At 72.4% G+C, this 57,234-nt stretch carries 52 protein-coding genes (2 of these 52 running past the window's edge); 33 read left to right on the forward strand and 19 right to left on the reverse strand.

Features of this window, described 5'->3' with window-relative positions; all coding sequences use genetic code 11:
• From MILUP08_RS17215 to prcA, 6 genes are all read left to right on the forward strand, one after another.
• Window positions 1-1,043, forward strand: partial view of a hypothetical protein gene (locus MILUP08_RS17215; protein ID WP_007459904.1) — the 3' portion only. It extends 922 nt beyond the left edge of the window; the window shows 1,043 of its 1,965 coding nt (coding positions 923-1,965); the start codon falls outside the window, past its left edge; its stop codon occupies window positions 1,041-1,043.
• A gap of 122 nt (window positions 1,044-1,165) precedes the next feature.
• Window positions 1,166-2,683, forward strand: coding sequence for a depupylase/deamidase Dop (gene dop / locus MILUP08_RS17220; RefSeq protein WP_039906169.1), 1,518 nt, complete (start codon window positions 1,166-1,168; stop codon window positions 2,681-2,683).
• A 104-nt stretch (window positions 2,684-2,787) separates the two neighbouring features.
• Window positions 2,788-3,003 (forward strand): ubiquitin-like protein Pup, encoded by a 216-nt coding sequence (locus tag MILUP08_RS17225; RefSeq protein WP_007459907.1) that lies wholly within the window; start codon window positions 2,788-2,790, stop codon window positions 3,001-3,003.
• Between the two features lie 6 nt (window positions 3,004-3,009).
• Window positions 3,010-3,681, forward strand: coding sequence for an endonuclease VII domain-containing protein (locus tag MILUP08_RS34670; protein WP_007459909.1), 672 nt, complete (start codon window positions 3,010-3,012; stop codon window positions 3,679-3,681).
• Window positions 3,600-4,439, forward strand: coding sequence for a proteasome subunit beta (gene prcB, locus MILUP08_RS17235; protein WP_039906173.1), 840 nt, complete (start codon window positions 3,600-3,602; stop codon window positions 4,437-4,439). Before MILUP08_RS34670 ends, prcB begins: the two co-directional genes overlap by 82 nt.
• 61 nt (window positions 4,440-4,500) lie before the next feature.
• A complete protein-coding gene (prcA, locus tag MILUP08_RS17240; protein ID WP_007459912.1) occupies window positions 4,501-5,331 on the forward strand; it encodes a proteasome subunit alpha in 831 nt (276 codons plus the stop codon).
• 97 nt (window positions 5,332-5,428) lie between these two features.
• Here the strand turns inward: prcA and MILUP08_RS17245 are convergent, their stop codons facing one another.
• The 4 genes from MILUP08_RS17245 to rfbB all read right to left on the reverse strand — a co-directional run bounded on the left by MILUP08_RS17245 (window position 5,429) and on the right by rfbB (window position 8,957).
• On the reverse strand, window positions 5,429-6,724 hold the full coding sequence (locus tag MILUP08_RS17245; RefSeq protein WP_007459914.1) for a polysaccharide biosynthesis protein: 1,296 nt from the start codon (window positions 6,722-6,724) through the stop codon (window positions 5,429-5,431).
• The gene (locus tag MILUP08_RS17250; protein WP_007459917.1) at window positions 6,721-7,422 is read right to left on the reverse strand and encodes a glycosyltransferase family 2 protein; all 702 of its coding nucleotides are present in this window, start codon (window positions 7,420-7,422) and stop codon (window positions 6,721-6,723) included. Before MILUP08_RS17250 ends, MILUP08_RS17245 begins: the two co-directional genes overlap by 4 nt.
• Complete coding sequence (locus tag MILUP08_RS17255) at window positions 7,415-7,786, reverse strand: DUF2304 domain-containing protein (protein ID WP_007459918.1); 372 nt, start codon at window positions 7,784-7,786, stop codon at window positions 7,415-7,417. Before MILUP08_RS17255 ends, MILUP08_RS17250 begins: the two co-directional genes overlap by 8 nt.
• A 169-nt stretch (window positions 7,787-7,955) precedes the next feature.
• On the reverse strand, window positions 7,956-8,957 hold the full coding sequence (gene rfbB, locus MILUP08_RS17260) for a dTDP-glucose 4,6-dehydratase (protein ID WP_007459923.1): 1,002 nt from the start codon (window positions 8,955-8,957) through the stop codon (window positions 7,956-7,958).
• Window positions 8,958-9,045: 88 nt separating this feature from the next.
• On the opposite strand from rfbB, the gene rfbA reads away from it, so the two are divergent.
• The 5 genes from rfbA to MILUP08_RS17285 all read left to right on the forward strand — a co-directional run bounded on the left by rfbA (window position 9,046) and on the right by MILUP08_RS17285 (window position 13,611).
• Entirely contained in the window at window positions 9,046-9,933 is an 888-nt protein-coding gene (gene rfbA, locus MILUP08_RS17265) for a glucose-1-phosphate thymidylyltransferase RfbA (RefSeq protein WP_007459926.1), read from the forward strand.
• Complete coding sequence (gene rfbC / locus MILUP08_RS17270; protein ID WP_007459928.1) at window positions 9,930-10,553, forward strand: dTDP-4-dehydrorhamnose 3,5-epimerase; 624 nt, start codon at window positions 9,930-9,932, stop codon at window positions 10,551-10,553. Before rfbA ends, rfbC begins: the two co-directional genes overlap by 4 nt.
• Window positions 10,554-10,621: 68 nt before the next feature.
• Window positions 10,622-11,980 (forward strand): Pup--protein ligase, encoded by a 1,359-nt coding sequence (gene pafA / locus MILUP08_RS17275; RefSeq protein ID WP_007459930.1) that lies wholly within the window; start codon window positions 10,622-10,624, stop codon window positions 11,978-11,980.
• A 67-nt stretch (window positions 11,981-12,047) separates the two neighbouring features.
• Window positions 12,048-12,251 carry a hypothetical protein gene (locus MILUP08_RS17280; protein ID WP_007459932.1) on the forward strand — a complete coding sequence of 68 codons (204 nt, stop codon included), beginning with the start codon at window positions 12,048-12,050 and terminating at the stop codon, window positions 12,249-12,251.
• A gap of 217 nt (window positions 12,252-12,468) precedes the next feature.
• Window positions 12,469-13,611, forward strand: a complete 1,143-nt coding sequence (locus MILUP08_RS17285; RefSeq protein WP_007459934.1) for an oxalate decarboxylase family bicupin — start codon at window positions 12,469-12,471, stop codon at window positions 13,609-13,611.
• A gap of 22 nt (window positions 13,612-13,633) precedes the next feature.
• Here MILUP08_RS17285 and MILUP08_RS17290 read toward each other — a convergent pair whose 3' ends face one another.
• Together MILUP08_RS17290 and MILUP08_RS17295 are read right to left on the reverse strand one after the other, a co-directional pair.
• Window positions 13,634-14,719: a DUF3866 family protein gene (locus MILUP08_RS17290; RefSeq protein ID WP_007459935.1), complete on the reverse strand. Its 1,086-nt coding sequence runs from the start codon at window positions 14,717-14,719 to the stop codon at window positions 13,634-13,636.
• Window positions 14,720-14,774: 55 nt separating this feature from the next.
• Window positions 14,775-15,872 carry a cation diffusion facilitator family transporter gene (locus MILUP08_RS17295; protein ID WP_007459937.1) on the reverse strand — a complete coding sequence of 366 codons (1,098 nt, stop codon included), beginning with the start codon at window positions 15,870-15,872 and terminating at the stop codon, window positions 14,775-14,777.
• Window positions 15,873-15,999: 127 nt separating this feature from the next.
• Between MILUP08_RS17295 and MILUP08_RS17300 the strand changes: the two genes are divergently transcribed.
• From MILUP08_RS17300 to MILUP08_RS17325, 6 genes are all read left to right on the forward strand, one after another.
• Window positions 16,000-16,998 carry a helix-turn-helix transcriptional regulator gene (locus tag MILUP08_RS17300; RefSeq protein WP_007459939.1) on the forward strand — a complete coding sequence of 333 codons (999 nt, stop codon included), beginning with the start codon at window positions 16,000-16,002 and terminating at the stop codon, window positions 16,996-16,998.
• Window positions 16,995-18,041: a helix-turn-helix transcriptional regulator gene (locus MILUP08_RS17305; RefSeq protein ID WP_007459942.1), complete on the forward strand. Its 1,047-nt coding sequence runs from the start codon at window positions 16,995-16,997 to the stop codon at window positions 18,039-18,041. Before MILUP08_RS17300 ends, MILUP08_RS17305 begins: the two co-directional genes overlap by 4 nt.
• A 10-nt stretch (window positions 18,042-18,051) precedes the next feature.
• Window positions 18,052-18,297, forward strand: a complete 246-nt coding sequence (locus MILUP08_RS17310; protein ID WP_007459944.1) for a hypothetical protein — start codon at window positions 18,052-18,054, stop codon at window positions 18,295-18,297.
• Between the two features lie 179 nt (window positions 18,298-18,476).
• The gene (tatA, locus tag MILUP08_RS17315; protein ID WP_007459946.1) at window positions 18,477-18,791 is read left to right on the forward strand and encodes a Sec-independent protein translocase subunit TatA; all 315 of its coding nucleotides are present in this window, start codon (window positions 18,477-18,479) and stop codon (window positions 18,789-18,791) included.
• Window positions 18,792-18,809: 18 nt separating this feature from the next.
• Window positions 18,810-19,760, forward strand: a complete 951-nt coding sequence (gene tatC, locus MILUP08_RS17320; RefSeq protein WP_007459948.1) for a twin-arginine translocase subunit TatC — start codon at window positions 18,810-18,812, stop codon at window positions 19,758-19,760.
• A gap of 274 nt (window positions 19,761-20,034) precedes the next feature.
• Entirely contained in the window at window positions 20,035-20,919 is an 885-nt protein-coding gene (locus MILUP08_RS17325) for a diacylglycerol kinase family protein (protein ID WP_051065973.1), read from the forward strand.
• On the opposite strand, the gene MILUP08_RS17330 is transcribed toward MILUP08_RS17325, so the two are convergent.
• Window positions 20,882-21,799, reverse strand: a complete 918-nt coding sequence (locus tag MILUP08_RS17330) for an EamA family transporter (RefSeq protein WP_007459952.1) — start codon at window positions 21,797-21,799, stop codon at window positions 20,882-20,884. The two genes, MILUP08_RS17325 and MILUP08_RS17330, sit on opposite strands and share 38 nt — an antisense overlap.
• A gap of 170 nt (window positions 21,800-21,969) precedes the next feature.
• On the opposite strand from MILUP08_RS17330, the gene MILUP08_RS17335 reads away from it, so the two are divergent.
• Entirely contained in the window at window positions 21,970-22,266 is a 297-nt protein-coding gene (locus MILUP08_RS17335) for a hypothetical protein (protein ID WP_237747107.1), read from the forward strand.
• 28 nt (window positions 22,267-22,294) lie between these two features.
• Window positions 22,295-22,660, forward strand: a complete 366-nt coding sequence (locus tag MILUP08_RS17340) for a hypothetical protein (protein WP_007459955.1) — start codon at window positions 22,295-22,297, stop codon at window positions 22,658-22,660.
• Between the two features lie 18 nt (window positions 22,661-22,678).
• Here MILUP08_RS17340 and MILUP08_RS17345 read toward each other — a convergent pair whose 3' ends face one another.
• Window positions 22,679-23,449 (reverse strand): HAD family hydrolase, encoded by a 771-nt coding sequence (locus tag MILUP08_RS17345; RefSeq protein WP_007459957.1) that lies wholly within the window; start codon window positions 23,447-23,449, stop codon window positions 22,679-22,681.
• A gap of 86 nt (window positions 23,450-23,535) precedes the next feature.
• Between MILUP08_RS17345 and MILUP08_RS17350 the strand changes: the two genes are divergently transcribed.
• Both MILUP08_RS17350 and MILUP08_RS17355 read left to right on the forward strand, forming a co-directional pair.
• Window positions 23,536-26,337, forward strand: coding sequence for a DEAD/DEAH box helicase (locus tag MILUP08_RS17350; protein ID WP_007459958.1), 2,802 nt, complete (start codon window positions 23,536-23,538; stop codon window positions 26,335-26,337).
• 165 nt (window positions 26,338-26,502) lie between these two features.
• Window positions 26,503-27,405: an MHYT domain-containing protein gene (locus MILUP08_RS17355; RefSeq protein ID WP_007459963.1), complete on the forward strand. Its 903-nt coding sequence runs from the start codon at window positions 26,503-26,505 to the stop codon at window positions 27,403-27,405.
• A 21-nt stretch (window positions 27,406-27,426) separates the two neighbouring features.
• On the opposite strand, the gene MILUP08_RS17360 is transcribed toward MILUP08_RS17355, so the two are convergent.
• Window positions 27,427-27,795, reverse strand: coding sequence for a nuclear transport factor 2 family protein (locus tag MILUP08_RS17360; RefSeq protein WP_007459965.1), 369 nt, complete (start codon window positions 27,793-27,795; stop codon window positions 27,427-27,429).
• A 137-nt stretch (window positions 27,796-27,932) separates the two neighbouring features.
• Here MILUP08_RS17360 and MILUP08_RS17365 point away from each other — a divergent pair, with 137 nt between their 5' ends.
• The 6 genes from MILUP08_RS17365 to MILUP08_RS17390 all read left to right on the forward strand — a co-directional run bounded on the left by MILUP08_RS17365 (window position 27,933) and on the right by MILUP08_RS17390 (window position 33,301).
• Window positions 27,933-28,751 (forward strand): helix-turn-helix domain-containing protein, encoded by an 819-nt coding sequence (locus MILUP08_RS17365; RefSeq protein ID WP_007459967.1) that lies wholly within the window; start codon window positions 27,933-27,935, stop codon window positions 28,749-28,751.
• 97 nt (window positions 28,752-28,848) lie between these two features.
• Window positions 28,849-29,700, forward strand: a complete 852-nt coding sequence (locus MILUP08_RS17370; RefSeq protein ID WP_007459970.1) for a fumarylacetoacetate hydrolase family protein — start codon at window positions 28,849-28,851, stop codon at window positions 29,698-29,700.
• Window positions 29,697-30,446, forward strand: coding sequence for an SDR family NAD(P)-dependent oxidoreductase (locus MILUP08_RS17375; RefSeq protein ID WP_007459972.1), 750 nt, complete (start codon window positions 29,697-29,699; stop codon window positions 30,444-30,446). The genes MILUP08_RS17370 and MILUP08_RS17375 overlap by 4 nt, the downstream gene beginning before the upstream one ends.
• Before the next feature lie 40 nt (window positions 30,447-30,486).
• A complete protein-coding gene (locus MILUP08_RS17380) occupies window positions 30,487-31,242 on the forward strand; it encodes a (Fe-S)-binding protein (RefSeq protein ID WP_007459974.1) in 756 nt (251 codons plus the stop codon).
• A 20-nt stretch (window positions 31,243-31,262) separates the two neighbouring features.
• Window positions 31,263-32,699 (forward strand): LutB/LldF family L-lactate oxidation iron-sulfur protein, encoded by a 1,437-nt coding sequence (locus tag MILUP08_RS17385; RefSeq protein ID WP_039908218.1) that lies wholly within the window; start codon window positions 31,263-31,265, stop codon window positions 32,697-32,699.
• Complete coding sequence (locus tag MILUP08_RS17390; RefSeq protein ID WP_039908220.1) at window positions 32,696-33,301, forward strand: LutC/YkgG family protein; 606 nt, start codon at window positions 32,696-32,698, stop codon at window positions 33,299-33,301. Before MILUP08_RS17385 ends, MILUP08_RS17390 begins: the two co-directional genes overlap by 4 nt.
• A 258-nt stretch (window positions 33,302-33,559) precedes the next feature.
• On the opposite strand, the gene MILUP08_RS17395 is transcribed toward MILUP08_RS17390, so the two are convergent.
• Together MILUP08_RS17395 and MILUP08_RS17400 are read right to left on the reverse strand one after the other, a co-directional pair.
• Window positions 33,560-34,144 carry a GNAT family N-acetyltransferase gene (locus MILUP08_RS17395; RefSeq protein ID WP_051065974.1) on the reverse strand — a complete coding sequence of 195 codons (585 nt, stop codon included), beginning with the start codon at window positions 34,142-34,144 and terminating at the stop codon, window positions 33,560-33,562.
• Window positions 34,145-34,325: 181 nt separating this feature from the next.
• A complete protein-coding gene (locus MILUP08_RS17400) occupies window positions 34,326-34,559 on the reverse strand; it encodes a GntR family transcriptional regulator (protein WP_007459982.1) in 234 nt (77 codons plus the stop codon).
• Between the two features lie 245 nt (window positions 34,560-34,804).
• On the opposite strand from MILUP08_RS17400, the gene MILUP08_RS35380 reads away from it, so the two are divergent.
• The gene (locus MILUP08_RS35380) at window positions 34,805-35,011 is read left to right on the forward strand and encodes a hypothetical protein (protein ID WP_144056951.1); all 207 of its coding nucleotides are present in this window, start codon (window positions 34,805-34,807) and stop codon (window positions 35,009-35,011) included.
• Window positions 35,012-35,174: 163 nt separating this feature from the next.
• On the opposite strand, the gene MILUP08_RS33850 is transcribed toward MILUP08_RS35380, so the two are convergent.
• Both MILUP08_RS33850 and MILUP08_RS17410 read right to left on the reverse strand, forming a co-directional pair.
• Complete coding sequence (locus tag MILUP08_RS33850) at window positions 35,175-37,622, reverse strand: DUF4132 domain-containing protein (protein WP_007459986.1); 2,448 nt, start codon at window positions 37,620-37,622, stop codon at window positions 35,175-35,177.
• A 1-nt stretch (window position 37,623) separates the two neighbouring features.
• Complete coding sequence (locus MILUP08_RS17410; RefSeq protein WP_007459988.1) at window positions 37,624-38,016, reverse strand: hypothetical protein; 393 nt, start codon at window positions 38,014-38,016, stop codon at window positions 37,624-37,626.
• A 135-nt stretch (window positions 38,017-38,151) separates the two neighbouring features.
• Between MILUP08_RS17410 and MILUP08_RS17415 the strand changes: the two genes are divergently transcribed.
• Window positions 38,152-39,942 carry an HSP90 family protein gene (locus MILUP08_RS17415; RefSeq protein WP_007459991.1) on the forward strand — a complete coding sequence of 597 codons (1,791 nt, stop codon included), beginning with the start codon at window positions 38,152-38,154 and terminating at the stop codon, window positions 39,940-39,942.
• On the forward strand, window positions 39,939-42,002 hold the full coding sequence (locus MILUP08_RS17420) for a hypothetical protein (protein ID WP_007459993.1): 2,064 nt from the start codon (window positions 39,939-39,941) through the stop codon (window positions 42,000-42,002). Before MILUP08_RS17415 ends, MILUP08_RS17420 begins: the two co-directional genes overlap by 4 nt.
• A gap of 10 nt (window positions 42,003-42,012) precedes the next feature.
• Here the strand turns inward: MILUP08_RS17420 and MILUP08_RS17425 are convergent, their stop codons facing one another.
• From MILUP08_RS17425 to MILUP08_RS17435, 3 genes are all read right to left on the reverse strand, one after another.
• A complete protein-coding gene (locus tag MILUP08_RS17425) occupies window positions 42,013-42,915 on the reverse strand; it encodes an endonuclease/exonuclease/phosphatase family protein (protein WP_007459996.1) in 903 nt (300 codons plus the stop codon).
• Window positions 42,916-43,090: 175 nt separating this feature from the next.
• Window positions 43,091-44,284 carry an endo-1,4-beta-xylanase gene (locus MILUP08_RS17430; RefSeq protein WP_007459998.1) on the reverse strand — a complete coding sequence of 398 codons (1,194 nt, stop codon included), beginning with the start codon at window positions 44,282-44,284 and terminating at the stop codon, window positions 43,091-43,093.
• 284 nt (window positions 44,285-44,568) lie between these two features.
• Window positions 44,569-50,028 carry an ATP-binding protein gene (locus tag MILUP08_RS17435; RefSeq protein WP_007460002.1) on the reverse strand — a complete coding sequence of 1,820 codons (5,460 nt, stop codon included), beginning with the start codon at window positions 50,026-50,028 and terminating at the stop codon, window positions 44,569-44,571.
• Window positions 50,029-50,407: 379 nt separating this feature from the next.
• On the opposite strand from MILUP08_RS17435, the gene MILUP08_RS17440 reads away from it, so the two are divergent.
• The 3 genes from MILUP08_RS17440 (at window position 50,408) to MILUP08_RS17450 (ending at window position 55,040) form a co-directional block, all read left to right on the forward strand.
• Window positions 50,408-51,769 (forward strand): carbohydrate-binding domain-containing protein, encoded by a 1,362-nt coding sequence (locus MILUP08_RS17440; RefSeq protein WP_007460003.1) that lies wholly within the window; start codon window positions 50,408-50,410, stop codon window positions 51,767-51,769.
• 219 nt (window positions 51,770-51,988) lie between these two features.
• On the forward strand, window positions 51,989-53,245 hold the full coding sequence (locus tag MILUP08_RS17445) for a phosphodiester glycosidase family protein (RefSeq protein WP_007460005.1): 1,257 nt from the start codon (window positions 51,989-51,991) through the stop codon (window positions 53,243-53,245).
• Window positions 53,246-53,447: 202 nt separating this feature from the next.
• Entirely contained in the window at window positions 53,448-55,040 is a 1,593-nt protein-coding gene (locus MILUP08_RS17450) for a hypothetical protein (protein WP_007460007.1), read from the forward strand.
• A gap of 107 nt (window positions 55,041-55,147) precedes the next feature.
• On the opposite strand, the gene MILUP08_RS17455 is transcribed toward MILUP08_RS17450, so the two are convergent.
• The 3 genes in view from MILUP08_RS17455 to MILUP08_RS17465 are tightly spaced (at most 33 nt apart) and all read right to left on the reverse strand, a layout consistent with a single transcriptional unit that may run on beyond the window.
• Entirely contained in the window at window positions 55,148-55,951 is an 804-nt protein-coding gene (locus MILUP08_RS17455; protein ID WP_007460009.1) for a class I SAM-dependent methyltransferase, read from the reverse strand.
• A 33-nt stretch (window positions 55,952-55,984) separates the two neighbouring features.
• Entirely contained in the window at window positions 55,985-56,755 is a 771-nt protein-coding gene (locus MILUP08_RS17460; protein ID WP_007460011.1) for an ABC transporter ATP-binding protein, read from the reverse strand.
• Window positions 56,755-57,234 carry the 3' portion of an ABC transporter ATP-binding protein gene (locus MILUP08_RS17465; protein ID WP_007460013.1) on the reverse strand. It continues 264 nt past the right edge of the window, so 480 of the gene's 744 nt are visible here — the last part of the coding sequence; its start codon lies off the right edge, out of view — the gene reads right to left on this strand; the stop codon is at window positions 56,755-56,757. The genes MILUP08_RS17460 and MILUP08_RS17465 overlap by 1 nt, the downstream gene beginning before the upstream one ends.

A 57,234-nucleotide genomic window follows, 5' to 3' on the forward strand; every position in this document is an offset into this window, starting at 1 on the left:
TCGTCCGCCCCCTCGCCGGCAACCGGGAACAACTCCTGCTGCTGGCCGCCCTGCTCGTCGGCATCGGCTTCACCTACTATCTGTTCCTCCCGCCGGCCGGGCTGCTCGTTCTCGGCTGGCTCGTCGCCCACCGCCGCGAGCTGTCCCAGGTCCGCCGGACGCTGCTCGCCGTCGGCCTCGTCACCGCACTGCTCGCCCCGCTGCCCCTGCTGCTCGGCGTCCTCGGCGACAGCCAGACCGAAGCGCTCGACGCCAAGGCCGGCCCGGAACTCGCCGAGGCGTGGCGTGCGCTGCTCGGCCTCACCCCGATCGTGCTGATCGCCCTCGTGATCCAGGCCCGCCGCGCCGACCGGGCCTGGCGCCGCCACCTCGCCGCCGTACTGGTGGCGGTCGGATTCGCCCTCGCCATCGCCCTGGCCAACATCCTCGCCGGCGTCCAACCCGCCTACTACTTCATGAAGGGCACCCACCTCGCCACCGTCCTGCTGGTCGTCGGCACCGCCGCCCTGGTCCGGCTGCTGCCCGTGCCGTCCGACGCCGACCGTCGCGACCGGATCCGCGCCGCCGCGCCACCCGTGCTCGCCGCCGCCCTGGCCGTGCTCACCGTCGTGACCCTCTGCGGGCTCACCGGCTGGCGCGGCAGCCTGCTCGTGGTCGACAAGCAGAGCTGGACCCAGCTCTGGGTCCGGCGCAGCGTCGACAAGCCGCCGAGGGTGGCCCAGGTCTGCGCCGCCGCGTACCGCCGTCACCCCGCCCAGCAGGGCACCGTCACCGTCGTGCTGGACCGCACCGCCTACCGCGGTTACGTCGAATCGATCTGCCTGTCCGCGCTGCAGGCCACCACCGCGCAGACCGAGCCCGCCATCTACCTGCCCGTGTTCGAGGAACCCGAGCGCACCCGCAGGATGCTGCGCGAAACGTCCGGCCCGATCCGGCTGCTGATCAGCGACCCGGCCGCGCGACGACGCGTCGACAGTCTGCTCACCAGGTACCCCGAACTGCGCTCCCGGGTCACCACCGTGCCGATGATCATCAAGTACTGAGCGCGCCGCCCACCGGCACGACACCCGTAACCCGCCCGCACCGGCGTGCCCCCGTCCCCGAACAGTCGGACTACGCTCGACATGACGGGGGACCGGGTCGGGCGAGCGAAGCGGGTAGGTCGATGAGCGTAAGACGGATCATGGGCACCGAGGTCGAATACGGCATCTCCGTGCCCGGCCAGGCCGGAGCCAACCCGATGGTCACCTCGTCCCAGGTGGTCAACGCCTACGGGGCCCGGCCCGAGCTCAACCGGGGCGGCCGCGCACGCTGGGACTACGAGGAGGAGTCGCCGCTGCGCGACGCCCGCGGCTTCACCTACTCCGGGGCCGCGTACGACCCCGCCGAGGCCCTCGCCGACGAGGACCTGGGCCTGGCCAACGTGATACTCACCAACGGCGCACGCCTGTACGTGGACCACGCCCACCCCGAATACTCCACCCCCGAGGTCACCACCCCGCGCGACATCGTGCGCTGGGACAAGGCCGGGGAGCGGGTCATGGCCGAGGCGTCCCGCCGGGCCGCCACCATCCCCGGCAGCCAGCCGATCCACCTCTACAAGAACAACACCGACAACAAGGGCGCCAGCTACGGCGCCCACGAGAACTATTTGATGCGCCGGCAGACCCCGTTCGCCGACATCGTGGCGTACCTGACGCCGTTCTTCGTGACCCGCCAGATCGTCTGCGGCGCCGGCCGCGTCGGCATCGGGCAGGACGGCGGGCAGAGCGGCTTCCAGATCTCCCAGCGCGCCGACTTCTTCGAGGTCGAGGTCGGGCTGGAGACCACCCTCAAGCGGCCGATCATCAACACCCGCGACGAGCCGCACGCCGACGCCGACAAGTACCGCCGGCTGCACGTCATCATCGGCGACGCCAACCTCTCCGAGATCTCCACCTACCTCAAGGTGGGCACCACCGCGCTGATCCTCACCATGATCGAGGAGAAGGCGCTCGGCGCGGACCTCGGCATCGCCGACCCGGTCAGCGAACTCCGCGCGGTCAGCCACGACCCGTCCCTGTCGCACCTCATGAGGCTGCGCGACGGCCGCCGGCTGACCGCCCTCGACGTGCAGTGGGCGTACCTGGAGCGGGTGCGGTCCTTTGTCGACGACCGCTACGGCACCGACGTCGACGAGCAGACCGCCGACGTGCTGGACCGGTGGGAGGACGTGCTGGACCGGCTCGGCCGCGACCCGATGCTCTGTGCGGACGAGCTGGACTGGGTGGCCAAGCTGCGGCTGCTGGAGGGCTACCGGGAGCGGGAGAAGCTCGGCTGGGGCTCGCACAAGCTCCAACTCGTCGACCTGCAGTACTCCGACGTACGCCCGGAGAAGGGCCTCTACAACCGGCTGGTCTCCCGGGGGGCGATGAAGACGCTGCTCACCGACGAGGAGACCCGCAGGGCCATGACCGAGCCCCCGGAGGACACCCGGGCCTACTTCCGTGGCCGCTGCCTCGCCCAGTACGCCTCCGAGGTGGTCGCCGCGAGCTGGGACTCGGTGATCTTCGACGTGGGTCGGGAGTCGCTGGTCCGGGTGCCGATGATGGAGCCGGAGCGGGGCACCCGCGCCCACGTCGGCGCCCTGTTCGACCGCTGCGCCAGCGCCAAGGACCTGTTGGAGACGCTTACCGGCGGCTGAACGCGATCCCGAATGCCCGCTGTGCGCCGCAAGCCGGCGCGCGGCGGGCTTTTCGTCGTCCCAGCGAGGTAAGTTCATCGCAGACGATCGTGGAGGAGGCAGCAATGGCCACTCATGACAGCGGCGGCCAGTCGCAGTCCGGCAAGTCCCGCCAGGGCGAGGAGATCGAGGACGTCACCACGGAGGCCAACCCCGAGGTGGCCGAGCGGCACGCCGAGATCAGCGAGGACGTCGACGACCTGCTCGACGAGATCGACTCCGTCCTGGAGGAAAACGCAGAGGAGTTCGTGAGGGGTTACGTCCAGAAAGGGGGGGAATAGGACTAAATGTCCGATTCGCCGGACCCTCCGGACAAGGCGTGCCCTCAGTGCAAGAGGGTGCTGCCCAGCACGGACTTCCACCGAGACCGTCGGCGGGTAGACGGTCTCGCGTTCTACTGCAAAGTCTGCGCCGCTCTCCGGTCCGCGGCGAGCCGGCGTAGGCGGGGCATTGCCCCGCAGCGACGGTCGCCCACGCCCGTCGGCGAGGGTCTCAAGTGGTGTCCGGACTGCGAGCAGATCAAGCCGCTGGAGGATTTCCCCACCACAACGACCAAGGCGAGCGGCCGGCACAGCTACTGCAAACCCTGCCATAATGCCCGTGGCAAGGAGACCGCGCAACGGCTCTACGGTGGGACGCGCGAGTACCACCTGCGGCGGCGGTACGGCATCGGGGAGAAGGAGTTTCAGGAGCTCCTGGCCGAGCAGGGCGGGGTCTGCGCGATCTGCGGCGGCGCGGACCCGCAACATCTGGACCACGACCATCGCACCGGATGGGTGCGCGGGATACTCTGCTTCAACTGCAACGGTGGTCTTGGCCAGTTCCGTGACAGTCCTACGAGGCTGGCCAGGGCGATCACGTACCTGAGAGGAACCACGTGGCAGCGGGCTTTGATCCATCCGGGCGTCTACCAGATGTGTTCACCAACGCGGGGACGTCCTCCTTCACCACGTTTCTGAGCCGGGTGGCGCCCGAGATGCTGCCCGGCCGTCGGCCGTTGCCGCCGGGCATGGCCGCCGATCTGGCGCCGCACGCGACCACCATCGTGGCGATCTCGGCCGCCGGCGGTGTGGTGATGGCCGGCGACCGACGGGCCACCATGGGCAACCTGATCGCCCAGCGCGACATCGAGAAGGTGCACCCCGCCGACGCGTACTCGCTTGTCGGCATCGCGGGCACCGCGGGCATCGGCATCGAGCTGATGCGACTGTTCCAGGTGGAGCTGGAGCACTACGAGAAGATCGAGGGCGCGATGCTCTCGCTCGACGGCAAGGCCAACCGGCTGGCGTCGATGATCCGGGGCAACCTGGGCGCGGCCATGCAGGGCCTCGCCGTGGTTCCGCTGTTCGCCGGCTTCGACCTGGCGGCCGCCGAGCCGGCGCGGGCGGGGCGGATCTTCAGCTTCGACGTGACCGGCGGCCCGTACGAGGAGACCGGGTACGACGCGATCGGCTCCGGTTCGCTCTTCGCCAAGTCGGCGCTGAAGAAGCGTTTCCGGGCCGGCCTGTCCGTCGACGACGCGACCCGGCTCGCGGTCGAGGCGCTCTACGACGCGGCCGACGACGACACCGCGACCGGCGGGCCGGACCTGACCCGCCGGATCTATCCGGTGGTGATGACCGCTACCGCCGAGGGCACCCGCCGGTTGACCGACACCGAGACGGCGGCGATCGCCGAGGGTGTGGTCGCCGGCCGGATGGAGAACCCGGGCGGTTGAGCCCCGTCCACCCCCACCAGTCAGCAGTCGTCAGCACAGTGCCGTAAGGAGAACCGCCGCCGTGGCCATGCAGTTCTACGCCTCGCCCGAACAGATCATGCGCGACCGCTCCGAGCTGGCCCGCAAGGGCATCGCCCGGGGTCGCAGCGCGGTGGTCCTGAGCTACTCCGGCGGGGTGCTCTTCGTCGCGGAGAACCTCTCCAGCGCCCTGCACAAGGTCAGTGAGATCTACGACCGGATCGGCTTCGCCGCCGTCGGTCGGTACAACGAGTTCGAGAACCTGCGCCGGGCCGGCGTGCGGATGGCCGACCTGAACGGCCTCAGCTACGACCGGCGTGACGTCACCGGGCGGGCGCTCGCCAACGCGTTCGCGCAGACGCTCGGTGCGATCTTCACCGAGCAGTCGAAGCCGTTCGAGGTGGAGATCTGCGTGGCGGAGGTCGGGGCGACTCCGGACGACGACGAGCTGTACCGGCTCACCTATGACGGGTCGGTCAACGACGAGCCGGGCCGGATGGCCATGGGTGGCCAGGCCGAGGCGATCACCGGTGTGCTGAAGTCGCAGCATCGGGCGGACATGTCCCTCGGTGAGGCGGCGCGGGTGGCGGTGCAGGCGTTGAGCACCGTCGGCGGTGAGGGCGGCGCGGCCCGCACGATCGCCGCCAACCAGCTCGAGGTGGCGGTGCTGGACCGCCAGCGGGTGGGTCGGACGTTCCGCCGGATCACGGGCGCGGCGCTGACGTCGCTGCTCGACGGTGATGTCGCGGACGCGGAGCAGCCGGCCGAGGCGGGTGGCCCGGACACGCCGTCGCAGCCGACCACGGAGGGGCACAAGCCGACGACGTCGGCGGGCTCCGCCGACCTGGAGGACAAGCCGGCGGACGGCAAGTAGGACCGAACATGTCGGCGGGCGGCCAGTTTCCTGGGCCGCCCGCCGTTTCGTGTCTCCCGAATGCCCGCCGTATGTCTTCTGCGGCAGGTGCCTCCGGTCACCCCTGGGTGACGGCCTCGCGGTGCGGGGCGGCAACGGGTGTGGTGCCGGCGCTGCGGGTGCCGCGCAGCAGTGCGGCCATGGTGGCGGCGACGACCACGGAGCCGATGGCGTAGCCGAGTTCGACGCGTAGCGCGGTGGCGACCGGGGCGAGGGTGGCGACGACGAGAGCGGCCACGCCGACGGCCCAGGCGGCGGCCTGCGCCCGGTGCCGGTCGAGGGCGAGCAGCGCCTGGCCGAGGACCATCGCCCAGAGGTAGGCGAGGGTGGCCGCGGCGAGCCAGGCGAAGTCGCCGTGGCCGAGGACGTCGGGCGCGTCGAACAGGGTCTGCACCAGCCACGGGCCGAGCAGGACGGCGAGTACGGCGCCGGTGAGGCCGAGCGCCGTGACGACGCCCAGGGCCCGGCGTAGGAGGCTGTTGAAGGCGGTGCGGTCGCCGGTGGTGGCGGTGGTGGCGAGGCCGGGGAGCAGGGACGCCTGCAGTGAGGCGAAGACGAACAGCGGGATCCGGACCAGCACCAGTGCGGAGAGCAGGGCGCCGGCGGTGGCCACGTCGGACGGGTCCAGCACCTTGACGTTGATCACGCCGATGTTGACGACGACCTGGGAGAGCAGGCTGGAGGCGGTGAGCAGGCCGAGGCCGCGCAGCAGCGGGGCCCAGGCGACGGGGACGCCGCCGCCGACGGCCCGCAGGATCGGTGGGGCGGTGACTGCCACACTGATCAGCGGCGCGACGATGAGCACCGCGCCGAACCAGACGGGGTTGGTGACGCCGGTCAGACCGAGCAGGGCGACGAGGGCGATGCGCAGGCCGCCGTCGACGCCGAGCTGGGTGCCGTACCAGGGGAACAGTTGCAGGCCGGAGAGCACGCCGCGGGTGGTGTGCGCGACGGCGAGTGCGGCGAGCGACCCGATGAGGACGGCGACCATGGTGCCGTCGCCGGCGAAGAACCGGTCGGCGAGCGGGCCTCGGGCGGCGATGATCAGCGCGACCACTGCGGCGAGCAGGCCGGCCGCCAGGGCCGCCCCGCGGGCCAGTACCGGCCCGGGGGGTAGGCCCTGGCTGTGCCGGCCGGCGACGAGGCGGGCGACCTCCTGCTCGACGGGCATGAACAGGCCGATGCCGAGGGTGAAGACGATCGTCCAGAGCACCGAGAGGGAGCCGTAGTCCGCCACGGTGAGGCTGTGCCCGGCGACGGCCAGGTGGACGTAGGAGGCGAGCCCCAGCAGGGCCAGGCCGGCGCCGACGGCGACGGTGCCCGGTGGGACCAGACTCAGGAGCCGGCGGATCACCGGCGAATGAGCGCCAACGTGAGCACGGCGAAGGCGCGGCCGAGGTAGATCATGGCCTTGGCCGGGGAGTGGCTGGGGGTGCCGGCCATCCGCTTGCGCATGGCCACCGGCACCTGGCGGATGGTGTATCCGCGTCGGGCGGTGTGCACGAGCGTCTCGACCGTGTCGCCCAGGTACTCCACGGGGTACCAGGTGGCGAACATGTCGATCACCCGTCGGTTGGCCGCCCGGAACCCGGAGGTGGTGTCGGTGAGCTTGGTGCGGGCGACGCGGGAGAGGACGCCGGAGAGCATGACCATGGCCCAGCGGCGGGGGCCGCGGACGCTGTAGTCGCCCTCGCCGGCGAACCGGGCGCCGATCACCAGGTCGGTCTCGTCGAGCAGGTCGACGAGCTTCGGCACGTACCGGGGATCGTGCTGCCCGTCGGCGTCGATCTGGATGGCCACGTCGTAGTCGTGGTCGCGGGCGTACCGGTAGCCGAGGCGCATGGCGCCGCCGACACCGAGGTTGTACGGCAGTTTGGCGACCCGGGCGCCGGCCGCGGCGGCGACGGCGGCGGTGCGGTCGGTGGAACCGTCGTCGACGACGAGCACGTCGACGCCGGGCAGTTCGCCGCGGACCTCTCCGACGACGTCGGCGATCGAGCCGGACTCGTTGAGGGCGGGGATGATGATCAGGACCCGCTTGCCGTTAACCATCGTGCGACACCAGTTCGTCTCGGGCCGCCCGGTCCGCGTCGATCTCGGCGCGCAGCAGGGCGAAGTCTTCTGCCAGGGTGCGGGTCTCTTCCTCCAGGGCGCTGACCTCCCAGCTGAGGTGCACACAGACCAGCAGCAGGAAGACGATGCCGAGGAAGAGCACGAGGCTCACGCCGGACTGGACACCGAGCAGTTCGGCGACGTTGTCCAGCAGGCGGGGGAAGAGCGACAGCGGGATGACGATCACCAGTACGCAGAGCCAGAGCATGCCGTACTTCTCGCGGAGCTGCCGGCGGCGCAGCAGCTCGACGATCGTGGCCAGCAATATCAGGCCGGTCAAGCCGGTGACGAGGGTGAGCTTCATGCGACCTTCCACGGGGCGGGTGGAGCGGCGGAGGCGAACGCGGCGGCCAGGGTGGTGTGCCGACCCGGAAGGGGTGGCAGACCCGCGGCGGCCCAACGGCCGTGCCCTAGCACACTGTACGCCGGTCGGGGGATGGAACGGGGGGACCGAACGTTGGTGTTCGCCCGGGTCATGCGGTTGGCGCCGCCTTCAGCGGCTCCCACCAGGCGCGGTTGTCGCGGTACCACTGCACGGTCTGCGCCAGACCGTCGGTGAGGTCGATGCTCGGGGCGTACCCCAGCTCTTGGTTGATCTTGGTGATGTCCAGCGAGTAGCGGCGGTCGTGTCCCTTGCGGTCGGTCACCGGGACGACCCGGTCCCAGCCGGCGCCGCAGGCTTCCAGCAGCAGACCCGTCAGTTCCTTGTTGGTCAGCTCGGTGCCGCCGCCGATGTTGTAGACCTCGCCGGCGCGGCCCTTCTGCTGGGCCAGCGCGATGCCCCGGCAGTGGTCGTGCACGTGCAGCCAGTCGCGGATGTTGCCGCCGTCGCCGTAGAGCGGAACGGTGCCGCCGTCGAGCAGGTTGGAGACGAAGAGCGGGATGACCTTCTCGGGGAACTGGTACGGCCCGTAGTTGTTGGAGCAGCGGGTGACCACCACGTCCATGCCGTGGGTGCGGTGGTAGGCCAGGGCGAGCAGGTCGGAGCCGGCCTTCGAGGCCGAGTACGGCGAGTTCGGCGCGAGGGGCCAGGTCTCCGTCCAGGAGCCCTCGTCGATCGACCCGTACACCTCGTCCGTCGACACGTGCACGAAGCGGCCGGTCCCGTGGCGCAGCGCGGCGTCCAGCAGCGTCTGGGTGCCGAGCACGTTTGTGGTGACGAACGGCGCAGCGCCGGCGATCGAGCGGTCGACGTGCGATTCCGCCGCGAAGTGCACGATCACGTCGTGCCCGGCGACGACCTCGTCGACCACTGCGGCGTCGCAGATGTCGCCCTGCACGAACCGCAGCCGCGGGTCGTCGCGCACCGGGTCGAGGTTGGCCAGGTTGCCCGAGTAGGTGAGCTTGTCGAGCACGGTCACGCCTGCGGGGTCGACCGCGGGCACGCCCGAGGCGGTGCCACCAGGCACGCCCAGCAGCATGCGGACGTACTCTGAACCGATGAATCCGGCACCGCCGGTGACGAGGATCCTCACGGGTCCAGGAGTGTACGCGAAGCGGTGCGCCGGCTGTCGGCGGCGACCACCGACATGCCGAACGGCTGGTTGCGGCTAAACTCCCCCGGTGCGCGGAATCCTACTCGCCGGCGGCACCGGCTCCCGGCTCTGGCCGATCACCCGGGCAGTGTCCAAGCAGCTGATGCCGGTCTTCGACAAGCCGATGATCTACTACCCCCTCTCCACCCTGGTGATGTCCGGGGTGCGGGAGATCCTGATGATCACCACACCCGAGGACCAGGACCAGTTCCGCCGGTTGCTCGGCGACGGCAGCCAGTTCGGGCTGCGGCTGGAGTACGTCACGCAGGCCCGTCCGGAGGGCATCGCCCAGGCGTTCATCCTCGGCGCGGACTTCATCGGCGACGAGTCGGTGGCGCTGATCCTCGGCGACAACATCTTCCACGGCGTCGGCCTGGGCCGGCAGTTGGCCGCCCACAGCGACCTGGTCGGCGGCCGGGTGTTCGCGTACCCGGTGGCCAACCCGCAGGAGTACGGCGTGGTGGACTTCGACGCCGAGGGTCGGGTGCTCTCGATCGAGGAGAAGCCGGCCCGGCCGAAGTCCCGCTACGCGGTGCCCGGCCTGTACTTCTACGACAACCGTGTGGTGGACATCGCGGCCAAGATCACCCCCAGCGCCCGGGGCGAGTTGGAGATCACGGCGGTCAACGAGGTGTACCGGGAGACCGGTGAGCTGTCCGTCACCCTGCTGGACCGGGGCACGGCCTGGCTGGACACCGGCACGTTCGCCTCGATGATGCAGGCCGGCGAGTTCGTCCGGGTGATCGAGGAGCGGCAGGGGCTGAAGATCGGTTGTGTCGAGGAGGTGGCCTGGCGGGCCGGCCTGATCGACGACGACCAGCTGCGTGCCCTCGCCGAGCCGCTGACCAAGAGCGGCTACGGCGACTACCTGTTCGGTCTGCTGGCCGAGAAGAACGACGCGCAGGTGGGCCGATGAAGATCCGCGAGCTGGGCATCGAGGGCGCCTGGGAGATCTCGCCGCAGCAGCACGGCGACCCGCGCGGCATGTTCATGGAGTGGTACCGCTTCGACAAGCTCGCCGAGGTGGTGGGGCACCCGCTGCGGCTGGCCCAGGCCAACCTGTCGGTCTCCGCGCGCGGCGTGGTGCGCGGCGTGCACTTCGCCGACGTCCCGCCCGGGCAGGCCAAGTACGTCACCTGTGTGCGCGGCGCGGTCCTCGACGTGATCGTGGACCTGCGGGTGAGCTCGCCGACCTTCGGGCGGTGGGAGGGCGTCCGGCTCGACGACACCGACCGGCGGGCGGTCTACCTCAGCGAGGGCCTGGGGCACGGGTTCTGCGCGCTCACCGACGACGCGACGTTGAGCTACCTCTGCTCGGCCACGTACAACCCGACCGGCGAGCACGCGGTGCACCCGCTGGACGAGGAGCTGGGCATCGAGTGGCCCGCCGACGTCCCGCTGCTGTCCGCCCGCGACGACGCCGCGCCGACCCTCGCGCAGGCGCGCGAGAGCGGTCTGCTGCCGGAGTACGACGCCTGCCGGCGGTTCGTGGCGACCCTCGGGCCGGACGGAATGTCGCACTCAACCGGTATGTGACCACCCCCGGGGCACGACCTGTGGTGTGACAGTGACGAACCGGGCCTCCGGGCGGCTAATGTCACACCATGGAGCGGCGAATCTTCGGCCTCGAGACCGAGTACGGCGTCACCTGCACCTATCGCGGGCAGCGGCGGCTGTCCCCGGACGAGGTCGCGCGGTATCTGTTCCGTCGCGTCGTGTCCTGGGGTCGGTCGAGCAACGTGTTCCTGCGTAACGGGGCCCGACTCTATCTGGACGTCGGGTCGCATCCGGAGTACGCGACACCGGAGTGCGACTCGGTGACCGACCTGGTGGCACACGACCGGGCCGGCGAGCGGATCCTGGAGGGGCTCCTCGTCGACGCGGAGAAGCGGCTGCACGACGAGGGCATCGCGGGTGAGATCTACCTGTTCAAGAACAACACCGACTCGGCCGGCAACTCGTACGGTTGCCACGAGAACTACCTGGTCTCGCGGCACGGCGAGTTCGGCCGGCTCGCAGACGTGCTCATCCCCTTCCTGGTCACCCGGCAGTTGATCTGTGGGGCCGGCAAGGTCCTGCAGACCCCGCGCGGCGCGGTCTACTGCCTGTCCCAGCGGGCCGAGCACATCTGGGAGGGCGTCTCCTCGGCGACGACCCGCAGCCGACCGATCATCAACACCCGCGACGAGCCGCACGCCGACGCCGAGCGCTACCGGCGCCTGCACGTGATCGTCGGTGACTCGAACATGAACGAGGTCACCACGCTGCTCAAGGTCGGCACCGCCGACATCGTGCTGCGGATGATCGAGGCCGGGGTCGTCATGCGGGACCTGTCGCTGGAGAACCCGATCCGGGCCATCCGCGAGGTCTCGCACGACATCACCGGCCGGCGCAAGGTGCGACTGGCGTCCGGCAAGGAGGTCAGCGCGCTGGACATCCAGCAGGAGTACCTGTCCAAGGCCACCGAGTTCGTCGAGCGCCGCGGCGGTGACCAGGCCGCCAAGCGGGTCGTCGAGCTGTGGGGCCGGGTGCTCAACGCGGTGGAGAGCGGTGACCTGGAGCCGGTCTCGCGCGAGATCGACTGGGTCAGCAAGCTGCGGCTGATCGAGCGCTACCAGCGCAAGCACGACCTCCCGCTGTCGCACCCCCGGGTGGCGCAGATGGACCTGGCGTACCACGACGTGCGCCGTGGGCGTGGCCTCTACGGGCTGCTGGAGCGTCGCGGCGAGGTGGACCGGGTGGCCACCGACCCGGAGATCTTCGAGGCCAAGGAGACCCCGCCGCAGACCACGCGGGCGCGGCTGCGCGGCGAGTTCATCAGGCACGCCCAGGAGAAGCGGCGCGACTTCACCGTCGACTGGGTGCACCTGAAGCTCAACGACCAGGCGCAGCGCACCGTGCTCTGCAAGGACCCGTTCCGGGCGTACGACGAGCGGGTGGAGCGGTTGATCGCCAGCATGTGACGGGTGTGCCGGCCCCGGCGGTGGTGTGCGCCGACGGGGTCGGCCGGCCCGGTAGGCTGGGCGCGCCATGACGACTTCTGGACCATCCGACCGCTCCGAGCGCTCCGAGCGCGGCACCGAGCGGCAGAACTGGGTCGAACGCCGGCGGGAGAAGATCCGCGCCGAGATCGACCGCAACCGGCGCGGCGACTACACCGTGCCGACGTGGGTGCTGGCCGTGGCGCTGGTGCTCATCGTGGGCGGCTGGCTCGCCCTGATCTTCCTCTCCTGACCCCGCCGCCCGAGCCCGTCGACCCCGCTGCCCGCCGACCCCGCTGCCCGCCGACCCCGCTGCCCGCGCCGGCTGGCCCCGCCGGTGACCCACCGGGGCCAGAGGTTGGCCCGGCCGGGTCGCGTCGACGGGTACCCGCTCGCCGTCGCCGTCGCGGGCGGGGTTCGCCCGCCCACCGCGTCGACGACACCGGGATGCGACCACGCGGGAGGCGATCATGGACGAGGACCGGACGGTGCCGCAGCCGGAGCGCGGTGGGGGAGGCTGGCAGGACCCCGGGCCGCGCGACGTGGTCCGGGACCGGCAGAACCCCGACCTGCTGACCCCACCGAGCACGGACGCGGGGACGCTGCCCAACCTGCGGTTCTCCTTCTCCGACGCGCACACCCGGGTGCAGCGCGGCGGTTGGACCCGCGAGGTGACCGTACGCGAGCTGCCGATCGCCACCGAGCTCAGCGGTGTGGACATGGCGCTGGAGCCGGGCGGCTACCGGGAGATGCACTGGCACAAGCAGTCCGAGTGGGCGTACGTGTCGCGCGGCAGCGCCCGGATCAGCGCCGTCGACCAGGAGGGCCGCAACTTCCTCGACGACGTACGGGCCGGGGACCTGTGGTTCTTTCCGCAGGGGGTGCCGCACCACATCCAGGCGCTCGACGAGGGCGTGGAGTTCCTGCTGGTCTTCGACGACGGGGCGTTCACCGAGAACGGCACGTTCCTGATCAGCGACTTCTTCGCGCACACGCCGAAGGACGTGCTGGCCAAGAACTTCGGGTGGCGACCCGAGCAGCTCGACTCGATCCCCGAGCGGGAGAAGTACATCTTCGCGGGGCAGGTGCCGCCGCCGCTGGACCGCGACCGGGTGGTCAGCCCAACCGGGGACGTGCCCCGCAGCCTGAGCCATCGGCTGCTCGCGCAGAAGCCGCAGCGGTTCGCGGGCGGCCAGGTCCGCATCGCCGACGTCGCCCAGTTCCCGGCGGCCACCACGATCTGCGCCGCGCTTGTCGAGGTCGACCCGGGCGGGATGCGCGAGCTGCACTGGCATCCCACCGACGACGAGTGGCAGTACTACCTCTCCGGCCACGGCCGGATGGGCGTGTTCGCCAGTCAGGGCGTGGCCGGCACCTTCGACATGCGCTCGGGTGACGTCGGGTACGTGCCGTTCGCCTACGGCCACTACATCGAGAATCTCGGCACCGAGCCGCTGGTCTTCCTGGAGATGTTCCGCAAGCCCCGGTTCGAGTCCGTCTCGCTGACCCAGTGGATGGCGAACACCCCGGCCCAGGTCAGCGCGGACACCCTCAACCTGCCCCGGGAGCTGATCGAGGCTCTGCCCCGCGACCAACGCCCCGTGATCCGCTGACCGCCGTGGGGGTGGGCGCGGGTCAGGGGAGGAGAGCGGTGGCGTGGCGGCCGGCCGCGGCGGCGGCCAGGAAGTAGGCGTGGTCGGCGTCGAGGTTGCGGCCCATCGTGGACAGCGGCACGGCGCTGGCGCGCAACGCGGCGTCGAGGCCGGCGGTGGGCACCCGGACGATCCGGTGCCGGGCCGTCAGCGGCGCCAGCGCCGCGTCGACCTCGGCCGCGAGGGCCGGGTCCAGGTCGTCGGGCACCACCAGCTCCGCCGGGGCGAGCGCCACCCGGCCGTACGCGGTGAGGCTGTGGTGCGACACGCCCCGGTGTCGGGGGCGGGGGTCGGCGTCGGAGATGCGCAGTGAGCCGACCGGCCGGCCGCCGAGCGTGGCGATCGCGTTGACGGCCTCGCCGACGGCGACGCCGGAGAAGCCCCATCGGGTTCCGGTGCCCAGGTTGCCGGGCCCCTGCGCCACGACGGCCAGGTCCGCGCCCAGCACGTGGCGGGCGGCGAGCAGCCCGCCGTGCAGGGTGGTGGACTCCAGGTCGCCGCCGAACGCCTGCCCGACGGTGATCGTCCCGGCCAGCTCGTCGCGCAGCCCGGCGAGGGTGCGGGAGAACCAGGCGGGCAACGCCCCGCCGTCGGTGAGCAGGTACGCCACGCGGGCGTGTGGGGCGTCGGCCCGGACGCCGGCCAGGATCGCCGGCAGCGCCGAGTGCAGGTCGGCGGTGACCACCGGCATCCCGCCCAGGTCGTCGGCGTCCGCGAGGACGGCGCGGTGCGGGCTGGCCTCCTCGTCGACGCCGAGCAGGATCGGCTGCAACGGGGTGTAGCGGGCCTTGACGAGGTGCCCGGCGTCGCGGGTGTCGGCGGCGTCCGGCGGGTCCGGGGGCAGCCGGTCCGGCAGGGCCACCACGAGGGCGTACCCGCCGGTGCCCAGACCCATCAGCAGCGCACCGGCGTTGAGCAGCACCCGGTCACCCGGCTCGGGCGTGCCGACCAGCTCGGGATAGGCAAGCGCCCGCATGCGTGTGCCGTCGGGCAGGTCGACGTCGAGTTCCACCGCCCCGGTCCACTGCCGCCGCAGCGCCGCCACCGTCCCCGCCCGCCATCGCACCATGACGGGCACGCTAGCCGCGCGGACCGGCCGACCCGCGCCCGGGTCGGTCCGCCCCTCAGCCGGCGTCGGATTCGTCCCGGGCGTCGGCGCTCGGCCGGCCCTGGGTGGGGTCGGGTTCGCCGCCGGTGTCGGCGCTGGGTCGGGCCTGGCTGGGGTCGGCTTCACCGCCGGCGTCGGCGCTGGGCCGGGCCTGGGTGGCGCGGGCCTTTCCGACGGCCCCGGGCAGCGAGCGGGTGGGGTCGAGGAAGACGTAGCGGATCTCCGGGTACCGGTCGGTGAGCCGCCGCTCGGCCTCGTCGGCGGCGGCCTCGATGGCCGCGCCGGTGGCCTCGTCGCGGAAGTCGACCTTCGCGGCGACGAGGATGTCGTCCGGGCCGAGCTGCATCGTCAGCAGGGTGTCGATCCGCTCCACCTCGGGCAGGCCGGCCAGGTCGCGCTCGATCTCGCGGCGCAGCCGCTCCGGGACGGCCCGACCGACCAGCAGCGACAGGTTGTTGCCGGCCAGGACGCCGGCGACGGCCAGCAGCAGCAGCCCGATCAGGATCGACGCGACACCGTCCCACACCTCGTCGCCGGTGGCCTGGGACAGGCCGACGCCGAGCGCGGCGAGCAGCAGGCCGATCAGGGCCGCGCTGTCCTCAAGGAAGACCGCCTTGACTGTGGTGTCGGCGGTCAGTCGCAGGAACCGGCGCGGCGTCGTCTCCCAGCGCGCGGACTCGCGGCGGACCTGCCGCACGGCCCGGGCCAGCGAGATCGACTCGATGACGAACGACACCGCCAGCACGATGTACGAGATCAGGTAGTCGCCACTGTGCTCGTGCACGAGGATCGTGGTGACACCGTGGGTGACGGCGAAGCCCGCGCCTGCCACGAAGGTGAACATGGCGGCGAAGAACGCCCAGACGTAGCTTTCCTTGCCGTACCCGAAGGGGTGTCGTTGGTCGGCCGGACGGGCCCCGCGGCGGAGCGCCTGGAACAGCAGCACCTCGGTGGTCGTGTCGGCGACCGAGTGCGCCGCCTCCGACAGCATCGCGGCCGACCCGGAGATCAGCCCGGCGACCAGCTTGGCGACCGCGATGGCGAGGTTGGCCACGCCCGCGACGACAACCGTGCCGACGCTCTCGCTCTCGGTCTTCATCCCGGCTTGCGACATGAGGGCAACCCTATGACCGGCGCCGTCGCCGCGCCGCTCGGGTGGCGCGACAGCCCGGATCCGAACAGATGTGCGGCACGCCCGCGTGGGTGCACGCCCGCGGCGCGTCGGCTGCTAGCGTCTACCCGTGTCGCGGACCCGCACCGAACGCCTGGTCAACCTGGTGATCTGCCTCCTGTCCACGCGACGGTTCCTGACCGCCGCGCAGATCGCCGCGACCGTGCCCGGCTACGAGCACGACCCCGACGACGCGCGCGACCACGAGGCGTTCCAGCGCAAGTTCGAACGGGACAAGGCCGAGCTGCGCGAGCTGGGCGTTCCGCTGGAGACCGGCACGGCGAGCGTCTTCGACGCCGAGCCCGGCTACCGCATCGCCCACCGTGAGTACGCGCTGCCCGACATCCCCCTGGAGCCGGACGAGGCGGCCGCGGTCGGCATCGCCGCCCGCCTGTGGCAGCACGCCGGGCTGGCCGCCGCCGCGTCGTCCGGGCTGGCCAAGCTGCGCGCCGCCGGGGTGGACGTCGACCCGCAGGCCACCCTCGGCATGGAGCCGATGGTCACCGTCGACCCCGCGTTCGCGCCGCTGACCGCCGCCGCGCGGGACCGCCGCGAGGTCGGGTTCGACTACCGGGTGCCCGACCGGGACGCCCCCACGCGCCGCCGGCTCCAGCCGTGGGGCGTGGTCTGCTGGCGCGGGCGGTGGTACGTGGTGGGCCACGACCTGGACCGCGCGGCGACCCGCTGCTTCCGCCTGTCCCGGGTGGTCGGCGCGGTCCGGGTGACCGGCGCGCCCGGGGCGTACGAGCCGCCGGCCGGCGTCGACCTGATCAGCCACGTGGCCCGCTGGTCCGGGCCGGTGGAGCGCACCGGCCGGGCCACCGTGCTGGCGGCGCCCGGACGGGCCGCCGGCCTGCGTCGCTGGGCGGTGGAGGTGACCGCCGGACCGGACGGCGACCACCTGGTCCTGCCGTACGCCGACCCGGACGGGCTGGCCGGCCAACTCGTCGGGTACGGCCCGGACGTGCGGGTGCTCGATCCGCCGGAGGTCCGCGAGGCGGTCATCCAGCGACTCAAGGAGATCGCCGTCCGGCACGACGAGCTGGCCGTCTCCGGGGGTGCCCGGTGACCCGCCCGGCCGCCCGCGGCGGTTCCCGGGCGTCCGCCGACCGGCTGGCGCGGCTGCTCAACCTGGTGCCCTACCTGCTGGCCCGGCCCGGCATCGAGATCGCCGAGGCGGCCGGTGACCTGGGCGTCACCGAACGGCAGCTCCGGGAGGACCTGGAGCTGCTGTGGGTGTGCGGGCTGCCCGGTTACGGCCCGGGTGACCTGATCGACATGGCGTTCGACGGCGACCGGGTGACCATCACCTACGACGCCGGCATCGACCGGCCGCTGCGGCTCACCCCCGACGAGGCCCTCGCGCTCGTGGTGGCGCTGCGGATGCTCGCCGAGACCCCCGGGGTGGCCAACCGGGAGGCCATCGAGCGGGCCCTCGCCAAGATCGAGGACGCCGCCGGTGACCTGGTGGGCGCACCGGTCGCGGTCCGCCTGCCCGGGGACACCCGGCGGGTCGAGGCGCTGCGCGCCGCCGTGGAGGGCGGCCGGGCGCTGCGGATCACCTACTACACGGCCGCACGGGACGAGACGACCGAGCGCGTCGTCGACCCGCTGCGGATGCTGATGGTCGGCGGTCGGGCGTACGTGGAGGCGTGGTGCCGGCGCGCGGAGGCGGTGCGGCTGTTCCGGGCCGACCGGATCGACGCGATCACCGAGCTGGACGAGCCGGCCACCGTTCCGCCGCAGGCCGTCCCGCACGACCTCACCGAGGGCGTCTTCCGGCCGTCGTCCGACCTGCCGCTGATCACCCTGCGGGTCGGTCGGAGCGAGCGGTGGATCACCGAGTACTACCCGTGCGAGCGGGTCGAGGCCGGCGACGGCGACCAGTGGCTCGTCTCGCTGCGGGTGACCGACCTGGGGTGGGCGCGGCGGTTCGTGCTGGGCCTCGGCCCGGACGTCACAGTGGTCGCCCCGGTCGAGCTGGCCGACCAGGTCCGGGCGACCGCCGCCGCCGCGCTCGACGCGTACGCCGTGCCCGTGGCCGCGGTGCGGCGGGCCCCGGCCGATTCCGTGCCGCCGGGCGATCCGGCGGTGGCCGCCGGCACCCAGTAGGCTGACCGGCGTGCTGATCTGGATCGTGCTCGCGGTGGTGCTGCTCCCGCTCGTGGCGCTCGCGCTGGCCGTACGCCCGGTGCTGAGCCGGCTGCCCCAGCTGCGCCGCGCCGCCGTGGCGCTGCAGCGACGGGCCGCCGAGGCGGAGGGGCTGCGGGAGACCGCCGAGGCGTTGCAGCAGCGCGCCGAGGGCGTCCAACGCCAGCTCGACACCGCTCAGCAGCGCCTCGCCGTGATCCAGGCCAAGCGCGGCTGACCGACAGCTGTCGGCACCCGCCGTCCCCGACCGGGTGGCGATGGTTGACTGATCATCACGGTTGGTCAAGACTTCACCGGCCGGGCCCTGATCATCATCCCCGGCAGGTGGCATTCGGTTCATCCGCACGTACGATGGGCTGCGTACCACCCCCGGACACAGAGCGACTGGAGCTTCTCATGGGTGCCCTCAAGCCGTGGCACATCGCCGTTCTCGTGGTAGTGCTGATCCTGCTCTTCGGTGCGAAGCGGCTTCCCGACGCGGCCCGCTCGCTGGGTCGCTCGCTGCGGATCATCAAGGCCGAGACCAAGAGCCTGCAGGACGACGACCGCGACCTCGCCGAGAAGGCCGACGCGCAGGCCGGCTACCAGCCGCTGCCGCCGCACGCCGGCCAGCAGGCGCCGTACGCCGGCCAGCCGCAGCAGGCGCCGTACCAGCAGGCGCCGGCGCAGCAGCCGGTCGTCGACCCGGTGCACCGCGTCCGCGACAACTGACCGAAGGGCCCCACCACCGTGGCCTTCGCACTGCGTAAGCGCGGCCCGAGCACGTTCGAACGGGCCGCCGACGGCTCGATGACGCTCATCGAGCACGTCCGTGAGCTGCGCAACCGCCTCTTCCGCGCCTCGCTGGCGATCCTGATCGGCTTCGGCTTCGGCATCTGGCTGGCCGAGCCGGTGCGGCATCTGCTGTCGCAGCCGTACTGCGACCTGCCCGGGTCGAAGGACGCGTCCGGCAAGTGCCTGTTCGTCCAGCTTGGCCCGGCGGACCTCTTCCTGCTGAACCTGAAGATCGGCCTGTGGGTGGGTCTGATCATCGCGGCGCCGATCTGGCTCTACCAGCTCTGGGCGTTCATCGCGCCGGGCCTGCACCGGCACGAGCGGCGCTACGCGTACGCCTTCACGGCCCTGGCGGCGCCGCTCTTCGCCGCCGGCGCGGTGTTGGCCTTCTTCGTCACCGCCAAGGGCCTCGAGTTCCTGATGAACGTGTCGGGTGACGACATCTCGACCACCCTCGAGGTCACCCGGTACATCTCGTTCGTCACCAACCTGATCCTGCTGTTCGGGGTGGCGTTCGAGTTTCCGCTGATCGTGCTGATGCTCAACTTCGTGGGCATCGCCAGCGCGAAGCGGCTGCTCAGCTGGTGGCGGGTGGCGATCTTCGTGTTCTTCGCGTTCTCCGCGGTGGTCACCCCCACGCCGGACCCGTTCGGGATGACCGCCCTGGCGGCCTGCCTCTCCGCGCTCTACTTCGCGGCGGTCGGGGTGGCGTTCATCAACGACCGGCGGCGCGGGCGGGGCAAGGAGGTCTACGCCGGTCTCGACGACGACGAGGTGTCGCCGTTGGAGTTCGACACGGACCCGGTCGTGGCCGGGCAGCGGGTCGACGCGACCGCACCGGTCGGCGCTCCCGAGCCGATCGCCAAGCCGGCACCCATCGAACGCCGCTACGACGACATGACCTGACGGCTCCGCGCCGCCCGGTTCACCGACGCCGTCCCCGCCTGCCGGGGGCGGCGTCGTCGCGTCAGCGGGCCACTGCTGGGGCGCTCACCCGACGCGTCGACGGCGGGACTGATCGTGACGTCCTCCGCCCCCGGTTAACGGCGGGTGTCCGACCGGTACGGTGCTGCCCGTGACCGCAGACGATCACCTGCCCGGCCCGCCCAGCGATGGCCCGGTCGAGCGCACCCCGTCCGTCGGCGACTCGGTCGACCGTGTTCGGGATGAGGCCGGCCCCGTGGCCGTGCTCGCCAACCCGACCGCCGGCCGGGGACGGCACCGGGCCCTGCTGCCGCGGCTGCTGGACGGGCTGGCCACCGCCGGCCGGCCGGTCCGACTGCTGTCGGCGTCCACTCCGGGCGAGGCGGAGGCGGCGTGTCGGAGCGCGGTCGCCGGGGGCGTCGGCGCGCTTGTCGCGGTCGGTGGCGACGGCACGGTGCACCGGGCGATGCAGGCGGTCGCCGGCACCGACGTGCCGTTCGGGCCGGTGCCGGCGGGGACCGGCAACGACTTCGCCGTCGACACCGGCTTTCCGGCCGATCCCGTCGCGGCCGTGGCGGTGATCGCCGACGCGCTGCGCGCGGGCCGGACGCGCCCCGTCGACCTGGCCCGGATGACCGGCGCCGACGGGGCCGAGCGCTGGTACGGGGCGGTCCTCGCGGCAGGCTTCGACGCGATAGTCAACGAGCGCGCCAACCGGATGCGCTGGCCGCGCGGCCCTCGCCGCTACGACCTGGCGATCGTGGTCGAGCTGGCCCGGCTCCGGCCGCGCCGCTACACGCTGCGCCTCGACGGGGTGCCCCACGAGTTGGACGCGGTGCTGGTGGCGGTGGGCAACTGCCCCACGTACGGCGGGGGGATGCGGATCTGCCCCGACGCCGACCCGACCGACGGGCTGCTCGACGTGGTGGTGGCCGGCCGGGTCGACAGGCGGACCCTCATCCGGGTCAAGCCGCGCATCTACCAGGGCACCCACGTGAGCCACCCCCTGGTGAGCAGCTACCGGGCGCGCACGGTGGAGCTGGCCGCCGACGACATCGTCACGTACGCCGACGGGGAACGCTCGCTGCGGCTGCCGGTGACGATCACCGCCGTGCCGGGCGCTCTGCGGCTGCTGCTCTGACCCGTACCGCGCCGATGCTGGCCGCGATGACAAGCACGATGGCGGCGCACTCCAGCAGCGTCAGCTCCTGCCGCAGCACCAGCCAGCCGGCGAGTGTGGCGATGGCCGGGCCGAGGCTCATCAGCACCGCGAAGGTGGCCGTCGGCATCCGGCGCAGGGCCAGCAGCTCCAGGGTGTACGGCAGTCCGGAGGCCAGCACCGCGAGGGCCGTGCCGAGCGCCAGGATCGTCGGGTCGAGCAGCACCGCGCCGCCGTCGACGATGCCCAGCGGCAGGGTGACGAGCGCGGCGAGGGTCAGGGCCAGGGCCAGCCCGTCCGCGCCCGGGAACCGTCCGCCGACCCGCGCGCTGAGCACGATGTACGCCGCCCACATGGTGCCCGCGCCGAACGCGAAGGCCACCCCGGCCGGGTTGAGCCGATCGAAGCCGCCCTGCCCGAGCAGCGCCACCCCGGCCAGCGCCAGCCCCGCCCAGCACCAGCTCGCCAGCCGGCGGGCGGTGAAGACGGACAGCGCCAGCGGGCCGAGGACCTCCAGGGTCACCGTCGGTCCGAGCGGAATCCGGTCGATGGCCTGGTAGAACAGCGAGTTCATGCCGGCCAGCGCCAGCCCGAACGCGCCGGCCGCCAGCCAGGCCGAGCGGTCGTACCCGCGCAGTCGGGGCCGGCACACGACGAGCAGCAGCACCGCCGAGATCGTCAGCCGCAGGGTGACCGCCCCGGCCACCCCGGTACGCGGAAAGAGCAGCGCGGCCACGGCGGAGCCGAACTGCACCGACAGCGCCCCGCCGAGCACCAGCCCCACGGCGACGACGCCGCCACGGCGCTCCGGGGGCGCCTCGGCCGGGCGTGCGCTGGGCAGCAGGGTCTCCGTCACGCGCATGACGCTAGGCGGTCGCCTCAGGCAACTCTCCAGCGGTGTCCACGGCAGCGGGCGGCGCTTGCGGGCGGGCTTCGACGGGCGGGCCGCGTGGACGCCTGAGCGCCCACACGGGCCGCAGATGGTCGCCAACCTGGTGCTACCGGCGTAGCGTCGCGGGTATGACCAGCGCCATGCGGAAACTGTCAATCTCCGTGCCACCCGACGTGGCGGAGCGCCTGGAGCGCGAGGCCAACGCGAGCGCCTACATCACCCAGGCCGTCCGGGATGGCATGCGCCTGGACGCCCTGGATGCGGAACTGGCCCACCAGGGCATCCGCATCACCGAGCAGGGGGTGGCCGAGGCGCGCGCGCGTCGTGCCGCAGTCGAGGCGGAGTGGTCGCCGGAGCGCCGGAACGCCCTGCGCGAGCGGGCACGCCAGCACGCGCTCGACACGTCCGCCGGCGCTGTCGACCAGCCGGCCGCGTGACCCGGAGGACGACCGGCCGATCCGGCTCGTGCTGGACCGCTCGGCGCTGCTGGCCTACCTGGCAGGGTCGGTACACGTGGGGGAGCCGCTGCACGAGGTCATCCAGGACCGCAACAGGTTCGGCGTCACCGCCGTGACCGTGGCGGAAACCATGGCGATCGTCAGCGACCCGAAGGAACGGGCGACCCTGCACCGGCTGCTGACCCTCGACGCGTGCGAGGTGCTCGCCACCGACGGGCGCTCCTGGCACGAACTGAGCTTCTGGCGCACGGTGACGGGTCGTGCCGACCTGGCGACGACGGTGCTCGCCGTGCTCCACCACGACGCGTCGATCCTCACCGGAGAGGACCGGTACGGCGACGGCGACCTGCCGGTGATCCACATTCCGGGCTGACGGCAGGCGAGCGCTGGGTCAGGCGGGTAGGGCCAGGTCCAGGACCGCGCCGAGGCCGTTCTCCCGGCCCGGGTCGGCGGCCGGGAGCACCAGCACCGCGCAGCCGGCGGCGACGGCGCCCGCGTCGGCAGGTGTGTCGCCGACCATCAGCGTCTGCTCGGGGTCGACGCCGAGCATCCCGCAGGCCCGCCAGAAGATCGCCGGGTCGGGCTTGCAGCGGCCCACCTCGTACGACAGCACGAACGCGTCGACGAGGTCGGTCAACCCCCAGGCGTCGAAGTGCGGTCGCAGGTCGAAGCCGATGTTGCTGACCACCGCCACCCGCACACCGGCGTCGCGCAGCGCGGCGAGCGTGGGGGCGGCGTCCGGGTACGGCAGCCAGCCCTCGGCGACGAGCAGCCGCTCGTAGAGCGCGTCGGCGAAGCCCTCGATGTCCGCGTCCACGGTCTCGGCGAGCCCGGTGTACGCCGCCCGGTGCGCGTGGGCGTAGAGGTCCCGGTCGGCCCACAGCTCGGCCAGCCGGGGCGGCACCCGGGCCGGCAGCGGGCCGCCTGCGCGCCCGGCGGTCAGCAGACGGTCGGCAAGCGAGGTGGCCCGGACCCGGTCGAGGGTGACCCCGCACGCGGCGGCGGCTTCCGTGACCCACTGCCGGGGCTCCTCCACCTGGGCCAGGGTGCCGTGGAAGTCGAAGAGCACCGCCTTGACGGGCCGTCGGGACGCGCGGGGGGCGCTGGCGTCCGCGACGCTGCCCGGCGGACTGGTCTGGGGCGGTTCGGCATGGTCCGGCACGCCGTGCACCCTACCGACCGCCGCCGACGGCCCCTCCGCACGGCCTTGTCGGGTGTCGTGTCCCGGCACGCACTAATCTTGGTGCCATGTCGAGTCCCGCCGAGCGGTATGCAGCGGCGCGCCGCCGGGCCGCGCAGACCGCACAGTTCCCGGCGCTGGACGAGTTCGCCCTGGACCTGGGGTTCGATCTCGACGACTTCCAGCGGGAGGCGTGTCAGTCGTTGGAGCGGGGCAGCGGCGTGCTGGTCTGTGCCCCCACCGGCGCCGGCAAGACCGTGGTCGGCGAGTTCGCCGTACACCTGGCGTTGCGGGGGCGGCCCGACGACCCGGCGGCGGCCGACGACGCCGCGACGCCACCGATCCGGCGCAAGTGCTTCTACACCACGCCGATCAAGGCGCTGTCCAACCAGAAGTACCACGATCTGGTCGCCCGGTACGGCGCCGAGCAGGTCGGCCTGCTCACCGGCGACAACGCGATAAACGGCGACGCGCCCGTGATCGTGATGACCACCGAGGTGCTGCGCAACATGCTGTACGCGGGGTCCAGCACCCTGCAGGGGCTGGCCTACGTGGTGATGGACGAGGTGCACTACCTCGCCGACCGGTTCCGCGGTGGCGTGTGGGAAGAGGTGATCATCCACCTGCCCGCCTCGGTCACCCTGGTCTCGCTGTCGGCGACGGTGTCAAACGCCGAGGAGTTCGCCGACTGGCTGGTCACCGTGCGCGGCGAGACCGCAGTGGTGGTCAGCGAGCACCGGCCGGTGCCGCTGTGGCAGCACATGCTCGTCGGCAAGCGGATGTTCGACCTGTTCCACGACGCCGACGCGGCCCGCAAGCACGACGTGCACCCGGAGCTGCTGCGCTACACCCGCGACCAGATGCGCCGTCTGGAGCTGGGGGAGGGGCGCAGCGCCGGGCCGGGCTCCGGTCGGCGTGGTCCCCGCTGGCGTGGGCCGATGCGCCCGGACATCGTCGACCGGCTGGACCGCGAAGGGCTGCTGCCGGCGATCCTGTTCATCTTCAGCCGGGCCGGCTGCGCCGCCGCCGTGCAGCAGTGCCTGGCCGCCGGGCTGCGGCTCACCTCGCCCGAGGAGCGGGCCGAGATCCGCCGCGTCGTCGAGTCCCGGGTCACCGCCATCCCCGGCGAGGACCTGACGGTGCTCGGCTACTGGGAGTGGCTCGACGGCCTGGAGCGGGGCCTCGCGGCCCACCACGCCGGCATGCTGCCGGTGTTCAAGGAGATCGTCGAGGAGCTGTTCGTCAGGGGTCTGGTCAAGGCGGTCTTCGCCACCGAGACCCTGGCGCTGGGCATCAACATGCCGGCCCGCTGCGTCGTCCTGGAACGCCTCGTGAAGTACAACGGCGAGGCGCACGTCGACCTGACCCCGGGGGAGTACACGCAGCTCACCGGGCGGGCCGGCCGGCGCGGCATCGACGTCGAGGGGCACGCCGTCGTGGTGTGGTCCCCGGAGACCGACCCGCGGCACGTGGCCGGGCTCGCCTCCACCCGCACCTATCCGCTGCGGTCCAGCTTCCGGCCCTCGTACAACATGGCGGTGAACCTGGTCGGCACGGTCGGCGCGGAGCCCGCCCGGGCGTTGCTGGAGTCCTCGTTCGCCCAGTTCCAGGCCGACCGGTCGGTGGTCGGCCTGGCACGGCAGGTGCAGCGCAACACCGAGACCATCGAGGCGTACGGCGCGGAGGCCGCCTGCCACCACGGCGACTTCGACGGGTACTTCGCGCTGCGGGTGGCGATCGCCGACCGGGAGAAGGCGATCGCCCGGCAGGGGCAGACCCAGCGCAAGGCCGCCGCCGTGGCGTCGCTGGAGCGCCTGCGGGTCGGTGACGTGATCCGCGTGCCGTCGGGTCGGCGGGCCGGCCTGGCGGTCGTGCTGGACCCGGCGACAGGCGGTTTCGGCGAACCCCGTCCGCTGGTGCTCACCCAGGACCGCTGGGCGGGACGGGTCAGCCCCGGCGACTTCACCACCCCGGCGGAGGTGCTGGCCCGCATCCGGGTGCCCAAGCACTTCAACCACCGCTCGCCGGGCGCCCGGCGGGACCTGGCCGCCGAGGTCAGCGGCACCGGCCTGGACCGGCACGGCGGTCGGCGCGGTGGCCGCTCCCGGCAGACGCCCGGCGAGGACCACCAGCTCACGCAGCTCCGCACCGAGCTGCGCAACCATCCCTGCCACGCCTGCCCGGAGCGCGAGGAGCACGCCCGCTGGGCGGAGCGACGCCGTCGCCTGGAGCGGGACACCGAGGAACTGCGCGAGCGGGTGTCCGGGCGCACCGGGTCCCTCGCGCGGACCTTCGACCGGATCGTCGCCCTGCTGACCGACCGTGGCTACCTCGCCCGCGACGGCGCGGTCACCGACGCCGGTCGGATGCTCGGCCGGATCTGGACCGAAGCCGACCTGCTGGTCGCCGAGTGTCTGCGCCGACGCGTGTGGGACGGCCTCTCCCCGGCCGAGTTGGCCGCGGCGGTGTCCGTGGTGGTCTTCGAGGCGCGTCGCGACGTCGACGAGCGGGCGTCGCTGCCGCGTGGCCCGGTGGCCGACGCGGTGGACGAGACGCTGAAGCTGTGGGGCGAGATCGAGGCCGACGAGGCGGCCCGCGGTCTGTCCGCGACCCGGGAGCCGGATCTGGGCTTCGCCTGGCCGGTCTACCGTTGGGCGCGGGGTGAGGCCCTGGCCAAGGTGCTCGGCAGTGGGCACGAGATCGACGGGGAGATGCCCGCCGGTGACTTCGTCCGGTGGGCGCGGCAGGTGGTCGATCTGCTCGGTCAACTTGCCGACTCCGGCGGGGCCTCCCCGGAGCTGCGCTCCACCGCCCGGCAGGCGATAGCGGCCATCAACCGGGGCGTGCTGGCGTACCACACCTCCGCCTGATCATCATTTTCGGTCAGCGCCACCCCGGGACCGACGCATCGGACGGTCACCGCGACGGCACCCCCCGCATCGTCCGGGGGGTGCTGTTGCGCCTGCTCCGGGCACCCCTGATCATTGCCCGAGCGTCGTTTTTACGCGCCGGTAACGAATGGGGAGAGAACCGCCGTGGCGGACATCAATCACTTTGAGTACGGGTGGATCACGCCCGCGCTGAGCTACGCGCTGTCCGTGCTCGGCTCGGTTCTCGGCCTCGTCTGCGCCGGCCGCATCCGGACCGCCCGCACCGCCGGTCAGCGCGCCTGGTGGGGCCTGTTGGCCGCCTGGGCGCTCGGCGGCACCGCCATCTGGGCGATGCACTTCATGGCCATGCTCGGCTTCGCCGTCGACGGCGCGCGCATCCGGTACGACGTGCCCCTCACCGCCGCCAGCACCGCCATCGCGGTGGTCGCGGTCGGCATCGGCCTGGCCATCGTCGGCACCGGCCGGCTGAATCCGCTACGCCTCGTCGCCGGCGGCGTCTTCACCGGCGCCGGCGTCGCCGCCATGCACTACACCGGCATGGCGGCGATGCGCCTCAACGGCAGCCTCGGCTACGACAGCACCCGCGTCATCCTCTCGGTGGTCATCGCGGTCGTCGCCGCGACCGTCGCGCTGTGGCTCGCGATGACCGTCCGGCGCGGCCTGGCGATCTTCGCGTCCGCGCTGGTCATGGGCGTCGCCGTGAACGGCATGCACTTCACCGGCATGAGCGCGCTGTCGGTGCACCTGCACGAACGTGCGGGCGGGGTGAGCGGCGCCGGGGTGAGCGCGCTGCTGGTGCCGATCGTCGTGGCGGTGATCTTCGGTGTGGTGGGGCTGCTCTACGCCCTGCTCGCCGCGCCCACCGACGACGACGTGGCCGCCGCCGCGTACCTCGACGCGCGCCGGGGACCGGAGCCGGCCCCGGCCGCGCCGGTGGCCGCTCCGGACCCGGTCGGACTGCGCGCCCGCTCCACCCTCGGGCAGCCCGGCACCCCGTTCCCGTCACGCCGGGACACCCCTACGCGCCGGGACACCCCGTCGCGCTGACACCGCGCACCCGGGGGCCGATCAGGCCTCCGGGACCCGGTCCAGCCAGCCGAGCACCTGGCGCAACCGCCCGTCGCCGTCCACCACGGCGACGTCGAAGCCCACGATCGGCGCCTCGACCCCGTCGGGCCCCAGCTCCCAGGTGAACCGGACCTGGTCGTGGTGGCCGTCGACCGGTCCGGCCAGCCGGAACGTCATGCCGGGGAACCGGTCCTGCACGGCCGCGATCATCGTGTCGATCGCCTCCCGGCCCTCGGCGACGCTCAGCGGGTCCACGTAGCGGGCGTCGGCAGCCCACACGTCGGCGATCTCCGTGCGGCGACGGGCGGGATCGGTCTCGTTCCAGATCGCGATGTACCGCTCGGCAAGCGTGTCGAAGCTCGTACCCATGGCTTCCTCCTCATCGTGGGATGTCGGGCGGCGGTGGACGCCGCCCTCGGAGACGATGCTCGCGGCCGGTCCGGGACCCTGTCGATTACGTCGGAGGTAATGGCCGGTGAGCCGACGCGGTCACTAGGGTCGGTCGCGTGACGACGACGACCAGGCCGGTACGACGGGTCGGAGAGCTGCTGCGCGACTGGCGTCAGAGCCGCCGGATGAGCCAACTGGACCTGTCGATCGAGACGGGGATCTCCGCCCGACATCTGAGCTTCGTGGAGACCGGGCGGTCCCGGCCGAGCCCCGAGCTGATCCTGCGGCTGGCCGAGCAGCTCGACGTACCGCTGGCGGACCGCAACACGATCCTGCTCGCCGGGGGGTACGCGCCCGCGTACCCCCGCCACGAGCTGGACGACCCGGAGTTGGCGCCGGTGCGTGCCGCCGTCCGGCGGATCCTCGACGGCCACGGTCCGTTCCCGGCGGTGCTCATCGACAGGCACTGGCAGCTCGTCGAGGCCAACCCCGCCGTGGCGTTGTTCACCGACGGCGCGGCGCCGCACCTGCTCGCCCCTCCGGTAAACGTCCTGCGGCTCAGCCTGCACCCCGACGGCATGGCCCCGCGGATCGGCAACCTGCCCGAGTGGCGTACGCACCTGCTCGCCCGGCTGCGCCAGACGGCAGTCGGCACCGGCGACGCGGTCCTGCACGACCTGCACGAGGAGCTGCGCGGCTATCCCGGCGGCAACTGCCACGCCCCGGCGACGGGTGACCCCGTCTCGCGGGTCGCCGTCGGCCTCCGGTACCGCCACGACGGTCGGGAGCTGTCCTTTCTCAGCACCACCACCGTGTTCGGCACCCCGCTCGACGTCACGGTCGCCGGGCTGGCCGTCGAGTCGTTCTTCCCGGCCGACGCGGCGACGCTGCGCGCCCTCGGCGTACGGGGTGGCGACGCGGTCCCACCGAGCTGACCGAGGTGATCCCGCCGTGCCGGGCGCGGGGCGTGTCGGTGTTGAATGCGGGGGTGTCCGCCACCGCCCGGTCAGCCCGGACACGGAGGAGAGTGAGATGAACTTCAAGCGCCTCGGCCCGAGCGGCCAGGAGATTCCGGTCGTCCAGCGCGACGGCACGACCTTCGACCTGCGGCCGCTCACCGCCGACCTGGACGGGGCGTTCTGGGCGTCGGACGGGATCGCGCGGACGCGGGTCGCGCTCGACCGTGGCGAGCTGACCGAACTGCCCGACGCGGACAGCCTGCGGGTGGGCGCGCCGATCGCCCGGCCCCACAAGATTGTCTGCATTGGACTCAACTACCGCGACCACGCGGCGGAGACGGGTGCGGCGCTGCCCGCCGAGCCGGTGGTCTTCATGAAGGACCCGATGACAATCGTCGGGCCGTACGACGACGTTCTCGTTCCGCGTGGCTCGACGCAGACCGACTGGGAGGTCGAACTCGGGGTCGTCGTCGGCACGACCGTCCGCTACGCCGACTCCCCGGAGGAGGCCATGCGGCACATCGCGGGGTACGCGGTGTCGCACGACGTCTCCGAGCGCGGGTTCCAGTTGGAGCGCGGGGGTCAGTGGGACAAGGGCAAGAGCTGCGAGACCTTCAACCCGCTGGGGCCGAGCCTCGTGCCGGCCGACGAGGTCGACGACCCGCAGTCGCTGGCGCTGCGGTTGTGGGTCAACGGGGTCCTGCGCCAGGACGGGTCCACCAAGGACATGATCTTCCCGGTCGCCCACGTCGTCTGGTACCTCAGCCAGTTCATGGTCCTGTACCCCGGCGACGTCATCAACACGGGCACCCCGGCCGGCGTGGCGCTGGGCCTTCCGGACCACCCGTACCTGCGCGCCGGCGACGTCGTGGAGTTGGAGGTCGCCGGCCTGGGCCGGGCACGCCAGACGTTGGTGCAGGCGTGAGCGCGGAGTTCGCCGGGCTGGCCGCGCTCGTCACCGGCGGCTCCTCCGGCATCGGCCGCGCCACCGCCGTGGAGCTGCGCGAGCGGGGCGCCCGGGTGGCCGTCCTCGACCTCGACCCGAGCGGCCTGCCGGAGGGCATCGACGGCTTCGCCACCGACGTGTCGAGCCGCCCGTCGGTGCAGAAGTCGGTCGCCGCCGCAGCAGACGCGCTCGGCGGCATCGACGTGGTGGTCAACAACGCCGGGATCGGCGCGACCGGAACCGTCGCCGACCAGAGCGACGACGAGTGGCACCGCGTGCTCGACGTCAACGTGGTCGGCATGGCACGCGTCGTCAGCGCGGCCCTGCCCTGGCTGCGCGCCTCGGCGCACGCGTCGGTCGTCAACATCTCGTCCATCGCCGCGCTCAACGGCCTGCCCGGCCGGGCGCTCTACTCGGCCAGCAAGGGCGCCGTGCTGTCGCTGACCCTCGCCATGGCCACCGACCACGTCCGCGAGGGCATCCGGTTCAACTGCGTCTGCCCCGGCACGGCCGACACGCCCTGGGTGGGACGGCTGCTGGCGCAGGCCGACGACCCGGCCGCCGAACGCGTGGCGTTGCAGGCCCGCCAGCCCATCGGACGACTTGTCACACCGAAGGAGGTCGCGAACGCGATCGTCTACCTCGCGTCGCCGCTCTCGGCGTCGACCACCGGTACGGTGTTGGACGTCGACGGTGGGGTCACCCACCTGCGGGTCCGGCCGTGACGGCGGCCGGCCGGCGACGGTCGGTGGGGGGAGGCGGGCCGTGCGGATCGCGCTGTTCGTGACCTGCCTGGCCGACACCATGTTCCCGCAGGCGGCCACCGCGACCGTGCGGCTGCTGGAACGGCTCGGCCACGAGGTGGTCTTCCCGCAGGAGCAGACCTGCTGCGGGCAGATGCACGTCAACACCGGCTACCAGCGCGAGGCCGTCCCCCTGGTACGCCGCCACGTGCGGGTCTTCGACCCGTACGACGTGATCGTCGCGCCGTCGGGCTCCTGCGTCGGGTCGGTGCGGCACCAGCACGCGACGGTGGCCCGCCGGGCGGGCGACGTGCGGCTGGCCAGTCGCGCCGAGTCGGTGGCCGAGCGGACGTACGAGCTGTCCGAGCTGCTCGTCGACGTGCTCGGGGTGACCGACGTGGGCGCGTACTACCCGCACCGGGTCACCTACCATCCGACCTGCCACTCGCTGCGGATGCTGCGGGTGGGGGACCGGCCACGACAGTTGCTGGGCGCGGTGCGCGGGCTCGACCTGGTCGAGTTGCCGGCGGCGGAGCAGTGCTGCGGGTTCGGCGGCACGTTCGCCGTGAAGAACCCGGAGACGTCCACGGCGATGCTTGCGGACAAGATGCGCCACGTCCTCTCCACCGGCGCCGACGTGTGCGCCGCAGGCGACGTCTCGTGTCTCATGCACATCGGCGGCGGGCTGTCGCGGCTGCGGACCGGCGTGCGCACCGTGCACCTGGCCGAGATCCTGGCCTCGACCGAGCAGAGCGCCCGATCGGCGGCCCGCCCGTGACCCGCCGGACGTTCCTCGGCATGCCGGCGACCACCCCACCGGTGACCGCGCCGGCCGGCGTGGGGCACCTGCGCGGCGAGGAGTCGTTCCCCACCGCGGCGCGGCGCAGCCTGGCCGACCCGCAACTGCGGCGCAACCTTCGCCACGCCACGACGACGATCCGGGCCAAGTCCGCGGGTGTGATCGCCGAACAGTCCGACTGGGAGCAGTTGCGCACGGCGGGCGCGGCCATCAAGGCCGACACCCTGCGCCGCCTGCCGGACCTGCTGGAACAGCTCGAAGAGAAGGTCACCGCGGCCGGCGGGGTCGTGCACTGGGCGGCGGACGCCGTCGAGGCCAACCGGATCGTCACCGACCTCGTCCGGGCGACCGGCGCGGACCGGGTCATCAAGGTCAAGTCCATGGCGACCCAGGAGATCGGCCTCAACGAGGCCCTCGAAGCGGCCGGGATCACCGCCGTCGAGACCGACCTCGCGGAGCTGATCGTGCAGTTCGGCGACGACCGGCCGAGCCACATCCTGGTGCCCGCGATCCACCGCAACCGGGCCGAGATCCGGGAGATCTTCCTCCGCGAGATGCCCGGCGTCGACCCCGCGCTCACCGACGACCCGGCGGCCCTCGCGGCCGCCGCACGCCGGTTCCTGCGCGAAACCTTCCTGAGTACGCCGGTGGCGGTGTCCGGCGCGAACTTCGCCGTCGTCGAGACGGGCACCCTGGCCGTGGTGGAGTCCGAGGGCAACGGCCGGATGTGCCTGACCGTGCCGGAAACACTCATCACCGTCATGGGCGTGGAGAAGCTGGTGCCGACCTGGCGCGACCTGGAGGTCTTCCTCCAGCTGCTGCCCCGGGCGTCGACCGGGGAGCGGATGAACCCGTACACCTCGATGTGGACGGGTGTGACCCCGGGCGACGGGCCGCAGACGTTCCACCTCGTGCTGCTCGACAACGGGCGCAGCGCGGTGCTCGCCGACGAGGTCGGCCGGCAGGCGCTGCGGTGCATCCGCTGCTCGGCGTGCCTCAACGTGTGCCCGGTCTACGAGCGCGCCGGCGGCCACGCCTACGGGTCGGTGTACCCGGGACCCATCGGCGCGGTGCTGTCGCCCCAGCTCACCGGCATCGAGGACAACGCGTCCCTGCCGTACGCGTCGACGCTCTGCGGCGCCTGCTACGACGCCTGTCCGGTCAAAATCAACATCCCGGAGCTGCTGGTGCACCTGCGTGCCGAGGCCGTCGAGTCGCGACCCCGGCCCACCGCCGAGTCGATCGCGATGGCCGCGGCCGCGTACACGATGGACCGACCCCGGCTGTACGCGGCCGGGCAGCGCGCCGCGCGGCTGAGCCGGCTCGTCGGCCGGCGTGGTCGGGGGCTGCCCCCACCGCTCAACGGCTGGACCGCCAGCCGGGACCTGCCGGACCCGCCGGCGCAGACGTTCCGCGAATGGTGGGCCGACCGGTGACCTCCCGGGACCTCGTCCTCGGCCGGCTGCGGGCCGCGCTCGCCGCCGACGACGCCGCCGCCGCGCCTGTCGACGTGCCCCGCGACTACCGGCAGGCCGCCGCCGTGGACCTCGACCAGTTGGCGCAGCGGCTGACCGACTACCGGGCACACGTGCACCGGGTCGCCGAGGCCGCCGTCGCCGACACGATCGCCGACCTCCTGCCGGACGGCGGCACCGTCGTCGTACCGCCGGGTCTGCCGCGCGCCTGGCTGCCGCCGACGGTGACCGCCCTGCCCGACGACGGCCTCGACCACGCCCGGATCGGGGCCGCCGACGCCGTCGTCACCGCCGCCGCCGTCGCCATCGCCCAGACCGGAACCGTCGTCCTCGACGCTTCGCCCGACCAGGGACGCCGGGTGCTCAGCCTCCTGCCGGACCGGCACGTGTGCGTCGTCCGCGCCGACCAGGTGGTGGCCACCGTGCCGGAGGCCCTCGCCCGACTGACGCCACACCGTCCACTGACCTGGATCAGCGGCCCGTCGGCGACGAGCGACATCGAACTGATCCGCGTCGAGGGGGTGCACGGCCCGCGCCAACTGCACGTCATCCTGCTGCCCTGACCAATCTCCTGCACGGTCACTCGCCGAGCCGTCCGAGCGCGCCGCCCTGGACGAGTAAGTCCTAACCCAAGACGGGGCTGGGGTTGCGGCGAGGGGCGTTGGCCATCCGCTGTGGCTGCCCGCCATATCAACGTCCTGTTGAGCGGTATACCGCAGCGGTATGAATATGACTCTGAGGTATATCGCTGACGACCGCATCCGCCCCCAAGAAGGTGACGGACGGTCACGGCCGCCGGCTGCGCCCACCGCCCAGCAGGGCTAGGAATCACTCGTGTAGGGCCCATGCCGAGAGCACCGGCGGTCGCGCTGCGGCGTGACGGCGGGCCGGCCGGAGTCCGCGAGGTCGATGCGCCAGTCGTTGCTGCGCATCAGCGAGCCGCTATCCGGCGGATATTCGAAATTGCAGGGGCCGAGGAGGGCGAAGCCGAGGCGGTGGCAGAGCGCGTTGGAAGGGGCGTTGTCGACTGCGGGGAACGCGTGCAGGCTGTGGGGATCGTCGGGCTGGCGGGCGATTTCGCGGACGATAGTGATCAGGGTGGCGCCGGCTGCGGAGGCAAGGCCTCGGGAGTGGTAGGGCGGTAGGACGTTCCAGCCGGTCTCAAAAATCTGCTCACCCTGCCAGGTGCGCCGGTGATAGGCGATGCTGCCGACCATCTCGTCGCCGAGCAGTACGGCGAACATGCAGCCGCGACCAGTTGCCGGCATGGCAAGGTACCGGCGGTGCCGGGCAAGCAGTTGTTCCTCCGGCTCAGGGCCGCCGACGTGACGACGCATCTGCGGAGTGTTGATCCGGCGCAGAAGGTCGAGCGCGGATTCCGACCAAGGCTCAAGACGAAGGTCCATGCGGCGCAGCCTGGCAGCCATCGGGATCACCAAGCACCTCATTTCGACCGGGTGCGGATGTCGTTCGCCTGTACAACTCGGGCCTGCGCCGCATTCGGCGGTAACGCGGCCTTGGAGCCGGGTGGTGCCCGTGGGACGTGGGGTGGGGGACGCGGCTGCCGGCTGGACCGTCGAGTGAGACCTAGTCGGACTGCCCAGCCTCGGCCACGTAGACACCCTTGCCGGGCTGTCCCTCGACCAACCCGCGATCTTTGAGGATTGTCGTGACCCGGTTGATCGTGGAGATGTGCACACCGTGCTGGTCGGCCAGCTCTCGTGTGGACGGTAGCTTCTCACCCGGCGCAAGCTCTCCGGACTTGATCTTCTCGGCTATCTCGTTGGCGATGCGCCGGTAGTCCACTCTCTCGGTCGGCATGACTCGATCTCCGTAGGGTCCCTGGTTTCGGCACCTCAATTCGATCACGGTCGGACCTGTTCCAACAAGTTTCATGATCTATGAAGGGGTCGTAGTTGACCTGCTCCTACAAGTTGGAATAGGTTGTAGCTCAGTTGGGTTCCCTGGTTTCGGCAAACTCCTGGGTTCCTGACGGCATGCCCACCTGAGGGAGCACGACGTGCTGGCTCAGGTGGGACCCAATCATCGTGGGGAAGGTGCCGATAGTGTCGATCGACGAACCGGTGTCGAAGGCAACCGAACTGTTCATGGCGAAGCGGGTGCTCGACGCACACTGGACTCGGGCACTCGACCGGCCATGGCGAGTAGGTGGGTGCCTGGAGTGTCAAGGTCGCAATGATTGTCCACAGCTTGACTGGGCAATCGCGCTGACCGCAGAAGTGGCAGCCCTGATGCTCCCGAAGCTGACGTAATGACCCTCGTGGGACGCGCCAACGGGTCGCCACCGCAGGGGCACCCCTTGATCAGGTGATGAGAAGTAGGCCAGAAAAGCATCCTGGCACCTACTTTTCATCACGTGATCAAGCCCTTGCCCCGCCTGCCGCCTGCCGCCGGCCCAGCGCGACGCGTTGGCCGTCAGCTCCCCGGCACCGGGGGTGGTAGTTGCTGGAGCACCGTGGTATCGGTGATCTTGTCGTCGGCGGCGAGCATGATTGCCTTGGACAGGATCGTGGACAGCATGGGGTCGTCGTCGAACGGCAGGTGCAGGCGGCCGGTCCGCTCACGTGCCGCCACGATGCACAGGTACGCGTCGTCGGGCTCCACCATGACGTTGCCCGAACCGAGGTGGATCCGGTACGCGCGCAGGTTTCCGCGTACCCGCAGATGCCGGTCCGACAGCTCCACCCGGTCGGCGATGGCCATCCGGGGCAGCAGCCGAGCGAGGGCGTCCCGGCGTACCTGCGCCGACGGGGTCAGCTCCGCGACGACCGCGCGTCGCCAGTAGGCGGAGAACCGGTCCTCGCCGCGATCGGCCCACTGCGGGTCGGTGGCGATCGAGGTGACGCCGACGAACAGGTCCACGTCGCGCATCGCCTCGGTGAACACCAGCGGTGGCACGTCGACGATCGGCGCGGGCTGCCAGGCCGACCCGTCGCGGCGGGCGAAGCGCACCTGGTCGGTGGAGCAGTACTCGACGTCGTAGCGGTCGGGATCCGGGTTGTCGACGAGCGCGTGGTCGAAGGACGCCCGCCACGCGCCGCCGCCGAAGACCCTGGTGGCCTCGCTCTCGTACCCGCCGTCCCAGGTGCCGAGGTAGCCGGCCTGCCAGCCGCGGGCGCGCAGCAGGGCGTTGGCCTGCCGGTAGCGCAGGATGTGCGCCGCGAACCGGTTGGAGTAGGTGTGCGTCTTCTCCTCGGCCGGTGTGCGCAGGTAGACCTCCCGGAAGACCTGCTTGAACGGCTGCGTCAGGCCGGCGGCGAGCAGGTGCTCGCGCCAGGCCAGCACGTCCGCCGTGTCCGCGCGGGCGGGATGCCACAACCGGATGCGACCCGGCGGCAGGGTCTGGCCGGCCCGGTCGACGAGCGTCCACCCGTCGGGCTCGCAGCGGGGCAGGCCGGCCGTCCAGCGCTGGCCGTCGCCGCCTGTCTCCCAGAGCAGCCGCCGCCCGAAGGTCGCGGTGACCGGGTGGTCGAGGAACCGAGACGACCAGTCGGGGTACGACCAGGTGCGCTCCTCCGACAGCAGCCCCTCCACCCGCTGGCGCTCGCTCACCAGCGTCGCGCCGACCCGCTTGACCGCGTCCCGTAGCCAGACGAGCTCGTCGCCATGAGCTTGCTTCACCTGAGCCGGGACGCCCTTGAGCGGGACGCCGTCGCGGGCGAAGACCAGGCGCGCCCGGTCGCCCGCGATCTCCACCGTCGCCTCGTACGGGCCGACCGGTGTGCGCAGACGCCCGTCCGGTCCGAGCCCGTGGTCGTCGACGGCCAGCTCCATGACCTCGCTGAGCGACCACCCGTGTCGCGCGGCGAGGCCGGTCAGCGCGGACTGGACCCGGCTCTGCACGGCCTTGTTCCGGACCGTCCCGGCCAGCCGCGCCAGCGTGCGTACCGGCGCGTCGCCGTCGCGGTCGGCCAGCAGTCGTACCGCGACGATCGCCGTGCGCGGCGCGTGGGGATATCCGGACGCCTGGCGTGGCGCCGCCGCCGCAGTGGCGGTGGCCCGCGCCAGCAGGTCGGTCGCCTCCTCGTCGCCGTCGCGCGACAACGCCCAGACCAGCCCGCGCAGGAGGCGGTCGGAGTCGTCGTGGACGGATCGTCCGCGGGTGGCGAACGCGTCGAGGATCTGGCGCGTGACCTGCGGGCCGCCGTCGGCGGCGGCGAGCAGGTCGTCGAGGCGGCGCAGCCATTGCCTGGACGCCGCCGGTTTGTCCAACGTGGCGCGGTGTTCCAGCAGCTCCGGCACGCCCGGCGCGACGAGGACATCACCCAGCTCGGCACGGACGGCTGGCCCGAACGTGTCGCCGTCGTGCAGCAGCCACGACGGTAGGCGGCTGCCGGTGGCGCGGTCGATCGCCCGGCCGAACAGCGTGACGGCGCGGCGGCGCGGCACCGCCGCGATGAAGTAGTCGTCGACCAGCTCACTGACCAGGGCGGACAGCGCCGGCACCAGGTCGGCCAGCTCGCCGGTCGGCAGGCGCGGCGCGATCAGGGCGGGCAGCTCCAGGTGGGCGCCGTTGTCGAAGCACTCCCCGCGAGCGGCGACCTGCAGGCACCACACCAGGTCCGCCCGCGTGAAGGGGACGTCCTCGGCGCCGAGGTTGCGCACCACGTCGTTCAGTGCGGTGGGAATCGAAGCGTTCGAGGACTCCAGGTGCACGGCCAGGGCGGCGCGGCGGCGCTCCTCGGCCGGCCACGACTCGACGGTGGCCCACTCGGGCACGCTTGTCACCGGGGATCCCCAGAAGTACGTGTCGGCGATCCGCAGCACCGCCCGGATCCGGGCGTCGGCCTCGGCGAGACCGACCTCCACCTGCCGCCGGTCCGCCTCGGTCAGGCCGGGGAGCAACGCCTCCCAGTCGCCCATCTCAGCCACCCACGAGCGCGACGAGGCGGACGAACGCCACGGCCGGGTCGGTGCGCAGGTCGATCTGCTCGTCGAGGTCCTCGATCTGGCGGTCGCCGACCAGCAGCAGGAAGCCGTTGCGGGCGAACGCCGCGCAGGCGCGATCCGCCTGCGCCTCCCAGTCGAGCCGCCGGCCCGGGGTGACCCGGTAGCCGTTCAGGGTGGCCTCCGTGTCGGTCGGCTGCACCAGGCCCCGGAAGTGCCGTGGCTGCTCGGCGTTGAACCGCGCCACCTCCTCGCGCACCCGCAACCGGACCAGCTCCCGCACCGAGATCTGCTCCGGCAGGCCGGCCAACGGCCAGCTCTCGATGGCTCTGCCCGTCGCTGTCTCATCCCGAACGATCACCGTGACCATGCCCGTGCTCCTTGCGCTGAGGTGAGCGGCAGCATGGCACGACCGTCCGACGAAACGTAGGCCCGGAAACGGGGCACCCGACGCGCACGCTCAGCCGCTAGTGTGCACCGGACCGGATCATGGGAGAGGGCGGTTGTGAGCTACACCTTCCACGTCGACCTGCGCGGCATCGTCGACCTGCTCAGTCACCACCTGTACGCCAGCCCGCGCGTCTACGTGCGCGAACTGATGCAGAACGCCGTCGACGCCATCACCGCCCGCCGGTCGGACGACCCCGGTGCGCCGGGCGCGATCCGCATCCACCCGCCGGAGTCCACCGGAGACGGCACGTTGCGCGTCGAGGACACCGGCATCGGCCTGACCGAGGCGCAGGTGCACGAACTGCTCGCCACCATCGGGCGCAGCTCCAAGCGGGACGACCTGGGCTTCGCCCGGCACGAGTTCCTCGGCCAGTTCGGCATCGGTCTGCTCTCCTGCTTCCTGGTCGCCGACGAGATCCGGGTACGCACCCGCGCCGCCGGCTCCCCGACCGTCGAGTGGATCGGCTACGCCGACGGGCGCTACGAGCTGCACGTCGCCCCGGCCGGACGGGAGCGCCCCGAGCAGGGCACCACCGTGACGCTGGTGCCCCGGCGCGGCGAGGAGCACTGGCTGCGTCGCGACGCCGTCCGCGAGATCGCCTCCCTGTACGGCTCCATGCTGCCGATCCCCGTGCACGTCGACGACGAGCCGATCACCGTGGGGCTGGCGCCCTGGGAGAACGACGCCGCGGAGCCGGCGGCGACCCGTCGGGCCCGGCTCGACGCGTACGCCCAGGAGGTCTTCGGTTTCACGCCCTTCGACGTGATCGACCTCGCGGTGCCCGCCGCCGGCCTGCGCGGGGTGGCGTTCGTGCTCCCCATGCCGGCGAACCCGACGTCGCGGGTGGCCCACCGGGTGTACCTCAAGCAGATGCTGCTCTCCGAGGACATCGAGCGGCTGCTGCCGGAGTGGGCGTTCTTCGTCCGCTGCGTCGTCGACACCGGTGAGCTGCGCCCGACCGCGAGCCGTGAGGCGCTCTACGAGGACGCGCTGCTCGACCAGGTCCGCGAGTCGCTGGGCGACTCCCTGCGCGGCTGGATGACCCGGCTCGGGCGCACCGACCCGCATCGCCTCCAGGCGTTCCTGCGGGTGCACCACCTCGGCGTCAAGGCGCTCGCCGTGCACGACGACGAGATGCTGCGCCTGGTCGAGCAGTGGTGGCCGTTCGAGACGAACATGGGCCCGCTGACCCTCGCCGAGTTCCGGGAACGGCACCAGGTGGTGCGCTACACGCCCTCGGTGGACGAGTTCCGCCAGCTCGCCGCGGTCGCCGCCGCCCAGGGCATCGCCGTGGTCAACGCGGGCTACGTCTACGACGCCGAGCTGACGAGCCGGCTGTCCGACCTGGACAGCACGATCGTCACCGAGGTCCTCACGGCGAGCGACCTGGCGACCCGGCTGGAACCGCTCGACCCGGACGTCGAGCTGGCGGTGCGGCCCTTCCTCGTCCTGGCGCAGCGGACCCTCGACCGCCTCGGCGTGCAGGTGCTGGTCCGCGCCTTCGAACCGGCCAGCATGCCGGCGCTGCACCTGCTCGACGGGGACACCGCCCTGGCGGTGGACCTGCGGCAGGGGCAGGAGCAGGCCGACGAGCTGTGGTCGTCGATCCTCGGCACCTTCACGCAGGGGCGCGACGAGCGGCCACAGTTGGTGTTCAACCACCGCAACCCCCTCGTCCGGCAGGCCATCGCGACCGGCGACGACGAGCTGACGACGCTCGCCATCGAGGGGCTGTACGTGCAGGCGCTGCTGCTGGGCCACCAGCCGCTGCGGCCCGCGGACACCGCCGCGCTCAACCAGTCGTTCCTCGGGCTGCTCGCCCGCGCCATGGGAGGGGCCCGGTGACCGCCTCGGAGCAGGAGCTGCGCGAGCGCCTCGCCCAGGCGTACGCGCTGCCGCGCGGCCCCGCCCGGTTCGCCGCGCTGGACGCGGTCTTCCGGCACGCCGACGCGGCCGGTGACGTGCCGTTCGCCTTTTCCGCGCGGATGCGGGCGATAAGTGACTTCCACCACGGCGGAGACCCCACCCGGGCGTTCCTCGCCTTCTCCTGGTGCCTGGCGACGTTCGACAGGCAGCCGGAGGTGGTGGGCGAGCACCATGCGCACAGCCTGCTCTGGGACTTCAAGTGGATCGTCTGGGCGCTGCCCCAGTTCCCGGACATCCCCCTGGAGCGCACCATGGCGGTGCTCGACGACATGCAACGCCGCTATCAGCTCGCCGGGCACAGCCTGCACGCGGTCCACCAGCACCGCTGGCTGGTGGCGCACCACGTCGGGGACATGGCCGCCGCCCAGGAGTCGTACGACCGGATGGTGACCGCCAAGCGGGACGCGCTGTCGGACTGCGGCGCGTGTGTCCCGTCGGGCCAGGTGCGGCACCTCACGTCCCTCGGCCGCTTCGACGAGGCCATCGCCGTGGGCGAGCCGTACAAGCGCGGTGGCTGCACCGAGCAGCCCCAGTGGATGCTCAGCGAGCTGCTCACGCCGTACCTGCGGGTGGGTCGGTTCGACGAGGCCGTCGAGGCGCACCGGGACGGCTACCGCCGCATCCGCGACGACCGCCACCACCTCGACAACCTCGCCCAGCACGTGCTGTTCTGCGGCCTGACCGGCAACGAGGCGCGTGGCCTGGAGCTGGTGGAACGGCACCTGAGCTGGCTGGAACGCCCCTCGTCGCCGTACGCGGCGATGGAGTTCGCCGCTTCCGCCGCGCTGGTCCTCGGCCGGCTCTCCGCGTCCGGGCACGGGGCTCTGGCGCTGTCGCGCCGCTCCGACGACGGCACCCGTCGGTGGGAAGCGACGGTGGCCGAGGTCCACGACGAGATGGCCGGGCACGCTCGCGCGACAGCCGCCCGGTTCGACGTCCGCAACGGCAACCGGCACCAGAGCGACCGGGTCGAGGCGCGCATGGCGGCGACGCCTGTGGCGCAGCGGGTGCCGCTCACCGTCCTCGCCGGGCGCGTCACCGCGCCCGAGCGGCCGGTCGACCCGGCGCTGGCCGCCCTCGTCGAGCGGGTCGCCGCGCTCACCGCTGCCGGCGACGCGGCCGGCGCCGCGCGGGCCCGCCTCGAGGTGGCGCACACCCTGCGCAACTCGGGCCGACAGGAGGACGCCGTCGAGGCGGCCGAGGAGGCGGTCCGCAGCCTCGACCGGGCCGGTCTGCGCGACGACGCGGCCCGCTGCCGTCACCTGCTGTGGGAGCTGTACCGCCGGGCCTACCACCACCGCGACGCGGCGCGGGCGGTGCTGGCCGAGCTGACCCCCGCCGGGGACCTGCCCGACGGGGTGCCTCCGCTGGAGGTGATCCTGGAGGACGCGGCCGACCTGCTGCAGGGCATGGAGGGTCTCACCCATCTGGTCACTGCCGCCGACCGGCACCGGGCCAACGGCAACGCCGACGCCGAGCTGCGGGTGCTGCGCAAGGCGCTCGCGCGGCTGGCCAACCGCCCCCCGGACGATGTCGCCTGGGCGGTGCTGGCCCGCGTCGACACCCTCGGCGCGGCCGAGCAGCCCACGTCCGCCGAGCACGCGGGCAGGGATCAGGTGGCCGCCGCGCAGCTGCTGGCCGCCGCCGACCGCACCGCGGAGGCGCTCGACCGGCTCGACGCGGCCGTCACCTGGTTCGACGGCGACGAGCTGGCGGACGAGCGTCGCTCGGCCCGACTGGACCGGGCGCGGTTGCGTCTGCGCGTCGGCGAGCCGGCCCGCGCCGAGGCGGAGGCGCGGGAGGTGCTGGCCGAGGATCCCGACGAGTACGGCTACGCGGCCACCGCGGTGCTGGCGCTGGCCCTGCGGGCGCAGGGCCGCGCCGACGAGGCGGGCAAGGCGCTGGCTGCGCGCGAGATGGACGAGGACGACGTCGACTTCTATACCGAAGACCTCGGGCCGTACGACGACGAGGACTGACCTGTCGTCGTCAGCGACGGGTCGGCCGTGTGTCGTCGATGACGAGGGTGGCCAGCAGGGCGGGGTGGTCGGTCGCCCCGCCCATGCCCACCGACCGGGCGCAGCAGAGCATGATGTCGGCGCTGGTCAGGATGTGCTGCACCGCGCCGTCGCCGACGCGCCGGTAACCGGGTGGCGTGCAGGCCCGTACGTCGGGGTCGTCGTCGAGGCGGAGGTTGAGGTCGCCGCTGAGCACGGTGGGCGCGTACCCGCTGTCTCGCCTGACGGCGGGCAGGATCTCGTCGAGCAGGTGGCCGCACTGGGTGAGCGCGACGGCGTGGCTGGTCGCCGCCAGGTGGGTGGTGCAGGCGTTGAGGGCGTCGCCGACGTGGACGCACAGCCAGGGTCGCTCCTCGGGGTCCGCGACGTCCTGTGTGGGGTGGATTCCACTGTGCACGGCGTGCCGGCCGTCCGCCGCCAGCCGGGTCAGCAACCCGATGCCGTACGCCTGGCCGTTGCGGCACCGGGTGTCGGCGCCGCTGGGGCGGTCACCGGCGGCCTGGAAGGCGGACACGACCATCGCGTCGGTGTGGACGGCCGCGAACACCGCCTCCAGGGTGGGCACGTCGCTCTGGCAGATTTCGTTGAGAGTCACCAGGTCGGGTCGTTCGGCCCGGATGACCTCGGCGGCTCTGGTCAGTGACCGGCCGGTGTAACAGCCGGCGCGACCGCTGTTGCACAGGTTCAGCTGGAGCACCCGCACCGTCGTGGGCGCGGAAGCCCCCGCCACCGGCGATTCGGCCGGCACTGCGGCGACGGCGACGAGGCAGCCGAGGGCAAGCGCGCGGCGGATCGCGCGGTACGGGCCGGACGCACGGCGGCCGAGGAGCGCGCCAGGGGATCGGGTGGTGTCGCCGGGCGGATCTGTCGACATGCGGTCTCCGGCAGCGGGAGGCGACAGTCTTCGCCGAGGTGTCCGTGATCATACTGCCGGCCGTCGCGCTACGAGCGGACGTTCATTCGCCCGCTCCTGCCCGGCGACTGAGCGCACGCGCCGCGCTGAACACGGGCCGTGCGAGGAGGGTGGACCCCGCACGACCCGTGTCCGTTCAGCGGTGCGGCCTGGGTGCGACGCGCGGCAGGACGTACGGCGGGCCGGCGAAGATCAGGTCCGACTTCAACTCCTGGTACGCCCGCTTGGGCTGGTAGTTCTCGTCGTAGATGGTGGCCAGGCCCTCCGGCGGGTCGTTGAACCAGTCCGGCACCCACGAGTACTTGTCGCTGAAACCCCAGACGGTGTACGACAGGCAGGTGCGTACGGCGAGGCACGCCTTCATCAGCACGCTGAAGTTGGCGGCCGACGCCTGCAACCGGGGGTTGATCTCGGCGGAGTTGCCGGCCCGGACGGCCTCGGTCATCTCGCTGCGGACGTCGACCTCGGTGAACGCGGTGGCCAGACCGAGACCGGCGAACCGCTTCAGGGCAGCGGTCACCTGGAGGGTGTCGAAGTTGCCGTACTGAGTGCCCAGGTGGCCCTGCGAGCCGACGCCGTCGATCGGGACGCCCTGTGCGCGCAGCCCCTTGGCCATGTCGTAGACGAACTGCGTCTTGTCGTCGGCCGGGTTGCCGGAGCCGAACGCCTCGATGTTGTAGTCGTTGTAGAACAGCAGCGCCCTGGGATCGGCGGCGCGGGCCCAGCGGAACGCGTCGGCGATGTAGTCGGGGCCGAGGTTCTGCGCCCAGAAACCCTTGTAGTGCAGAGTCGACGGGGTGTCCCAGGGGTCGCTGACCGCCTCGTTGACGACGTCCCACTGCCAGATCCTGCCCTGGTAGCGCTTGACGACTGTGGTGATGTGCTTGCGCAGCAGCTCGCGCAGCTCCTGCTTGCTGATGCTGCCGTCGGCGACGCCGCTGGTCAGCCAGGCGGGCAGTTGGCTGTGCCAGACCAGCACGTGGCCGCGCACGGCCTGCCTGTTGCGCGCGGCGAACTCGACGAGCTGGTCGGCGGCCGTCCAGTCGTAGGTGCCGCGGGTGGGCTCCAGGCTCTCCCACTTCATCGCGTTCTCGGCGGTGACCGAGGAGAACTCGGAGGCGGCCAGCCGACGGTACTGCGGGTCGCCGGCGTCGTTGAGGGCTGTCGCGTTCACCGCGGTGCCGATCTTCAGGCCGTGGCGCTGGCCGAGGGCCGCGAGGGTCTGCGTGGTCGGGTCGTACGGCCGGCTCGCGGTGGCCGGTAACGCGTTCAACGCCGCAGCGGTCGCGACGGCGACGACGCCGGCGCTGATCCACCGTCTTGGCTTCATCTGCCTTCCTTTCGGTGATGATCGACAGGTGTCGATCTTTGAAGGGAGGGTGCGGCCCGGATGTCATGGGGGCGTGGGGCGGGACGAGGACCGGAAACTCGTTCGAAACGTTATGGCCGTCGATGGGCCCCGTCAACTCTGAAAACTTCCGGAAAAGAGTCGGGTGAGCTGCGCGGCTGTGGACAGTCGTCGGATGAAAGTTTCGAGGGTGCGTCCGCTCACGACAGTGGGGACGGCACCGACCGCGATGAGTCGGTGCCGTCCCCACTGGCAGGGCGAGGGCCCTACCGCAGACGCGCCTCGATGGCCTCGATGACGCGCGGACGCAGCTCGGCGGCGCGGATGACGGCGTCCACCGAGCCGACCTCGACGGCACGTTGGATGTTGTGCACCCGGTCGAACTCCGTGGCCACCTCACCGAGCTTCTCCGCCCGCACCGACGAGCGCAGCTCGTCGAGCTCGGCGGCCAGCGCGGCGCGCTCGGTGCCGGCCGCGGCGGCGACACGGGCCTCCAGGGCCCGCACCCGCTCGTCGGCGGCCGTACGGGCGTTGACGTCGGCGGAGAACACCACCGCCGCGGCGGGAGCACCGCCGAGCACCGAGGCGAACGACCCCTCAAGCGCGAGCACCGTCATGCTCGGGTTCAGCGCCTTCGAGAACACCACGAACGCGCCGCCGTGGTAGCGCGAGATCACGCAGAACACGATCGGACCCTGGAAGTTCACGATCGCCCGGCCGATCTCCGCGCCGTACTCCAGTTGCAGCTTGCGCATCGACTCGGGCGAGCCGTCGAAGCCGGACAGGTTCGCCAGCACGACCAGGGGCCGGTTGCCGCTGGCCGCGTTGATGGCCCGCGCGGCCTTCTTCGACGAGCGGGGGAACAGCGTGCCCGCCGTGTAGGTGTCCGGGCCGTCGGTGGGCGGGAACCCGCGTCGCGGTACCGACCGGGACTCGATGCCGAGCAGGCACACCGGGATGCCACCGAGGTGGGCGTCCTGCACCACCGCGGTGTCGGCGTCGGCCATGCCCGCCCACCGCTCCAGCACCGGGTGGTCCTGGTCGGCGAGGGCCCGCAGCACCGTCCGGATGTCGAACGGCTTCTTGCGGTCCGGGTTGGCCTCGGCGGAGAAGATCTCACCGACCGTGCGGAAGGGGCTGCCGGCCACGTCGTGCGGGAACGCCGAGACGTCGCGGTCCACCGGGTCGGTGGTGGTCGCCCGCCGTGGCGCGTCCTCGCCGGGCGCGACGTACGTGTGCTCGTAGTGGGCCATCAGCACGTCCCGCGCGGCGGTCAGGTTCGGCGCCCAGTACTGCGCCTGCCCGTTCGGCCCCATCACCCGGTCGTAGCCGCCGATGCCGAAGTTGTCCTCGGCGGACACCCCGCCGGAGAAGTCGAGCGACTGCTTGCCGGTGAGCACCATCGCCGAGTCCGGCGTCATCACCAGGACGCCCTTGGTGTGCATGAGCATCGTGGCCTCGGCGTTCCAGTACGGCTGCGCGCCGACGTTGATGCCCGCCACGACGATGTTGATCTCGCCGCCGGCCTGGGTGAACTTGACGATCCGCTTGAGCGCGGCGGCCACCCAGTCCATGTTCTCCGTGCCCGAGGTCATCGAGATCCGGGCTCCGGCGGACAGCGCCCACCACTCCAGCGGCACCCGCATCCGCTCCGCCAGGTCCAGCGCGGCGATCACCCGCCGGCACTCCGGCTCGGACAGGGCGCCCAACGACTTCGTCGGGTCGCCGAGCAGCACCACGCGGGTGACACCCTCCGGGTGCAGCGTGGCAGGCGTGGTGACGACACCGGCGACGATCGCGGCGCGGTTGCGCCCCTTCGGCCGGTCCACCGGCACCAGCGCGTGCGCGTCGTCCAGGTCGTGCTCGACGAAGTCACCGAGCCGGCTGGTCAACTCGTACGGGTACACCGTGTTGCGGCTGCTGGCCCGCAGCACCTTCAGCCGGTACTCGTCGAGCGGCTCCACCGGCTCGACCGGCGGCTCGCCCACGGCCAGCTCCGCGCCGCCCGCGGCGTCGAACGAGATCCGTACCGCGATCTTGGTCAGCTCGCCGGTGCGACGGTCGCGCTGCCGCGCGATGAACAGGATCTCCTCCAGGCCCGCGCCCACTGTCGTCGGGCGCACGCGCCCGGCGATCATCTCCATCTCCTCGCGGGTCAGCTCGCTCGGCGGCCAGACGTAGACCACGATCCGGTTGGTGGTGAAGCGCGTCTTCGACGGCCGCCGCGACTGGGCCCGGCGGATCGAGTCGAGGCAGGCCGCGACCGCGTCCTCGGCGGTCGGCAGCGCCACCAGCCGGCCGTCCTGCTCGCGCAGCTCGGTCAGGTCGCGGACCTGGGCGAACGCGACGAGGCGTTCGTCGGCCGGGTTCTCCCGCGCCACGCACTGGAAGAGGTAGACCTCCTCGTCGGACGACGGCAGCCGGGTCAGGTCGAACTTGTGCAGCCGCTCCAACTGCATCCGCTGCGCGATGTACGGGTGCAGACCGCGGATCAGCCGGTCCTCGACCATTGCGCCGTCCGACGGGCGGAAGGTGAAGTGGTGGTGCATGACCGCGCCGCCGCGACCCGCGACGGTGGCGGTGAGCCGACGGACCTGCGCCGGCAACGGGTGTGCGGCGATCACCTGGAGCAGCGCGGCGGCCATGGCGTCGAAGTCCTCCGGCTGGTTCTCCCAGGCGAGGTAGATGTCGGCGTCGACGGAGTCCTCGTCGCCGGCCAACTCGGCGAGCCCTCGGAGCGCGCCACCCAGCGCGTCGAAGCTCACCGCCGCGGAGACCACACTGGAGTCCGCGCGTTCGGCGACCACGAAGGCGCAGTCGGCGACCTCGCGGGTCCGCACCCGGGTGAGGGCCTTGTTGCCGTAGTAGCGGCGGGTGAGCACCTCCAGCATGACCGTGTTGTCCAGGTGGTCACGGACCAGGCGCTGGCCGAGCAGGCGCACCAGCGGTTCGGTGCTGCGGACCATCTCGGCGATGCGCTCGGCGCGGTCGGGGGCGTCCGGCTGCGCGTCCAGGTGCCGCAGGTGCGCCCGGATCTGGGCGTAGACACGGGCCCGGTTACGGCGCAGCAGCGGCTGCGCGAACCAGGCGAACACCACGCCCCGGGCCAGGTCGGCGATGGCGGGGAAGCGGACCTGCGTCGCGGCGATCAGCCGCTCCAGCGCCAGGCCGGCGGGCTCGCGCAGTGACTCGTCCGGCGGGGTCTCCCGCAGCCACTCGCGCAGCAGCGACGCCACGACCGTGGCGTCGGCGGACGCGCGCTGCTGGGCCAGGAAGATCCGGAACACGGCGGCTTCCAGGCCGGGGGAGCGCTCCAGGTCGGTGACGCCGTAGTGGCTGAGTGCCTTGGCGAGCCTGGCCTGGAAGGCGTCGGGCAGCCCGGCCCGCTCCACGTCGAGGCTCTGCAGGTAGGTGTGGAAGTACTCCCGGGCGCTGCGGACGTGGGCGCCGCCGTCCTCGCCGGTCGGCCGGTTGCGGCTCAGCTCGGCCAGGTCGGCGAACACCTCGACGAGGTCCACCTCGGCCGCCAGCGGCCGGTGCCCGTCCTCGGCGGCCAACCGCCGCACGACGAGGTAGTCGTCGAGCACCCGGCGGTCGTCGTGCGGGTCGACGTCGAAACCGAGCAGCAGGCCGCGCAGATCCTCCTGGCCGCGCCTGCTGCGCTCGTGCGCCGCCGCGTTGTCGTCGGCGGCGGGCAGGTCCAGCTCGACGCTGGCGACGCTCGGGCCGGCGGCGGCCTCGGTGCCCTCGTCGGCGAGCGGCTCCAGCCGCAGTAGCGGCGCGCCGGCCTCCACCTGGCTGCCCACCGAGACGGCGCACTCCTTGAGCCGGGCCCTGAACGGCGCGCGCAGCACCGTCTCCATCTTCATGGCCTCCAGCACCAGCACCGGTGCTCCCGCCTCGACCTCGTCGCCGACCTCCAGTGGGGTGGCGACGACAAGCGCGGGCATGGGGGAACGCAGGACACCGCCCTCGTCGCGGCTGACCCGGTGCGTCACACCGTCCACCTCGACGAGGTGGGTCGGCCCGTGCGTGCCGGTGAGCAGGCGGTACCGGATGCCGTTGACGACGATCTGGCCGGTGTGCCTGTCGAAGCGGTCAAGCTCGACGTCGGCGGTGCGCACGGCGCCGCCCGCCTCGATGCCGACGCGGAACCGGTGTGCCCCGATCCGCGCCACCCGCATCCGGTACGTGGCGCCGCGCAGCTTGAGGTCCAGCGGCCGGCCGCTGGCGTGCTGCACCTGCGGGCGGCCACCGGCGGCGGTCGACAGCAGCCGCTGCCGCTCGGCGCGCTCCTCCTCCTCGTACGACTCGATGGCGGCGGCGGCCAGGGCGACCGCGGAGTGCCGGTGCGTCACGAGTCGACCCTCGCCCCGGACCCGGTCGATCCAGCCGGTGTCGGCACTGGCGTCGATGATCTCGGGCTGGTCGAGCAGATCGAGCACGAAGCTCTTGTTCGTCGCGCCGCCCTCGATGATCACCGTGGTGTTGGCCATCGCCCGCCGCAGCTTGCCGAGCGCCTCGTCGCGGTCACGCCCGTACGCGATGATCTTCGCGATCATCGAGTCGAAGTCGGCCGGAATGGTGTCGCCCTCGCTGACGCCGGTGTCCACCCGGATGCCCGGGCCGGCGGGCAGGTCCAGCCGCGCGATGCGCCCCGGTGACGGCGCGAAGTCGCGGTCCGGGTCCTCGGCGTTGAGTCGGGCCTCGATGGCGTGCCCGCGCTCGGCCGGCGGCTCGCCGACCAGCCGGCCGCCGGAGGCGACGTGCAGTTGTGCCTTGACCAGGTCGAATCCGGTGGTCAGCTCGGTGATCGGGTGCTCGACCTGCAGGCGGGTGTTGACCTCCAGGAAGGCGAACAGCCGGTCGCCGGGGTGGTAGAGGAACTCGACGGTCGCCGCGCCCCGGTAGCCGACCGCCACGGCGAGCCGCTCCGCCGAGGTCTTCAGCTCGGCCGCCTGGGACGCGTCGAGCACCGGCGAGGCCGACTCCTCGATGACCTTCTGGTTGCGTCGCTGCACCGAGCAGTCGCGTACGCCGAGCGCCCACGCGGTGCCCTGGCCGTCGGCGATCACCTGGACCTCGACGTGCCGGGCGCCGGTGACCAGGCGCTCCAGGAACACGATGCCGCTGCCGAACGCCCGCGCCGCCTCCTGGCTGGTGCGCTCGTACGCGTCGGCGAGTTCGGCCTCGTTGGTGATCACGCGGATGCCGCGCCCGCCGCCACCGGCCGTCGCCTTCAGCATGAGCGGGTAGCCGATGCTGGCCGCCGCCGTCCGGGCGGCGTCCAGGGTCTCGACGGCGCCGCGGCTCCACGGCGCGACAGGCACGCCGACCTCCTCGGCGATCAGCTTCGCGCCGATCTTGTCGCCGAGCTGGCGCATGGCCTCGGGGCTCGGCCCGACGAACGTGACGCCGATCTTCTCGCACAGCTCCGCGAACGCCGGATCCTCGGCGACGAAGCCCCAGCCGACCCACGCGGCGTCGGCGCCGGTCTCGGTCAGGGCGCGCTCCAGCGTCGCCAGGTTCAGGTACGGGCGGGCGGACGCCGGACCCAGGTCGTACGCGATGTCCGCCTCGCGCACGAAGGTGGCCGTGCGGTCGACGTCGGTGTGGAGGGCGACCGTCTCGATCCGGCTGCCCGTCTCCGCGGCCAGCTCTCGGACCGCGTGGATGAGCCGCATGGCAGCTTCACCACGGTTGACGATGGCGACACGGTTGAACACCCGACTGACCCCTTTGGTAGACCATGATGTGCGTGCCGGTAGTTGACGGCTCCCGGCAGTGGTCACTTTTCCGGCTCCGGACGGACGGCGCCATGGTGCAACCGCCGAACCGACAGTCGCTCTGTTGTAGGAACCCAACAAAACTTTTTGGCTGTCGGGGCGTGGGTGTCGGATCTCCGCCCGATCCTCGGCGTGGATGCCCAGATGTCCGCTTCGAGGTCTTTGCGGCTATTGGTGGTGGTTGGGGTCGGGCCGGCCCGCCACGAAGAGGCCACCTCCGGTACGGCAGCCGTCTGTCATACATTCATATGTATCGCACGAATCATCCTTACGCTCGGCCTGCCCAGCTCAACGGGTACCGGCGTCGAGGGGATGAGCGGTGTTGACCAGAAGAAGCAGATCCGCGTTCGTGGCGGCGGTCGCGGCGACGGTTGTCGCGGTGGCCGCAGGCGCGTTCGCCGGCGGCACGGCGAGCGCCGCCGAGCCCTCGCCGTTCACAGTCGTCGACGGCGCGATCCGTACGGCGACCGGCACCCCGACGCCCGCCTCCGGCACCCACGCCTCGCTCTGGGGCAACTCGAGCTCCGCCACCACAAGCGTCGCCGGCTCGGGGCGGGTGCTGATCGGCGCCATCGGCGACAACTGCCAGGGCTGGCCGACCGTGCGGGTGACAGTCGACGGCGTCAGCGTCGGCCAGACGACGATCGTCAGCGCGACCAGCTACGGCACCTATCCCGTCGGCGCGGCGGTCGGGGCGGGTCAGCACACCGTGCGGATCCAGTTCGTGAACGACTTCCGGGCCGAGTCCTGCGACCGCAACGTCCACATCGCGTACGCGCGGATGGAGACCCCGGGCGCCACGGACACGACCTTCAGCTTCGCCGTCCTGCCGGACACCCAGCAGGAGGTGCTGAACAGCGCGGACACCCGGTTCCGCAACCGTACGGACTGGCTGGTGCGCAACCGGTCCGCACTGGACCTGCGCTTCGTGGCCTCCTCCGGTGACGTGGTCAACTGGGACACCCCCGACCACTCCCAGTACGTCATCGCCCGCGACGCGATGCGCCCGATCGAGGCCGCCGGCATCCCGTACGCGCTGGCGATCGGCAACCACGACACCCAGGCCACCGGCGTCGGTGGCTCGGCCCGCGACCCGGCACACACCCGGGAACTCGTCCGGGACACCACGGTGTTCAACCAGTTCTTCACCGTCGGCCAGTACGGCGCGGTGCAGGGGCAGTTCGAGAGCGGGAAGGTCGACAACTCGTACTCCACCTTCTCGGCCGGCGGGGCGCAGTGGATGGTGCTGACCCTCGAACTCTGGCCCCGGGTCGAGGCCGTCGCCTGGGCCCGCGCCGTCGTCGCCGCCCACCCCCGGCACAACGTCATCGTCGTCACCCACGACTACATCGACGGCAGCGGCGCCATCGAGCAGAGCGCGTCGTACGGCGCGACCAGCCCCCAGTACCTCTTCGACAACCTGGTCAAGCAGTACGCCAACATCCGTTTCCTCTTCTCCGGGCACGTCGGTGTCGCCGGCAACCGGGTCGACACCGGTGTCAACGGCAACAAGATCTACTCATTCCTCCAGACCTTCCACTCCAACACCACGAACCCGGTGCGGCTGGTCGAGATCGACACGGCGGCCAACTCGCTGCGCACCTGGATCAACGCGCCCTACACGAACGAGTCGTTCCCCGAGTACGACAGGTCGTTCACCGGCATCGGCGTCCTGCGCTGACCCCGGACACCGCCCACGGAGGGCGTGCGAGCACTGTCGCACGCCCTCCGGGCGTCCGTAGTTGATCAAGACGGTGTGGGCGGTTCACGTCGACAGTCCCTCGCGTTCATCGTCGGGTGATCGGCTGGCCAGGAAGATCACCGCCGGCCCGGCCCAGCCGCCCGTCCGGCACGAACCTCCGGGCACGGCCCGGAACCGCACCGAAGGAAAGGAACGGCGATGAGGCCATCGCACCTCGTACGCCCGGGTCTGGCACTGCTGCTCGCCGCGGGACTGAGCACGCTCGCGGCGCCGGTCGGCGCCGCCCGGGCCGCCACCCCGACGACGTCCGCATCCGTGGCCCCGGTAGCCGTCACGTCGAGCGAGCAGCTCGCACCGGGCGTCACGTACGGCTCGTTCCAGGTGGACACCCCGCGCGGCCCCGCCGTCGGCTACCTGCTCACCGCCGACCTGCGCAAGAACAGGGTCTCGCTGGACCTCCTGCACCCGGACACCGTGGCGCAGCGCCAGGTCGTCTCCGCGATGACCAACGCCCAGGGCGCCATCGCCGGCGTGAACGGGGACTTCTTCAACATCAGCGAGACGCACGCCGGCGTCGCACCGACCGGCTCGTCCTCGGGCCCGGAGATCGCCGACGGCGAGCAGCTCAAGTTCGCCGTACCGACCGCCCAACGCTTCGGCCCCGGCCTCGCCCCGGGCACCTCGACCCGCGACGTGTTCGGCGTCGGCGTGAACGGCGAGGCGCGCGTCGACACCCTGAGCCTCACCGGCGAGGTCCGCAGCGGAACGCACGCGATCGCCCTGGGCGGCCTCAACCAGTACGCGCTCCCGGTCGGCGGCGTCGGGCTCTTCACCTCCGCTTGGGGCACGGCCTCCCGGGTGCGGTCGACCTGCGGCAGCGACACCAGCCGCAACGACCCGTGCAGCACCCACACGTACGAGGTGACCATCCGCCGCGGAGTGGTGACCGCGGTGGGCCAGACGCCCGGAGCGGGCGCGATCCCCGCCGACACCGAGGTGCTGGTGGGCCGCGAGGGTGGCGCCGACGCGCTCGACGACCTCGCCGTCGGCGACCGGGTGAGCGTGCACGAGAAGCTCTCCTCCGCCGGGGCGCCCAAGCTGACGTTCGCGGTCGGCGGTGCGCCGATCCTGCGCGACGGCGTACCCCTCGCGGGCCTCGACACCAGGACCGCCGCCGTGCGCAGCGCGGCCGGCGTCAGCCCGGACGGCAGGACCGTGTACCTCGTCGCGCTCGCCGGCCGCGCCCCGGCCAGCGCCGGCCTCACGATCGCCGAGCTGGCCGACGTGCTGCGCGCGCTCGGCGCGGACGCGGCGGTCAACCTGGACGGCGGCGGTTCGACCACGGTCGCCGTCCGCGAGCCGGGCCAGGCGACGGCCACCGCCCGCAACAGCCCCTCCGACGGTACGGAGCGCGCGGTCGCCAACGGCATCGGCATCTTCGTCGGCCGGCACTGACCGATCCGTCGAGTCCCGCCCCGCCCGGTCGGCGCACCGGGCGGGGCGGGTGCCGTCTGGCGCTCGGGCACCGGTGGTCAGCAAGGCGGGGCCTCGGCGCAGCGACATATGTGCAACTCTGGCTACGCTCTGCATTCGCGTACCCCGCCAGGCGCCGGCACATCGCGCGACGCTGGTCAGCCGTCGTCCCTCGGAGGAACCCGTGCCGCATCCATCTTTCGCACGGCGCTGGCTGGCCGGGATCGCCGTGGTCGGCCTGCTCGCCACCGCGTCCGCCGCCGCCGCCCAACCCGTCGCGGCCGTCGGCGCTCCCGCCCAACCCGTGGCGGCCCTCGGCCTCTACGCCAACAGCGCGATCGTCGCCCCCGGCGGCCCGCAGAAGTGGGTGGCGCTCCACTCGCTTGCCCCGCAGTCCCTCGGCACCTACACGGTGCGGGTGGACCGCAGCGCGGTCACCGCGTTCGCCGACGTCCGCGAGGGTGAGGGTCGCAGCACCTGCACGACCCAGGGCCCCGTCCTCACCTGCACCGTGGACGGCGCCAACGAGCCGGACCAGGACCTGCTCACGCTGGGCGTGACCGCGCGCGCCGACGCCGAGGTGGGCCGAAGCGGCGAGCTGGCGTTGACTGTCACCGCCCCGGGGGTGGGCACCGCGACCTACCGCTCGACCGTCAGCATCGGCGAGGGGGTGGACCTCGCCACCGCGTCCGACCTGGAGCTCAACGGCACCCTCGGGTCCACCGTCGGCGTGCCGCTCTCGGTGACGAACCGGGGCGCGACGACGGCGCGCGGCCTCGTGCTGTACCTGTACGGCTTCAACGGAATGACCCCGGGCAAACGCTACAAGAACTGCGAGTACACCGACCTCGACCTGGACAACAGCGCCTTCGCCTGCACGTTCGACAACTCGCTCGCACCCGGCGAGACGCTCGGCGTCGACCCCACGTTCGCCGGCACGGTCGGCGCCGACACGTGGGCGCCCAACCTGTACTACAACTTCGCCTACTGGTTCACGCCTGCCGACTGGGCGGAGTTCCAGTCGCAGTACCGGCCGGCGGCGCCGCTGGGCCCCAAGGGCTCCGACCCGGCGCTGACGCTGGTGCCGGCCGACGACACGTCTGCCCGCGCGCTCGGGCAGACCGACACCCGCTTCGTGAACAACGACACCACGATCACGCTCACCGTGGCCGGCGACCAGCGCGCCGACGTCGCCGCCGTCGGCGCCACCGTCACGGGTGCCGTCGGCACCACCGCCGCGATGACCGTCGGCTTCGCCAACAACGGCCCGGCCCGTGCCGGGGACCCCGGCCAGCAGGGGCTCGTGGTCGTGACCAGTGTGACCCTGCCCGCCGGCGTCACCGCGGTCAGCGTGTCGACGTCCTGTGTCGACCCGACCGACGAGCAGTGGCGTCCGGGCAAGCCCGGCGCGCGGCTCTACGAGTGCTCCGCCTCCGGTGGCGTCGCCCGGGGCGAGCGGATGGGCTTCGAGTTCGGGCTACGGATCGACCGGGCCGGCAGCCAGACCGGCGGCGTGGCGCTGCGGACCCGCTCCGGGCCGGGCCCGATCGCGGACCTGAAGCCCGCCAACGACACCGCCAAGATCCTGATCAACCCGCGCGGCAACGGCAACGGCGGCGACGGGGGCAACGGCGACGGCGGGGGTGGGGGAGACGGCGGTTCGCTGCCGATCACCGGTGCCTCCACCGGCCTGATCGCCGGCCTCGGCGCTCTCCTGGTCGTCCTCGGGATGGGCGGCTACCTGCTGGCCCGCCGCCGTACCCGCTTCGACGCCTGAGGATGGCGCGGCCGGCGCCCTGCTCGGCACCGGCCGTGCCACCCTTCCTTCCTAGGACGCTCTAGGGGGTGTGCGGCCCGTCACGCACGGCGGGCCGCACCGGTGGCCTAGCTGGCCCGGCGGCCCCGCGTCGACACGAAGTGGTACGACATGACGGCGAACGAGGGGTCGCGCACCAGCCGGCGGAAGGCGGTGAGCTGCTGGGGCGACAGCCCCGCCGCCAGCAGGTCCGGCTCCAGCTGACGGGAGTTCGTCTCGTAGAGCGACGTTCCGGTCGACCCGCCGGCCCAGCTCTGCGAGTGGGTGCAGGTGTCCACGTCGGTGAGGCCGGCGAGGACCATCTCGGTGTGCACGTCCTGCGCCCATCCCAGGTCGGCGCCGTGGTCCTGGAGCACACCCATCATGGTGTCCATCACCTGCGCGAACAGCTTCGCCGCGTCGTCGCTCGGCGCGTGCAGCACCCGCACCGGCGTCGTGCAGTCGAACTCCTCCACGAGCAGCCAACCGCCGGGCGTCAGCGCGCCGGCGAGGGTACGCAGGACCCGTCGGCGCTCGGGCAGGTGCAGCAGCACCAGACGGGCGTGGACCAGGTCGAACGCGTCCCCGGGCGGCAGGTCGGTGCGGACGTCGTGCCGGCGTACGGTCAGGTTGCCGTCCGCCCGCAGGTGCGTGGGGTCGATGTCGGTGGCCAGCACGCCGCCGTCCGGGCCGACCGCGCGGGCGATCCGCCGGGCCATCGAGCCGCCACCGGCCCCGACCTCCCAGCAGTGTGACCCGAGGCGCAGCACCGAGCGGGCCAGGCGACGCATCGTGATCGGGTCCAGGAAGGACTCCAGCGCCCGCATCTGCGGGACCGCGTCCGGTGCGCCGTTGTCGAAGGTGTACGCGCCATCGCTTGGGGGAGTCGCCATCGTCTTCTGCCTCTCCGTGAGGAATCGGGTGACCTACGGGGTGTCGGCCCAGAGCCGAGGGGTCGATCGGTTGGCCGGGGACGGCGGCGGGGCGGCGATGCTCACGATCGCCTCCAGGGAGCCCGGGTCGCTGCGCGCCTCGGCTGTCGGCCGGTCGTAGACGACCCGGCCGTACTCCAGCACCGCCACCCGGTCGGCGATCTCGATCGCGTGGCGGAGCTGCTGTTCGACGAGCAGCACTGTCAACCCGCTGGCGGCCAGGTGACCGATGAGGTCGCGGACCCGCGCGGCCAGGTCGGGGGAGAGCCCCTCACAGGGCTCGTCGAGCAGCAGCACCCGTGGTTGACCGAGCAGGGCGCGGGCGATGGCCAGCATCTGCTGCTCGCCGCCGGAGAGTTCACAGCCGCGGTGCCGCAGCCGTGCCGCGAGCCGGGGCAGCAGTTCGAGGATCCGGGGCACCGTCCAGCCCTCGCCGCCGGGTGTCGCGGCCCGCCACGGCGACGCCGCCAGCACGAGGTGCTCGGCCACCGTCAACCGGGAGAAGACCCGCCGGCCCTGCGGGACGAGGCCGACGCCGGACTGGGCGACCCGGTGGGGTTGCCGCCCGGCCACGTGGACGCCGCCGATCTCGATGCGTCCGCTGGAGGCGCGTACCAGGCCGGCGATGGTGTGCACGAGGGTGCTCTTGCCGGCCCCGTTGCGGCCCACCACCGCCTGGATGCTGCCCGGGTGCACCCGGAGGTCCACCTCGTGCAGCACGATCCCTCCGGCGTAGCCGGCGCAGAGCCGCTCCACGTACAGCATCAGGACACCCCGTCGGCGTAGGCCCGCCGCACCAGCGGCGAGGTACGGATCTCGTCCGGTGTGCCGGCGGCCACTGTCCGACCGTCGCGCAGCACGGTGACGGTGTCGCAGAGGGCGTACACCAGGTCCAGGTGGTGCTCGACCAGCAGCACGGCGACCTGCCGGGGCAGCGCCGCCAGCAGCTCGGCCAGCCGGCCGACCTCGGTGGCCGACAGCCCGGCCGCCGGTTCGTCGAGCAGCAGCAGGCGGGGACGGCCGGCGAGGGCCATCGCGATCTCCAACTGGCGGCGCTGTCCGTGGGCGAGGTGACCGGCGGGCACCGTCGCGAGATCGGACAGGCCCAGTTGGTCGAGCAGTTCGGCGGCGGTCCGGCGGGCCGCGCCCCGGGTCCCACCGGGTGACCACCTGCGGCGTCGGATGGTCCGGGGCAGGGCGGCGACCTCGATGTTCTCGATCGCGGTGAGGGTCGCGAAGACCGC

Source organism: Micromonospora lupini str. Lupac 08, assembly GCF_000297395.2.
GTDB lineage: Bacteria > Actinomycetota > Actinomycetes > Mycobacteriales > Micromonosporaceae > Micromonospora > Micromonospora lupini.

Excerpts from the sequence above, each read along its gene's own strand:
- dop (WP_039906169.1), top strand. The coding sequence starts at position 1,166 with ATGAGCGTAAGACGGATCATGGGCACCGAGGTCGAATACGGCATCTCC.
- MILUP08_RS17225 (WP_007459907.1), top strand. The coding sequence starts at position 2,788 with ATGGCCACTCATGACAGCGGCGGCCAGTCGCAGTCCGGCAAGTCCCGC.
- MILUP08_RS34670 (WP_007459909.1), top strand. The coding sequence starts at position 3,010 with ATGTCCGATTCGCCGGACCCTCCGGACAAGGCGTGCCCTCAGTGCAAG.
- MILUP08_RS17250 (WP_007459917.1), bottom strand. The coding sequence starts at position 7,422 with ATGGTTAACGGCAAGCGGGTCCTGATCATCATCCCCGCCCTCAACGAG.
- MILUP08_RS17255 (WP_007459918.1), bottom strand. The coding sequence starts at position 7,786 with ATGAAGCTCACCCTCGTCACCGGCTTGACCGGCCTGATATTGCTGGCC.
- rfbC (WP_007459928.1), top strand. The coding sequence starts at position 9,930 with ATGAAGATCCGCGAGCTGGGCATCGAGGGCGCCTGGGAGATCTCGCCG.
- pafA (WP_007459930.1), top strand. The coding sequence starts at position 10,622 with ATGGAGCGGCGAATCTTCGGCCTCGAGACCGAGTACGGCGTCACCTGC.
- MILUP08_RS17280 (WP_007459932.1), top strand. The coding sequence starts at position 12,048 with ATGACGACTTCTGGACCATCCGACCGCTCCGAGCGCTCCGAGCGCGGC.
- MILUP08_RS17285 (WP_007459934.1), top strand. The coding sequence starts at position 12,469 with ATGGACGAGGACCGGACGGTGCCGCAGCCGGAGCGCGGTGGGGGAGGC.
- MILUP08_RS17290 (WP_007459935.1), bottom strand. The coding sequence starts at position 14,719 with ATGGTGCGATGGCGGGCGGGGACGGTGGCGGCGCTGCGGCGGCAGTGG.
- MILUP08_RS17295 (WP_007459937.1), bottom strand. The coding sequence starts at position 15,872 with ATGTCGCAAGCCGGGATGAAGACCGAGAGCGAGAGCGTCGGCACGGTT.
- tatA (WP_007459946.1), top strand. The coding sequence starts at position 18,477 with ATGGGTGCCCTCAAGCCGTGGCACATCGCCGTTCTCGTGGTAGTGCTG.
- MILUP08_RS17330 (WP_007459952.1), bottom strand. The coding sequence starts at position 21,799 with ATGCGCGTGACGGAGACCCTGCTGCCCAGCGCACGCCCGGCCGAGGCG.
- MILUP08_RS17335 (WP_237747107.1), top strand. The coding sequence starts at position 21,970 with ATGCGGAAACTGTCAATCTCCGTGCCACCCGACGTGGCGGAGCGCCTG.
- MILUP08_RS17350 (WP_007459958.1), top strand. The coding sequence starts at position 23,536 with ATGTCGAGTCCCGCCGAGCGGTATGCAGCGGCGCGCCGCCGGGCCGCG.
- MILUP08_RS17360 (WP_007459965.1), bottom strand. The coding sequence starts at position 27,795 with ATGGGTACGAGCTTCGACACGCTTGCCGAGCGGTACATCGCGATCTGG.
- MILUP08_RS17370 (WP_007459970.1), top strand. The coding sequence starts at position 28,849 with ATGAACTTCAAGCGCCTCGGCCCGAGCGGCCAGGAGATTCCGGTCGTC.
- MILUP08_RS17385 (WP_039908218.1), top strand. The coding sequence starts at position 31,263 with ATGCCGGCGACCACCCCACCGGTGACCGCGCCGGCCGGCGTGGGGCAC.
- MILUP08_RS17395 (WP_051065974.1), bottom strand. The coding sequence starts at position 34,144 with ATGGACCTTCGTCTTGAGCCTTGGTCGGAATCCGCGCTCGACCTTCTG.
- MILUP08_RS17400 (WP_007459982.1), bottom strand. The coding sequence starts at position 34,559 with ATGCCGACCGAGAGAGTGGACTACCGGCGCATCGCCAACGAGATAGCC.
- MILUP08_RS33850 (WP_007459986.1), bottom strand. The coding sequence starts at position 37,622 with ATGGGCGACTGGGAGGCGTTGCTCCCCGGCCTGACCGAGGCGGACCGG.
- MILUP08_RS17410 (WP_007459988.1), bottom strand. The coding sequence starts at position 38,016 with ATGGTCACGGTGATCGTTCGGGATGAGACAGCGACGGGCAGAGCCATC.
- MILUP08_RS17425 (WP_007459996.1), bottom strand. The coding sequence starts at position 42,915 with ATGTCGACAGATCCGCCCGGCGACACCACCCGATCCCCTGGCGCGCTC.
- MILUP08_RS17430 (WP_007459998.1), bottom strand. The coding sequence starts at position 44,284 with ATGAAGCCAAGACGGTGGATCAGCGCCGGCGTCGTCGCCGTCGCGACC.
- MILUP08_RS17445 (WP_007460005.1), top strand. The coding sequence starts at position 51,989 with ATGAGGCCATCGCACCTCGTACGCCCGGGTCTGGCACTGCTGCTCGCC.
- MILUP08_RS17455 (WP_007460009.1), bottom strand. The coding sequence starts at position 55,951 with ATGGCGACTCCCCCAAGCGATGGCGCGTACACCTTCGACAACGGCGCA.
- MILUP08_RS17460 (WP_007460011.1), bottom strand. The coding sequence starts at position 56,755 with ATGCTGTACGTGGAGCGGCTCTGCGCCGGCTACGCCGGAGGGATCGTG.